The sequence below is a fragment of the uncultured Bacteroides sp. genome (assembly GCF_937912035.1).
In the GTDB taxonomy this organism is placed as follows: domain Bacteria; phylum Bacteroidota; class Bacteroidia; order Bacteroidales; family Bacteroidaceae; genus Phocaeicola.
Window position 1 is genome coordinate 115,344 of the sequence record NZ_CALDPF010000022.1, and the last position, 57,671, is coordinate 173,014.

Consider the following 57,671-nt stretch of genomic DNA (forward strand, 5'->3'; position numbering starts at 1 on the left):
CCTTTAGTAAGAGCAAGTCCAATACCCGTACCTATATTATATTTGGAAGCCGTATCGGCCTGATAGAAACGATTGAATATCAATTTTACATCTTCGGACGAAATTCCACACCCACTATCCGTAACCTTAATTTCAATCATCCCCTTCACAATGGCAATCTTTACAGATATACTACCATTAGCTGGAGTATATTTGAAGGCATTTGAAAGCAGGTTAAACACCACTTTCTGCATCTGAGAAGCATCGAACCAAGCCTCCAAAGTTTGTTCCGCATGATAAAAACGATAATCAATACCACGTTTTTCGGCATAATCCTTAAATGAGTCAAAAATATCCTGTACGAACTGTATCAAATCATATTTCTCTACACATAAACTCATATACCCCTGCTCTTGTTTCCTGAAATCAAGAAGCTCAGTTATAAGATTACGCATATTCAAACTATTCTTATAAATCCGCTGTAGTTTACGTTGTACAGACAATGACAGGTTCTCATTCTGAAGCAACGCTTCAAGTTGCCCCATTATCAGAGTCAAAGGAGTTCTAAATTCATGGGATATATTCGTAAAGAAACGTAATTTCAGCTTATTCACCTCTTCAATCCGTTGTTTCTCACGTTTTTCATTCTCTAAAGACATTGCAAGTTTATGACGAAGTAAACTTGCTCTCCAATATCCATAAAAGACAGAACATACAATTATAGCATAAATCATATATGCATATATATTTGCGAACCAAGGATGCTCTACATTTATTAAGAGAGAGATTTCCTTGTTGCCTATTCCACCTATTTTACTACCCTTTTCACGAACTAATAATCTATATTTTCCCGGTTCGAGATTAGTATAACTGATTTTCGTTCTATCAGTTGTAATCCAATCCTCATCAAAACCTTCTAATTTATACTGATAAGTCCTACTACGAACTATACCTACATAATTTGAATTAGCAAATGATAATGATATGTTATTCTGGTCATATTTTAAATTAATCTCATGTTCATAAATAAGACTTTTATTCAATATATTATCGGATGAAGGTTTAACTAGAGAATTATTCACCTCTAAAGATTCGAAATAAAAATTATAGTCCAAATCCTTGAACCCATTCTTCATACCTTTATATGAAATCATACCATCAACTCCACCAATATAGATTGTACCATCAGACGCCTCATACATTCCACAGACATCTGTTACAGCAGAAATCATCCCTTTTTCAGACTGAAACTCGACTGTTCTTACAGAATTATCCTTTGGTGAGAATACAGATATACCTTTATCATTTGTGATAAGTATTTCGCCTGATTCAGTTTCCAGCATATTATAACAAAAGTTACTTAAAAGCCCATCATCCTCTTGAAGGTACTGTTTTAATTCTTTGGATTTCATATTATATGAAAATACACCGGCACCTAAAGTAGAAATATAAATATCTCCACCACTTACTGGAAGAACCTTTGTAATTCTAATAATCTTTGGAAGTTTTTTTTCAAAACCATATAATCTGATAAACTCAGATGTACGAATATTATAAAGATAAATATTGTTTATAGATGCCAACCATACATTGCCAAAGTCATCCAATTCTACAGATATTATATCGGTGTGATGATCAATAATAGAAAATTGATTTTTCCGGATATCCAGTGTCCAAAAGCCGTTTGTTGACGTTATATATAAAATTCCATTTTTATATCTACAACAGTGTATTCTATCACTCGGTAAGTTCTCACTTGTACTATGTTCCAGAAAATTATAGAAAGATTTTGTTTTTCTGTCATATCTGCTTAATCCTCCTGTATATGTTCCAATATATACACAATCATTATCCTTGTCGTAAGTTATTGATTTAACGTTATCATGCAATATTGAATTTCTGAAGGATTTATCAAAATAAGTAAACGAAGAATTATTCTTATTGTATAAATTAATACCACCTCCATCGGTCGCTATCCACAAACCATGATCTTTATCCTCAACTATTTCTCCAACAATGGGAAAACTCAAACTTTGCCCATCTTTATTATAATTGCTACCATAATACGAAAAAATATCATATTCAGTATTAAAATAATTAATACCCCCATAATACGTTCCGACCCATATAGTACCTTGAGTATCTTTATACAGCGAGAACACAGATTCGTGACCTAACATACCATTCTTATTGCCTGCCATAAAGACCTTATATTCATCCTTCTCTGGATCATACATTTGCAGTCCTTCAAATGTACCGAACCATATACGATTATTATTGTCTTCTACAAACTCGCGAATTTGATTACTCACAACTCTATTTGCCGATACAGGTTCTTTAATTATTTCTCCATTTGATTTTATTCGATATAGGCCGTCAACACGTGTAGCTACCCAAAGCTCATTCAATGAACTGTAGTAAAGCTTAAAAATCTCCGTTTCCGACAATATACATCTTGCTATACCTCCTTTTATCTCAAAAAGACCCTCCATAGTTCCTACATATAATCCCTTGGATGTATTTTCCATACATGTAACATGAGGCAAATTATATTTTTTATCTCCCAAGGAGCATGATTTTTCAGGATCATAAGAAATTAAAGAATCATTGACAAAATAAAACAGTCTGTTGTCATAATAGTCTATTGCACGTACATTCTGGAAATATATCTCTCTAAAATTTTCTTTATATAAATCATATTCTAATAGTACATTATTATTTAATATAAAAATCTTATGCTTACCATCGCCTGTGATTTTACGCACTCTTCCAAGCAGATTATTTTCTTCTACCTTTCCATCAACAAAAGAAGTATATTTTGTTATCCTAGAAATATCATTTCCATTATATATGTTCAGACCTTCAGTAGTACCAAACCACATTCTTCCTATCGGATCCTGATATATTGAAAGCACAGAAAGGCTGGAGAGTCCATCTTCCATCCCAAGTTTCTTAAAGAACTGTCCGTATAGACACGTAAACGAGAAAAGATAAGATAATATTAAAAATATAAATCTATTATTCATTTAATAAATTAACAAAGTCATTATACTATTCACGTAGCAAAAATAATAAAAATTTCAACAACATCTCAAACAACAGTATATAAACGAAACAAAATTTACACTAGTTAAATACATATTTTTCATTTTTGATTTTACTATAGAATAAATCATTACCTATAAACTATAAATAACAGAATATTCAAAACACTTTATTTAATTATATTTTTATTACTTGATTATATATAGTTAATGTCCATAACAATATGGAAAGTGAATTATTATTTGATTATTTATTTGAATATATAAATCAATAACGGCTAGTAACAAGGCAATTCCCATTAACAGAAAAATACAATTATTTACCTTGTAAAAACCTTTAAAGATTCGCAATAATGCTATTTTTGTCCTTTTTTATGTATATATTGTCCTATAAAACTAAAATATAACATTTCCAGGTAAAATGTTTTTTCATACTATTTCACTAATAAATATTTTTGCAAAAACAAATCATTAATCTTATTTCAAAGATAAACTATGATAAAAATACATTTATAACATTATTCATTAAAATTAAAATAAAACATTCTTCAGAATAATAATGACTATAATTTGTGATTAGCTTGTAAAATATATTACAAGTAATTTTAAACTTAATAATTATAATATTTATGAAAAAATCAAAGAAGTTCAAAACTGGATTTTCTAAGAAGGCTCTGTTATGTGCCGTTTGTGCAACTTATGGAGTTGGTATTTCAGGAGCCTCCTTTAATCATGCAAATGTTGCAGACGAATCCTACATTGTTCAACAAGACGGAAAGACTGTAACAGGTGTTGTAATGGATAACATGGGGCCTGTAATTGGCGCTAATGTTCTTGTCAAAGGTACAACCAATGGAGTAATTACAGATTTCGACGGTAAATTTACCTTATCGAATGTACCTGAAAATGCTGTTCTTCAAATCTCATTCATTGGTTATACAACAAAAGAAATTAAAGTCGCTGGTAAAAAAGATTTTTCCATAACATTGGTTGAAGATGCCAAAACATTGGAAGAAGTAGTAGTAGTGGGTTATGGTTCTCAGAAAAAAGTTAATTTGACAGGTGCTGTTGGTCAGATTGACTCTAAAGTTCTTGAATCACGTCCTATAACAAGCACAACAAGTGCACTACAAGGAACTATTCCTAACTTGCAGATTACAAACTCAAGTGGTGAACCAGGACAGTCTGCCTCTATAAATGTACGTGGTACAACCTCAATAAATGGAGGTAGTCCATTGGTGTTGGTTGATGGTGTGGAAATGAGTCTGGATCTTGTTAACCCGAATGATATAGCTAATGTTACAGTGTTGAAAGATGCAGCAGCATCTGCAATATATGGTGTGCGTGCGGCATTCGGTGTGATTCTTGTAACAACTAAAAACCCTAGCAAAGCAGAGAAAACAAGAATAAATTATTCCGGTAACTTCTCTTTTGCAAAGCCTTCAATCATGCCTGAATTTATTGAAAGTCAGTCTGAGTTTGCAAAATGGATGAACCAAGCTTGTGTCAATGGTAATGTACCAACACCATTCCGTGACGAAGTTATTGCCAAAATGGAAGCATACGAAGCTGATCCAAAAAACAATCCTGAGTATGAAGTAATTGACGGACAGCTTTATTACTACGGATACTCTAACTTCAAAGAAAAAATGGTAAGAAATGTCACTCCAACACAAAGACATAATCTTAACATTACTGGTGGTAGTGAAAAGACAAAATTCTACACATCTATAGGTTACTTGGATCAAGGCGGTTTATACAAGGTAGGAGATGATAGCTATAAACAGCTTAACACCCGTATCAATGTTGAAAACCAGACTACAGAATGGATGAAATTGGGAGTTAAGGCTCTTTATAACTATAGTTCTACAGACAAACCTTTCTCATACGAAGGTAAAAGCGTTTGGCAGAGAGTTGTATACTCTTTACCTACAGACTTTATAGATCCTTGGCAAAAAGACTCAAGATATCCTGAACTGGATAAGTTTGCTGGAAGATACATGGAAAACAATCCATACGACATGCTGAATAATGGTGGACGTAACAAATCCGACCGTCATGATATATGGTTAACCGCCAGTGCAGACCTTGATATTTTAAAAGGTTGGAAAGCTCATATAGACTTCAATTACAACCTCAACTATAACAAGTCGTCAGAACATTCAAAACCAATAATGTTTTTTGACAAGACATTCCAGGACACTTATGGACGTACTGCTACTAGTTATTATAAAATGACTAATGCAAACAAGTCATACTATTCTTTCAATGCTTATACAGAGTATGAAAATACTTTCGCAGAGAAGCATTATTTGAAACTTATGGTAGGTTTCAATCAGGAACTTACTAAATATTCCACTTTCAGCGGAAAACGTTATGACATATTGAACAATGATTTGCCTTCATTAAGCCTTGGCTCCGGAAATCATGAGACAAGTCAGAATGGATATGAATGGGCTTTACGTGGTGGATTCTTCCGTGCAAACTATATTTACAATGACAGATACCTGTTCGAATTAAACGGTCGTTATGACGGAACATCAAGATTCCCATCTGACAACAGATTCGTATTCCTTCCTTCATTCTCCGGTGCTTGGCGTTTGAGTGAAGAAGCATTTATGGAAGGGACACGTTCATGGTTGGACAATCTGAAACTGCGTGCCACATACGGTATACTAGGTAATCAGCTTATTTCTTCAAGTGATTGGAGCGGTAACACCAAATATTACCCATATATTCCATTCATGAGTAGCGGAACATCAACAAACTGGATTTTTGGTGACACTTATGCAACTGTCATCAACCCAGGAAATCTGGTAAGCAACAATCTGACTTGGGAAAAAGTTTCAACTATAAATGGAGGTATTGACGCAACATTCTTCAACCAGAGACTTGACATGAGTTTTGACTACTATGTACGTACGACTTCAGACATGCTTATCAAAGTTTCATATCCTGGAGTTCTAGGTACTAGTGCACCACCAGCAAATGCAGCAGAACTGAAAACACGTGGTTGGGAATTGTCTTTAAAATGGAGAGACCGCATCGGCGAGAACTTTGGATATGAATTAGGATTTATTCTTTCTGACTCTCAAGCTGAAATCACAAAATACAATAATCCTACCGGTGATATAAGTACTTACTATGAAGGTAAGAAAGTAGGTACTATCTGGGGATATGAGCTTGAAGGATTATTCCAGGAAGGTGAAGAAATTGATCAGAACAGACAGAAAGACATCCAGAATGTTGAATGGGGTGCAGGTGATATCAAGATCAAAGACCAAAACGGTGACGGTATAATAACTAAAGGTAAAGGAACATTAGACGATCATGGAGATCAGGTAGTTATAGGAAACACAACTCCTCGCTATCAGTATGGTATAACAGCAAACTTTACTTATAAAGATTTCTATCTTAATCTGTTCATGCAAGGTGTAGGTAAGAGAGATTTCTGGCCTAGTGGAGAAGCATTCTGGCCTGCTGCTACCCAGTATTACAATGCACAGAAATGGCATGTATATGACTCTTGGACACCGGAAAATCCTGACGCTTATTTACCGATAGTACGTGCAACAGACAAACGTAATAGAATTACAAGTGACCGTTATTTACAGAATGGCGCATATTGCCGTATGAAAAATATAACACTAGGATGGAATTTACCTAAACAATGGATTCAGAAAGTATACCTGACAAATGCTTCAATTTATGTCAGTGGTGAAAACTTATTTGAATTCACAAAAGTTAAAGGTCCATACGACCCTGAATCAGCAGGTAATAGCGGTAACATGAGTTATCCATTCATGAGAACTTATTCTGTAGGTATTAACTTAACATTCTAACAAACAATGAAACATTTATATAAATATATGATATTGGGTGCAATGGCTTTTACATTCAGTGCTTGTAATGACTCTTTTTTAGACCGCACCCCTACAAATGACTTGAATGATGTCGCATTTTGGAAAACTACATCAGACCTGGAAGCTTATTGTAACGGTATTTATAATGAAGCTGCAAACATTGGCAGTTATAAATTCATGATAGGATTCCATAGCGATCCATATAGCGTAAAAGTAACAGGCCCATACAGCATGGAAGCTATGTCAGATAATTTTGCTACTATGGATGGTAGTCAGACATGGGCTTCAGCCATAGCTGCAGGTATTGAAAATGTACCTAGTGGTGGAACAAACTATGTTTCATGGAACTGGACTCTGCTACGCAGAATAAATGTTTTTTTGGCTAATTATGATAAAGTCCAAGCTTCAGCAGAAGCCAAGAAACCATACGTTGGAGAAGCATTGTTTTTCCGTGCTTGGTTCTATCTTTATATGGTTCAATATTATGGTGATGTACCTTTGATCACAACACCATTAACAACAGATTCTCCTGAGTTGTTTGCAAAAAGAACACCACGTAAAGAAGTTATGGCTCAGGTCCTCTCAGATATCAGTGAAGCATGTAAATGTCTTCCAGAAGATGAATGGGGAGGAAACCGTATCACAAGAGGTGCAGCTTTGGCACTTAAATCACGTATAGGACTTTATGAAGGTACATACAGAAAATATCATCAGTTGGGAGATGAGACGGAATTCTTGGATGCTTGTATCAGCGCTTCTGAAGAATTAATGGAAATGGGATATGAAATACATGACACCGGAAAACCTCAAGAAGATTATACAGCATTATTCACTACAGACGATCTTTCAACCAATAAAGAAGTGATTTTGTTCCGTAAGTATGCAGATCCTCTTGATATGCACCGTATGTGTGGATATACTATCAATCTGAGAAATGGTGGTACAAAAGATTTTGTTGACGATTTCCTTTGTTTAGACAGTGACGGTAAAGCCAGACCTGTTGGATTAAGCCGCGAATATAGTAACGATACACCGGAACTGGAATTCACCAACAGAGACCCTAGATTATCACAAACATTCCTTGCACCTGGAAATGAAGCAGCCAAAGATTTGTTTATCGATATCACACATGCCAAGAAGACATTCCCTCGTATTGGTAATATGCAAACTTGGCCAACTCTGACTGGTTATCATCCTATCAAATATTACATTCGTGAACAGGACAAGAAGGGATTCGGTAAAGAGACACAGGATTATCCTTTGTTCAGATATGCTGAAGTACTTTTAAATTATGCTGAAGCAAAAGCAGAAAAGGGTGAATGTAATCAGGATGTACTCGACCTAACCATTAATGTACTTAGAGACCGTGTTGATATGCCTCATTTATCAGTAGAACCGGAAATGGACCCGAAATATGCAGACAGAGGAATATCTTCTCTATTGGTAGAAATCAGACGTGAACGCCGCGTTGAATTAAGTTTCGAATATCTTCGTTATCAGGACTTGATGCGTTGGGCTTGGGGTGACAAACTTGCTGAACGTCCATTGGGCATCCGTCTGGAAGATTCTGATTTTGAAAATCCTAGATACGATGGTGAAATCACAAAAGCCGGTGCTCCAAACGAAGGCAAAAACCCAATACACGTATTTGTAGCAAAAGACGGAAAACAATACATTGATGCTTATGGTGGTACAAACTATAAAGCTGAAAGACGTTCTTTTAATCCGGAAAAAGATTATCTGAGACCTATCCCAAAAAGTGCAATTAGTGCTAATACCGAGCTTAGCCAAAACCCTAACTGGTAATTAAGTATTATATAGTCTAATGGACTATGTTCCCGATTAGAACATAGTCCATTATTTATTTTTCAAGAACGTCTAATATTTTGTGGCGTAGTACCATAGAATGTTTTAAACAACTTACTAAAATACCTAGGAGAAGAGAAGCCTAACTTCAAAGATATTTCGGAGATATTCAGTTCCTGATTCTCCTTAATCAGATTCATTGCCTCTTCCATTTTTATTTTTATAATAAATTCATTAGGTGGCATTCCTACTATCTGTTTAAATTTATTATACAGCTTACTGCGTCCCATACACAATTCGTTTGCCAATACATTTACATCAAAATCCGCATTTTCAAAATTTTCACGTATTATATCAATACATTTCTTCAACAATTTTCTATCTGAATCGCTAATTGCATCATCCTCTGTTGTTTGAGGAATTATGTTATCTCCACACCATGCGACAATTCTTTTCTTGTTCTTTATAAGATTTCTACATCTGGCCTGTAATACACGTACATCAAACGGCTTCAATATACAATCATCCGCACCAGCCATAAAGGCTTCAACTACAGTCTCGGAAGCCAAATCATTGGTAAGAAGTATTATAGAGATATTATTCAACTCAATATTATTCTTTATCCTATAACAAAGATCTTTACCAGAAGAATCATTCACAGTCATTTCAGCTATTATAATATCAGGATGTATTTCATTTGCCATATCAAAAGCAGAAGATAAGTCTTTTGAAAAATGGAGAGTATATGATGAATATAAGATATCATTCAATATTGAGCTCAGATCTTCGTTATCAACAACAACTAAAACATGTGGCTTTGCATCATTTTTTTCAGGAGTTTCTTCTAGCTCAATATTTTTATCAACAATATGCACCGGAATATCAATAGTATTATCCGATGGCAATACAAAACTATTTTCATTATTTCTTGCCAACTCCTCACTGGTAAAATGTGCATTTCCCAAACGTAATTTAACAACAAACTCTGAACCATTATTCTTATCACTCAAAGCATGAATTGAACCATGGTGCATTTCAATTATATTCTTTGCCAATGTCAATCCTATGCCTGTACCTTCTATATCAAACCTCTTTGAAGTATTGTCTTTAATTAAAATTTGATTGAATATTTGTTCTATTTCTTCTGATGTCATACCAATACCTGTATCTTTAACAGATATTACCAACTCAAAATTCTGTTTTTTTATACTTATATCCACATTACCACCATCTGGAGTATATTTCAATGCGTTCAATATTATATTCGAGAAAACCTTTTGCATCTGATTAGGATCGCACCATATTGTTTGCAAACCTACCGATGATGAAAAATGATAATTAATATTTTTCTGTTTTGAATAATCGATGAACGAAGAATAAATCTGTTTAATGAAATTGGTTATCTCAACTTCTTCAATATGCAATTTCATCTGTCCTTCCTCTATTTTCTGAAAATCAAGCAGTTCAGTTATTAGGGTCCTGAGATTCCATGCATTCCTGTATACTTTCTGCAATTTGTTGTTTATCGACAAACTTATGTTATCTGAATGCAGCAGACTCTCTATCTGTCCTAATATTAACGTTAACGGAGTTCTTATTTCATGCGAAATAGAAGTGAAAAAGTTTATTTTCATTTTGTTTAAGTCTTCAATACGTTCTTTTTCAGCTCTCTCATATACAAGACTGGTACGTAATGACGTCTGACGTATTATAACAGCAACTACAGCACCAAGAACCAGTATAACAATTATAACATAAAATATATAGGCAAGTGAAGTCGCATAGAAAGGAGGAGTTATACAAATATCTATACTGTTTGTTGGTGTTGTACTGATTTCCTCAGGCAATACCGACTTAACTTCCAATCTATAATTACCATACGGAAGATTTGTATAAGTTATTCTGTTACTGGTTGATATGTTCCAACTATTATCAAAACCATGAAGTTTATATTCGTATGAATTGTTTATATTATATAAATAACTATACGAAGATATTTCAAATGTAATATTGTTCTGGTTATGCTTTAAACTCAATTTCTTAGTAGCAGACAAGACATCAGAAAGAATATTAGTACCATCACCAGATGTTATTTCATTATTATAAATAAATAATCTGTCAAAATAAATTTTTCTTTCTATTCTATCGTACAACAATCCCTTTTCTTTAATCACCGACAATCCATTTGTTCCTCCAATATAAAGATTATTTTCATCTCTATAGATTCTGGATCCATGACCATAACTCTGATTAAATATTCTACTGCTATATATTATTTTATCGTTTACAGCATCAAAAAGAGCAAGTCCTTCTGAATGAAGTACATACAGATAGTTTTTCTCTCTAGAGGCACATATACAATAACAATATTCATTAGTAATTGTTCCACTGTCAAGTGACGTCGACAGGAAGACATTCTTATGATTAATATAATGATACAAACCTGAACCTAATGTACATACATATATTTCTCCTCTCGTGTCTTCATAAATATATGATATGCAACTTTTCCTTATTGGATCAAGTTCATACTGTTCTATGTGTGAATTGTCCAAATTGACGCATGTCACTACACCATTTGCATGCCCCAACCACAAACGGTTTCGGCTGTCAAGCGCAATAGTTTCGTATGCGTATCTTTTATTTAAGATTTTTCTTGCTTCATCATCCAACTGCAATTCACTCAAGATATCAGTCGATGTATCCATATAAACGATACCTTTACTTTGGGTATGAAGTAGCAATCCATTTTTATAAGGAATAATCTTGTTAATAATATCATTGGACAATCCGTTATGTTTTACCCTATATCCCTTATTTAATTTTGTGTCATAAACATATAGTCCCCCTAAATGTGTACCAATATAGATCTTAGCACTTTCATAGTCAAAATATATTGATTTAAGATTGTTGCTTCCTGGAGTAGAAAAATCATCAGCGATATGCTTCAAATGTCTGAACTCACCACTATTTAAATTTAAAATATTTATTCCTCCTCCTTCTGTACATATCCACAGATTATCATCGGAATCTTTAGCCATTTCACCTACGACATTAAAATTCAGCCAATTTTCTCTAATGGAAGATGAATGATAAAAATTAACAGAATCCGGATTAGGATTAAATATACTTATACCACCAAAATATGTACCTGCCCAGATATTACCATTATTATCCTTATATAATGACAGTATGGAATTATGACTCAAAGTGTTTGATGACTCTCCATGCTGAATAAAATGTTTCCATTTTCCTGTATTTATATTATAACAGTCCAATCCCCTGTAAGTTCCAATCCAAATATTCCCTAAATCGTCCTCAAGTATTGCTCGTGCTTGGTTATGCGTTATGTTACCTTGACTATTGGCTGAAGTGAATTTCTCAATACCATTATCAGAGGCTATTTTATATACACCATTCCACGTAGCAACCCATATATTATTGACGGAATCAATAAATATATTCCTTATAGTCCCATTCAAATTTTCATTGACATTCAGCAAACGTCCATTATTTCTATCAACAATATAAACACCGGCAGTTGTAGCCGCATAGATATTCTGACCTTTAGCATATATAGAAACAAAACGTGTATTATTATTCTGTGATTTTAATGAAAAGAACTGATTTGTCTTATCACCGTCATAATAATAAATGCCATCACTAGCTGCAATCCATAATGTATCTTTTTCAGAAAAAATATCATTTACTTTATCTTTTATACATAATGCATCGAATGTCTTTAATTCGGATTTAATCAGGTTATTTCCAGTTATAAAAAACAAATCACCATTCTTATTTCCTGTAATCTTGGTTATATTCCTATTAAACCATCTGTTTTCATCATTTTTATCAAGACGCTTTATCATTGATATTCCATTATATCTATTGATACCCTCAGTAGTACCAATCCACATAACTCCATACTCATCCTGATAAATTGACGGAATAGATATTTGAGACAACCCATCGTTTATACCTAAATGCTTGAAATATAAATTCTGAGAATATATATTTATAGAAAAGAATAAAGTAATAAATATGAATAAGATTCTTGCCGTTTTTCTCATTACTGTATTTGTTAACATTAATTGCAAATATACAAAAAACGAGTATTATTCATAGTCTGATGTGACAAAAATATCCAAATTATATACCATAATCATCCAAAAACAGTAAATTGTTATGATGTAAAACATTGTTGGCATATACTATAAGGTAACTATTAGTATTTTTACAAAACGAAAAACATATAATCATTATAAACTTATGAAATATTTAATACTATTATTCTGCTCTTTATTATTTAATTCGACACTGAACGCACAGAGCTCTTTCAAAAAATCCGAAGTAAAAGAAATTATGAAAAGAGTTGCTGACTGGCAAATAGCCAATCCGCCAACTGGAAATGAACACGATGATTTGAGTTGGACAAATGCTGCCTTATACATGGGAATGATTGACTGGGCAGAGCTAAGGGAGTCGGAAGACAATGATTCATATTATTATGACTGGTTAAAAAAAATAGGAAGAAGGAATCATTGGCAAATGGGTAAATACATGTATCATGCTGATTTTATCGCTGTAGGTCAAGTCTTCATAGATATGTATAAAAAATACGGTGAGCGTAATATGATACTTCCTGTACTGGCTCGTACTGAATTTGTAATCAACCATCCATCAGACAGTAATTTGGAACTGGATTATAGAAATATGGCTACTCTTGACCGCTGGTCATGGTGTGACGCATTGTTTATGGCTCCTCCTGTATACGCAAAAATGTATATGCTTACAAAAGATAAAAAATACATAGACTTCTTGAATCAGGAATATAAAGCCACATACGATTATCTCTATGACAAAGAAGAAAAACTCTTCTACCGCGACAGAAGATATTTTGGAAAAAAAGAAGCAAACGGTAAAAAAGTATTTTGGGGAAGAGGTAACGGTTGGGTATTAGGAGGACTGACAGAGATTCTTCAGGAACTTCCTGAAATAAATATGCATCGTGATTTTTATGAAAATCTTTTTGTGGAACTTTCATATCGTATAGCAGAATTACAAGGTAAAGACGGTTATTGGCATGCTAGTTTGTTGGATCCGGATTCTTACCCATCACCAGAAACAAGCGCTACAGGCTTCATCGTATATGCACTGGCATACGGTGTCAATGAAGGATTACTGGATAAAGAAACGGTGATGCCAGTAGTAGAAAAAGGTTGGGAAGCTCTTGTCAAGGCTGTTGAGAAAGACGGTAAACTTGGCTATGTTCAACCTATTGGAGCCGATCCCAAAAAGGTCACAAGAGACATGACAGAAGTTTATGGAGTAGGAGCCTTCCTTCTTGCTGCCAACCAAATTTATAAAATGAGTAAATAATCTTTATTCTATAGGGATAAGCCATCCCTCTCTATAGAATTAATAACACGGGATGGAAATAAATACTCATGAAAAAACTATTTATATTAGCTTTATGCGCATCATTGTATGCATGTTCTCCAAAACCTTCTTCTGAGAACATTAATGTTCATGGAACAGAATGGACATGGAACGACGGAACTATAGTTGTAAAAAGTCCTGAGCGTGAAGCCGGACAAAAAAGTGTATTGGGATTTGCTGCTCCAAAAATGGAAGTAGTACGAGTTGGTTTTGTAGGTTTGGGAATGCGTGGTCCTGGAGCTGTACAAAGATTCACACACATACCTGGTACACACATTGTTGCCTTATGCGACTTTGAAGAGAAACGTGCTGAAAAATGCCAGAAATACCTTAAAGAGGCTTCACTCCCTAAAGCTGCCATATATTCAGGTGAAAAAGGATATGAAGAGCTTTGCAAAAGAGACGATATTGATTTGGTATATATAGCAACAGACTGGTTGCACCATTACCCGGTTGCTAAATGCGCTTTGGAAAATGGTAAGCATGTTGCTATTGAAGTTCCTTCTGCAATGAACCTCAAAGAATGCTGGAGTCTTGTAAACCTCAGTGAAAAAATGCAAAGACATTGTATGATTCTCGAAAACTGCTGTTATGACTGGTTTGAGATGAACACTCTCAACATGGCACAGCAAGGAGTATTCGGCGAGGTAATTCGTGCGCAAGGAGCTTACATACATGATTTAAGTCCTTTCTGGAAACACTATTGGAAAAACGGCGAAAATGACAAACTCGGCTGGCGCCTTGATTATAATATGAGAAACCGTGGAGACGTATATGCCACTCACGGCCTTGGTCCTGTAGCTCAAGCTCTTGACATTCATCGTGGCGACAGAATGAAAACTTTAGTTGCTATGGATACGAAATCAGTGGTGGGGAAAGCTTTGGTAGAAGCTGCCACTGATTCTTTATGCGAAAATTTCCGTAATGGAGACCACACTACAACACTTATACGTACCGAAAATGGGAAAGTTATAGAAATACAGCACAACGTAATGACTCCACAACCTTACAACAGACTATACCAACTAACCGGTACAAAAGGATTTGCCAACAAATATCCTGTTCAGGGATATGCTGTAGGAGCAGAACAGTTGACAGCTTCAGGAGTACAGCCTAAAGTAGATGATTTAAGTGCACACGGTTTCCTTCCAAAAGAAGAAAAAGAAGCATTGGTAGAGAAATACCAGCATCCTATCCTGAAAAAATACGGTGAAATGGCCAAGGAAGTAGGCGGACACGGCGGTATGGACTTTATAATGGATGCACGTCTGGTTTATTGCCTTCAGAATGGTCTTCCACTTGATATGGATGTGTACGATCTGGCTGAATGGTGCTGTCTGGCTGAGCTGGGCGAACTTTCAATGGATAATGGTTGCGTACCTGTTGCTTTCCCTGACTTTACTCGTGGAGAATGGAACAAAATTAAAGGTTACAGACATGCATACGCTTCAACTGAAGACGAAACAGCAGCTATGGAAAAAGCTAAAGCATATACTGCTAAATTGAAAGAAGCTGGAGCAAAAGACTGGAGCAAATAAAAACAATACACTTTTAGATTTAATTTCACCAGTGTAGGGGCCAAATCTTCAAAACGGTTCCTACACTGTATTTTATTTTATAACCTTATTTTTTACATCAAATGACCTCAAACAACAAAACGATAATACCATTGGCCTTCATCGGAATAATGTTTTTTGCCATAGGTTTTGCATTAGGTATCAATTCATTACTGGTACCAGTACTCCAAAGTTCATTAAAAATATCAAATGCTGCCTCATACCTGATTATTGCAGCAACATTTATACCTTTTCTGTTATTCGGTTATCCTGCCGGACTAACTATAAAAGCAATAGGATATAAGAAAACAATGTCACTGTCCTTCTTTATATTTGCGGTTGCATTTTATCTTTTTATTCTGTCAGCAAATGGTGGCAGTTTCACATTGTTCCTTCTGGCATCATTCGTAAGTGGAGCAGCCAATGCTTATCTCCAAGCATCGGTAAATCCATATATAACGATACTCGGTCCTTTGGAAAGCGCAGCCAAGCGTATCAGCATTATGGGTATTTGTAACAAGCTTGCATGGCCTATACCTTCAATTTTTATCGTATGGCTAATTGGAAAAGATGTAAACATGATTGGTATTTCCGACCTCGAATCTCCTTTTCTTATTATCATATTAGCATTTGTTATTCTTGGTATAATGGCATTTTTCGCTCCATTACCGGAAGTAAAGGCAGAAGGAGAAGATGCCCCTGCAGACAGTACCGCTAACGAATCGAATAACCCAGGAAAAACATCAGTATTCCAATTTCCACATTTATTGTTAGGGTGTATAGCACTGTTCCTTTATGTAGGAGTAGAAACTGTTTCATTGGGTACACTAGTAGATTATGCCAACTCAATAGGTCTGGCAAATGCTGCCAACTATGCATGGATAGCACCTATAGGAATCGTTATAGGATATATATGTGGCATAATATTTATTCCACGCTATATCAGCCAAGCTACAGCATTGAAAATTTGCTCTATAGTTGCCATAATCGGTTCCATACTTGTGGTTATCACCCCTTCTGACATTTCAATCTATTTTGTATCTTTAATGGCTTTGGGTTGTTCGTTGATGTGGCCTGCACTTTGGCCTTTGGCTATAGCTGACCTCGGCAGATTTACGAAAACAGGTTCATCACTTCTGATTATGGCTATGTTCGGTGGTGCTGTTATACCTACTGTCTATGGCTGGTTGAAAGATGCTTGTGGTGCACAACAGGCATATTGGTTATGTTTACCTTGTTTCCTGTTTATTTTATATTATGGAATGTACGGTTGCAAGATACGTAAGTAAGAAAATTTTATAACGATATATAGTAATAAATCAGAAAGCAAAAGTCCCGAAATGGAATTCACTAGGATTTTCCGTTTCGGGACTTTATTTTATAATTTATTTTTCAGAATATTAAAACATATATTTGAAGTATTAATTTCACCTCAATATCATCTGGAAGGTACAAGAGTAAATCCCCACTTATACTCCTGATTAGCAGGGATAAGATACTGTTTGTCAGGAATAGCACCCCAACTGTCGTATCCACCTACACCCATCTGTTTCATATCTACGCATACCTCAACAAAGTCGCGTGGCTTGATATCACTGATGTGAGTCTGTCTTGGCTTGATATTTTTAGCAGTCGAGACATCATGCTTGAGTTCTTCAGCATCACGATTGTTCCACTGATAGTCGCAGTATGTAGCTTCCTCACCGTCGAAATCTTCTATAGAATTGCGCAATGTATTGAATCCTATAGTCTGGTCAGCATAAATTGTAAGACCTTTTCCACCTTTCTTGCCTACAGTAAGCCAACGGGTATCTGTATGATGACCATTTTCCTGAGGACGTACGTATGGGAAATACATATCATCAGCTGTGTTCTTATAGAGACCAACGAGTGTACCGTTATTACGGTCAATATAGTTTTCTTCAGGTCCGCGACCGAAATATGTAACATGATTCATATTGGCCGGCATACGGAAACGGATACCTATACGAGGTACAACAAGTTTTGAACTTTCCTTGCGGATAGCATCATTTCCCGGAGTGAAAGTAGCCATAAGAGTTGCTTCAGACAATTCGGTCTTTGTTGCCTCCATATCAGTAGAAGTAAAGGTATAGTCAGCTTTTACAACTCCTGAAGGATGTATACGATATGTTGCAATATAAAGGTTTCCTGCAGCCAGAAGATATGTAGCTTTCAGTACAGCATCCTTACCTTCCATCTCTACAGAAGCATCCACTACATTGAAGTTTTTGCTTGACTGTTTCCATATCTGCAGACGTTTAGGCATCTGGCTTCCGTAATCATTGTCGTTTGGAGCACGCCAGAAGTTAGGCTGTATACCGAAACCTTCGCTGAAATATTCTGTTCCTCCAACTTTATAGGAAATAACAAGACCGCTTTTCTTATCGAACTTGAAATTAACCTTTGAAGAAGATACGCTTAAAATATTGCCTTCAGTACTGCACTTAAGAGCCGGACCGGAAACTGCGAATTCACGCTCAAGAGGTTCTACAGGCAAACGGAACTGGTCATGTGCCAGTTCAAATCCGGCAGGAACAAGTGTTTCAGGTTCCACGGTAGTTACACTGAACTCAACAAAATATTCAGTACCTACTTTCTGCTTCAGACCGCTTACATCTACTTTAAGTTCTTTACTTGCCTGCGGTTCAATATCCATTGATACCTTATTACGACGAATTACCTTATCATTCTCCTTCACAATATATGTAATCATATATTTCTTAAGATTTGTAAAGTAATAACGGTTTGTAACATTGAATATACCATTTTCTCCATCCTTCATCTCGAAGCCGACATGCTGGTGAGCATACTTCACCTCATTCATGGCAGGATGAGGAGTACGGTCAGGACTGACGATACCATTGCAGCAGAAATTACCGTCGCTTGGCATATTTGTTCCGAAGTCACCTCCATAAGCCCAGAAGAAACCGCCATCTTCAGTATTTACCTTCAAGCCCTGGTCAACCCAGTCCCAAATGTAACCACCCTGAAGATTAGGATACTTATATATAGCTTTCCACTGGTCCCAAAGACTACCAGTAGAGTTACCCATAGCATGAGCATATTCAGAAGGTGCAACAGGACGGTCGCTTCCTTTCTTACCTATAGACTCCAACCATGATGCACTTGGATATTGAGGTACATACATATCCGAGTTCCATTCCCACTGGGCACGTTCGTAATTCACCGGACGATTCATAATATCCTTATCGGCTTCTTTCACCCACAGATAAGTCTGATAGAAGTTGTAACCGTTTCCAGCCTCATTTCCAAGCGACCAGAATGTAAGTGAAGGATAATTCTTATTACGTTCAAACATGTTGATAGTACGATACAAATGTGGTTTCAGCCATTCAGGATTATTTCCCAATGTACCACCTTTTTTCAAGTTGTAATACATTCCGTGGCTTTCAATGTTTGCCTCATCATAGACATAAATACCATATTCGTCGCACAATTCATAAAAACGTCTGTCCTGAGGATAGTGACACAGACGTACTGTGTTCAGGTTATTTTGTCTCATCAGTTCGAAATCCTTTCTCATAAGATCCTCAGTCACATAATGTCCTGTTTCAGGATTATGTTCATGGATATTTACTCCTCGCAGCTTGATTGGCTGACCATTGACCAACAACACCGTATAATTATTTCCGTCGGCTGATTTCTGATCAATTTGCTTTATCTCTATTCTTCGGAAACCAACATTAAACGGTACTACTTCTGTAACCTTTCCGTTCTCCTTTACAGTCATAAACATTTTATAAAGGTTAGGAGCCTCAGACGACCATGTTTTTACCTGTGGAATTTCTTTATTGAAAACAACTGTGTTTTCTTTTTTAGAGTCAACAGATACATTCTTGTTTTCCTGTGCTATAACATTTCCTTGTTTGTCAACGAGTTCATAGCTCACCTCCAGATTGGCTGTTGTACTACGGCTGTTCTTCATATCTATGGCCAGACGGAAGATACCATTCTTGTACGAATCATCAAGAGTGGAAGTCACACGGAAATCACTAACAGAAGCCTTAGGCTGAGAATAGACAAACACATCTCTCTCTATACCGCTCATACGCCAGAAATCCTGACATTCCAGGTATGAGCCTGTACTCCAACGGAATATTTTCAGAGTCAATACATTCTGTCCCTCTTCCAGATAATCATTGATAAGATACTCTGCCGGATTTTTGGAATCCTCATTATACCCTACTTCCTTTCCATTAATATATACATAACAACCTGACTTTGCTCCGGCTATATGAAGATAAATATCTCTACCTTTCCAGTCAGATGGTATATTCAGATCTCTACGATACACACCTACAGGTATATCATTCGGAAGCTTTGGAGGTTGTGGATTTCTTGGTTGGAACTCATAACCATGGTTTGTGTAAATAGCGACCCCATAACCCTGCATTTCCCAGTTTCCAGGTACTTTTATATCGTTCCAGCCGGATACATCTGTATTCTTTTCGGTAATGTCGGCAGGAAGATTACGATGAGAGTCAGTGTAATAGAATTTCCACACCCCGTTTAGTAACTTATAATAAGGACTGGATTCATATTTACCACTCATAGCCTGAGTTTTGTCCGCATAAGTCATAAAAGCAGAACGAGGTTCCACACGATTTACACTTACAGTCTGTATATCCTGCCAATAAGGCAATGCTACCGACTTTTCATTAGTCGCTGAAAAACTTAGAGAATTGCTACACAATAATAGTGAAAAAAGAATCAATTTATTTTTCATAAATACAATTTGTTAACAAGTTTCAAATTCGAGCCAAAAATAGGTATTTTATAAATTATTTCCAATATAATATTCAAGAAATTTTACTACACAAAATATTATCCACACTATATAAATCTAGCTTTAAGAAAAGCCCATATACTCCAATATCATAATATTGACATAGTTCGGATTACAAAATTAATGACAGTAGTTAACAGAAAAACTATTACTCAATAAAAAAAGTCCGTCGGATTCTTTTATTGAGTAATCCGACGAACTTTTTTATCAAATTATCTATGATTTAAATCTATTTTTATTCATCCCATACCAAATAAGCAGATACCAGCCAATGATTCAGTTCACTCTTATGTACAGGCTGCGCTTCAGGTATACTGACAGTAAAAGTATGTTTTCCTGGCTGTAAGTTCTGGAGTTCAACAACCTCCGGTAACACATCCGACCCTGGACACCAGTTTGAACGTGACAAGTCAGAAGAAGCCAATGGTTCCTCTACTTCTTTAGTCTTGTAACCGTCCTTACCTATATAAGCAGCCAGACGCTTTATAAGCCATACACCGGTAGCAGGATTGAAACGACGGAAAGAAGCACAATCGTCTCTCCAAGGTATAAAGCTATAAACCTCATTTCCATCTATAGAGAGAATATTGCGTTTCTGAACAAATTCATCGCCTCCGGAATGACCTCCATGTCCTGTAACAATATATTTCAGGCGAACATTCTTCGCATTCTTAGGAAGCTCAAAATCAGTAGATACAGACTTACGGGCAAATATATCCGGATAAGACTGACCGATATAGTACACTGTATTCATCAACGGTTCTACATGACGACTAACAAGCTTTTCACATGCTACATGTGTCTCCTTGAATTTCAGTTCCATGCTGGCCACATAACCTTCTTTTGTCCAAGTATCAATAAATATACCAACATACACCTCACCTTTAAGTGCAGAATATAAATCTGTGATATCCTGCTCCCATTGTACACATTTTTCCCATTTAGGAATGTATACCGGGCGACGTCTGCTGGATAATGAATCATCTTCTTCACTATAATACCCAACACCGAAAGGTGTCATGAAGCGCATTAGTTCTATCGTAGGCAAATAATCCTTTCCAGGGACAATCCCAATCATGTTTTCTAATTTCAAGCTATCGATTTGCGGAAATTTCTTCTTTCCCTGTGCGATACTCAACAGATTCACAGCAGATTTTTTTGGAAGCACAAAACAAGAACCGGACTTATCCCAACGGTCTCCATTGGAAGCTACCGTCACCTTAAGACTGACTGTTACATCCCTCTTGTAATCGGGTATCTGAATCTTCTTCAATATAATACGACCATTCACCAGATGAATGACTCCATCAGCATCGGCTTCAGAATATCCCGCATACGTATCCGGAACGAAGCGAACATTCTCCTTGTCAAACACAGTCAAATTAAAATCTCCTTTTGCAGGAAGTTCCTTATGTCCGGACGCAAACACATTCAATGCCACGAACAAGGAAACTAACATACTAACTATCTTCATATTTTCAATTTATTATTTTACAACTTCAAAACCTCTTTTTTCCAGGTAAGCCTTAAATTTATACAGATACTCTTCATTCGGACCATCAAAGAACGAAACTCCAGAGGCTCCATTATTGAAAGCCTCATCCAATGCCTGCTCGAATATATTCTTAATATCAGGGAACATCAGACCAGCATAAATCTTAGCACGACCATTGATTGTCTTTACACTTTCTTTCACCGAGCGTCCAATCCACTCCGGACCTTCATAATAAAAGCCATTGTAAATCATAGGGAAGTAAGCATCAAGCGACCATTCTCCCCAATCCTGACGCACCATCTTGCGTGCCATGGAAGGACCCGGGAAAACTGCTGCAGAAATACGTTTTCCATCTGCCTTAATAGTCTGCGTTATCTTGTCTACCACACGCGTGATTGCATCCAGACGGAAATTTATCCATGACTGGTCTTCCATAGGATATTTCAGTTCCAACGGATCTTTTCCGGTCTTTTCCTTGAACATCTTGCGGCAAACATCGCAATAACAATAATCATATTCAGGCAATTCAGAAGTCTGCTCGATTCCATAATTTTTCCACAAGCTTACCGGCAACACCACATCAGGGAAGCGTACATAATCCAGGTGAACTCCATCTACATAAGGTAAATTTGCCTCTTTCAGATAATCAGCAGCCAAATATTCAGCCACACCTTCATGATTAGGACACAAGAAACGGTAATAGTCCACGTATGCAGGCTTGTCATAACCTGACTCTCCTTTACGGTTCACGGCAAACCAGTCAGGATGCGTTTCACGAACCTCTCTCCGGTTCATTGTCCACTTCCAGTAATGAGCTTCCAAACCGGCTTCCTTACACATACGGTAAGTATCCTCATCATAGCCTTCAAACATTACTCCGCTGATACCACATTCCTTCATCAAAGCAAAGTATTTCTTATAATACTCATCTCCCTTTCCTTTGTTGATACGCATCCATACCCAGTTCTTTACCTGACGTGGAGCAATGGCTTCACGAGTAAACCGTCCATTATGGTCCACCACATAACGAACTTTTTCTTCAGGAACACTAACAGACATAGAGAACGTACGTTGAGTGGCTTCTACCGATATTTCAGAACCTGCAGGCAAATCCTTCAGTTCAGTTTCTGTCAGGAAGAAGTTTTCTTTAGTGCGGAGATAATTTTTCTCTTTGGCATAATAATCCAATTGGGCATAGAACATAGCCCAAAGCAACTTATAGGCTGCCATATTATAAGGATACTCAAAATAGTCTGTACCTGTTCCCACCACCTTATCAGAAAGATACAGGAAGCCCCATCTGTCAGGCATGTGCATATCAATCCGTCCGGTAGGCATCCACACCCAGTTTTCTTCACGCTGTCCAGGCTTCAGCCATTGCACACGAGAAAAATTTATACGCCACCAATTTCCAGCCTTGGCAGGATTGGAGAAATTCACAGTCAGGGCCTTATGTGGGATGGCCATTTCCACACTCCACTGTTTGTCCTTATCTTTTGATTTGTTTAAAGTGCCATCACGATGAACAGCCAGCTTAAGTCCCGGACAATCCCACTGAATCATAAAGTTACCTCCGGAACGGTATGGCTTATCCAGCATCAGGTCAAAAATTACCCCCTTCGCATTAGTCTCTATCTCAAAATAATTCTGCCCGTCACCATCAGGGTCCAGAAAAACCTCAAAGTCATTGTCATAATAGATAATTGTATCCCTTTGACTAAGCTTAGCCTTGATATCGTCCTCCTGTAAGACGGCTCCAACATAGAGATAATTATCATCCCATAACATCTTGGCAGATGTTTCATAGCAAGGTCTAGGGAAACCTTCTCCACTTATATCTACAAAAGAAGACGTTGGTTGCGTTTTTTGCCATTCGGCCTCATTCAGTTTTCCATCTATCTTGATTTTTCCATCCACACGATAGCACACATAACCTTCCGGAAGCGTCAGCATACGTTCATATTTTTCATATAATCCCTGCCCACAGAGCTGTCCTGTCATTGCCAATGCAAACAAACTGCCTACCAATTGTTTTTTCATAATCTGTATTTTCAATTAATTACTCTCAATAACCTGTCCCGCTCCACGATACAATTTAATCGGTCCATCCAATAATACGGCAACTACTGTAATCTGTGAATCAAGTACATGATCGGGAACATCAATATAAAGATTACCTGGTACCTCACTCCAATAGTTTTTATTATAAACCTTATAAGATAACATGGCACCATTACCTACCACCCATACTCGATTAACTTTATTCATCAACCCTTTTACTTCAATAGGTCCGTTAGGTTTATAAGGCAAATACAGATACAAGATGTCACCACCCTTATTCAGAGTAGTATATCCCTGAAAATGCTCTGTCGGAATACCGGCACGAGTATCATAAATAGCCTCCTTGTGTTTTTGAGTCCAACGTCCAAACTCTTTCAAAATAGCTACCTGCTCTTCAGGAATCGTACCATCCTCTTTAGGTCCGATGTCCAGCAACAAATTTCCTCCCATACTCAGACAATCCACAAAAGTTCTCAATAAAATATAAGGTGACTTATAGTTAGTGTCAGTATGCTGATAGCCCCAAGAATCATTCATGGTCATACACAATTCCCAATATTTATCTTCAGGACGCACAATAGGAACTCCTTGCTCCGGTGTGGCATAATCACCATATCCCTGAATACGAGAGTTGATAATTACATCTTTATTGTCCGATCGCAACAAATCCACAATACCCTTAGAATTCCACGCCTCAGCAGTCTGTTCCCAGTCACCATCAAACCAATACAAATCAGGTTTCCAGGTCTTATTCAACTCAGACAGCTGCGCCATATTAAAATCAACAAAACGTTTCCAACGTTGAGGATCATTTTTATAACGCACTTCAGTGCGTGTCATATTCGGATAATCAGGATGCGACCAGTCCAACAAGGAATAATAGAATCCCAACTTCAAATCTTGCTTACGGACTTCTTTTACAAAAGGACTTATTAAATCTCTTTTAGCCGGCGTACATTTAACAGTACTAAGTTCACCCGCCTTTGTATCCCACAAAGCCATTCCGTCATGATGCTTTGTCGTGATCACAGTATATCGGGCTCCACTTTCTTTAATCAAATCCACCCAAGCCTTAGGATCATACTTCGAGGCTGTAAAACCATCTTTCTGACTCATGTATTCTTCATACGGCAGATATTTATTGAAGAAAGACCAGCTTTCAGAGACTCCCTTCACAGAATAAATACCCCAATGAATAAAAATACCCAACTTTGCATTCGAGAACCACTCCATCCTTTTTTCTTTCATAGCATCCTGCTGTGATTTTTCTGGTGTCTGACTCATGACAGGTACAGACGCACAACAATAAGCTATACACAAAGCTATAATTTGTTTGTTTAGCATATTGATTAATAAAATATTTAAAGTAAAACAATTCACTCAGAAAAGCCGTAAAGGCATTCATATTTCCAAACGGCTCATACATAAAGGTTAAACAAGTATTTATCCAAATATCAAAATAATTATATAGGCTACAAATATAATAAAATCTTTTACAAATTCAGTACAATATAGGAAATATTCTACAAATTCAATTGAAAAGTATGAAATTGTTCACGCAATGGTACAGAAAAGGCAGTTAGCGATTCGCTTACTGCCTGATTTTCAATGTATACCAGCCTGGACTTGAACCAGAGACCTCTAGATTATGAGAACGATAAAATGATATTCTACGATAGTTTATTTTATTAATACTAGCTGAATATCAGGCAGTTATGAATTTCGCTATTTCTTATAAAACTCATTTACAACCTTCAAGAATAAGATTGCGATTATACTTGGCCAGCGATGCGAGTATCTGCATGGTGAATCTGCCGACAACGGTAAAAGTATCAAAATTGTCCTGAAGGGAAACAAGCTTGATGCACCGTTGCTCAAGCTTTGCACAAAGGTCGAGCATTTCCTTAACGAATCCGCCTAATCGGTCAGGTCAGTAAATGCCAAGTGTCTCGCCGGAACACAAGTAATCCATGCAAAAAATCAGATCTTCACACTTGAACTCCTTTCCGGAGATTTTGTCCGTGAAGATACGGATGCATCCGGCATTGTTCAGTCATCTTCCTGAGAAGAGAGGTTCTGTTCTCTCTTACTCACCATGGCGTATCCTATTTTTTCTCCCATAATTCTAAAATATACTTAATTTTTTAAAGTTAGCTGGTTTAGATTTAAAAGCAAGAAAAAAGCCATTTATAAATAATGTATAGGACATTTTTTCACTATCTATAGTAAACTATAGTTTATTTTAGACTTTGTAAAGCGCAATTTAGAAAGAAGGGATATGTTTAAGATGAGTAATTGTATCTGGTTATTACTCAATAATATAACGACAAAACGTCAGAAATATGTATGAACTCCTAAAGGATACATTCTAAAAGGTGAAGATTTAACCCTTTATTGTTTTTAAACCTGTTGGAGGTATAAATAAATGGTATTTCTTCTTTTTTTGATGTAATTGTTTCCAATATTCCACATAGCCTTGGCTAAAGGCACAAGGCTACTCCCAAGGTACAACATTTTCAACGAACGGTAAGGGTAGCAAAACTCAAATCAGATAATTTACTGATAGGTTATATATTCGAGCCGATTAATTTATCATTTAATGATTATAGAGAATAATAGTTGTCTGCCTCGCAAAGAACGCTGGCATTCAAATGAGGATAATTGTGAATAGGTTGTATAGTTATAATGTCGTTTATTCAATATGTTAATTAATGATGCTGAGAGTTCAATTCTTTTTGATGGCTTAAATGTAAGTTTTGTATCGAGCATAAATAAATTCTTGAACTTATCTTCCATTATTTCATTACGATAGTGCATGCCACTGATTTCCCATTGCCACTTGCTTGTGGGAACAATGTTAAGACTCAGTTCATTTGTCATGGTAGATAACCATGGAGTTGAAGTCTCGTTCATTGTGATAGTGTTGGCATAATAATCAATCACGTAGTCAAAACTTAGCCATCTGCAAGGTGAACCATTAATCTTACCTCCAATGCTCCAACCTGTATTTACGGAATTTACCAATGACTGTTGAGAAAGAAGATCTGATGAATTTCTTGTAAAAGTACCATTAATGGCGAAATTTCCACTCATGAAGTCAAGTGTTTTGGAGATACTACCCATTGCCAATAATATTTTAGAATCATTGTCAGCCTCTTTATAATTATACATCACATAATTCCCATAAACCATCTGTGACATCATGTATGGCAAATGGCTCCAGGAATGCATCACGAGGGCATTCGCAAAGAGTCCATGTCTTGTATGTTTATAATTGATACTTCCCGATAAGTTTTGTGAAGACAGGTTGTAGAAGTTATCCACTCCGGATTGCAATGTGCGATAATTGTTCATTATCAATCCCGAATGTACCATATTAAGATTCATTGGAGAACGTCCTAGACCACCTCTGATAGAACCCGAAAAACGATTGTTTGGTTTCCAAGTAAAACTCAGCAATGGGGAGAAATAAGCTTCATCATGGTTCTCTATTACTTTATTGAAAGAATAGTGGGCATAGCTGACAGGCAGATTAAGTGTAATGTCAACTTTTCGTATCCAGTATTCAATCTTCGGTATAACATAGGTTGTAAATGAATTGGTGTGAATCGCATTATTGGTTATGCCCGGCAACTCCTCTGGTATATTTATCAATTCAGAATTCATCGAACGCCAATATCCTTTTATTCCTCCATCCAGACTGATTGTGATTCCTTTCATGTTAAATGCATACGCAGCACTTTCTTGAGTATAAAAAGCATAATCATCTACATATTGAGCGTATGGATTACCATTCACACCAATCTTCAATGTTTGCGGCAATGACTCCCATTCGTTATTGCTTACAAAAGTAACCAGATGTTTCTCCTTAAAACGCTTGATCATTTTGAATCTGTTGCTGATAAAATAATCCGGCAACTCTGCTGACTGCGTATTGGTGAGCGAACCCGTAGTATTGAAATCTATATTATTCCAGTCTATATTGGTAAGTAATGTATTGTTGATGAATACAGTTTTTTTGTTTTGTTCGTATATGAATTTCCCGCTAAGAGAGTGTTCTCGCTCAATACCTTCCTGCTTTTCAGTAATAACCTGATTGCCTTCTTCAAGGAAGTAGGTAGTTACATTGGAAGCATCTGCCGTCAAACGATTATAGGAATAATCGATATTAAATTTGAATTCTCCGTTTTTAAGTTTCCACAAATTGTTTGTGGAGGTAATAAACGAACGGTTGAATCGTACGTATCTGTCATTCAGCGAGAGTACTTTTGGCAGGCTCAAATCTATGTACCTCTCAAGTTCAGTCTCCTTGCGATTATTTACAAAGTCCGTATTATATACAGATAAATCTTCTCCTATATTGTTTGTACTGATAGTGGTAATGCTTTGAAATGATGGTTTTACAGCCATGGCAAAGAATTCTCCATCCCATAGACCACCTTCAGGAAGCCAGGACAAACCACCACCAGCGTCACCGTGTAGGTTCCAACTGACTTTTGCCTTATCTTTCAGTTTGAGGTTTATCGCGGCTTTGCTTGAGAAACTGACACCTGAAAGTACCTGCATTGGCTGATGGTTTTCCAACACTTCAATGGCTCCAATATCCTCATGTCTTATACCATTGGTTGCCACACCGTATTTACCGCCGAGAAGGTCAGAGCCTTCTATATAAAATTTATTGATGTCCTCTCCTTGATATTGAATCTTACCATTACGAGATACATTTATACCCGGCATACGATTTAAGACATCACCGATTGAGCGGTCTTGGACTTGAGCAAAACTGCCTACATAATAAGTCACCGTATCTCCTTGTTCCCTAATTTTATCTGCTTTAATAGCTACTTCTTTTAGTTGAATCGATTGCGGTTCCATTAAGATTGTAAGTGGAAATTTCGCATTTTCAAGAGATATACTCTGTTTTGCATATCCCAACATCGAAACTTTCAAAACATATCCCTTTATTGATGGCAAATGCATAGAAAATGATCCATCAGGGGCTGTTGTGGCAAATTTAATTATTTTCCCACTAGCATCTTGCACGATAGCGGATGCTGAAACCAAAGGCTCGTTATCTTCAGTACTGATTACTTTACCGCATACATCTGTCTGAGCTACGGCAAAGAATGAGTTAGATATTGATAACAAGCATATAACAAATAGTTTTTTCATTCTCTATAGTCTGTTTCAAGGAAATCAATATCTGTTACTACTTTCTCAACTGGAGCACCTGCTTTTGCGTGATTCTTGCTTCCAGGATAATTATTGATAATGGAACTGGTAAAAGAACTTTGATTTTCAAGGGCTTTTCTTTTGTGACGTAACAATTCTTTTCTTTCGATTTTTTCATATCTTTCTGGAGAATAGATAGGGATGATTTCCTTCGAACTTGTCTCAATACCTGTTGCCATAAAAGAGTGTTGTCCACTTGCTTCGGATGCTTCGAGAATTAATCCGGGAAGACCACAAAGTTTCCAGGGACCATCCTGAACTGGTATCTCTGGTGTAAACCATACAGTCCATTGGCGACCATGATACTTTGTGGTTGCCATAACACATTGATATCCTAATACGGTTTTAGTGGAATCTGCTATATTCCATTCCATATCACCTAATTGATCTGTATAACATCCTGATTCAAGACCCCCAATTAATTCATAGACACTAATGGTTGATTCCAATCTGTTTTTGAATACATAAATATCACCTTTCTTATGGGGTACTAAATCATAATTGCCTGTTCTGGCTACTTCGCCCATTACAGCTTTAAGCATCTGATGGTATTGTTGCCTTCCGGATGGAGTAGATGTCAATGAGTCAAGATATTCACTTACAGGGGGATAAAATTTAGAATGAGAAGCATTTGAAAGAAGAACAAACTCATTTTCACGCTCAGATACTTCACTGCCACCACGCAAGAATACTTCGTGATACTTATAACTGACCTTAATATCAGCCTTTGGATTTTCACTCTTCTTTTTTGCAGAGAGAGTAAAAGGAATCGCAAGTAGAACTACTAAAATATAAATTACACTTCTTTTCATATTATTTCAATGTCTTAAAACCGGATTCTTTCTTTATTCACACTCGTATGAACGACAGTGCTAAATACAAGAGAGAATATTAAATAACAACTGGAAAGATTCATGGATTATATTATACCGTCATTTGAGAAGAGCATAAATATAGTCGTAATTTTGTTTCAGTCTGTCTATGTCGTAACCTCTCTCCGTGAATACACCATCGAAAGCCCTACCTAGATAACAGTCTCCGTATAAATAGCTGATGCTGTCGGAATCCAAATGACTTCTTATTTCACCTGTAGAAATGGCATTTTCGATAACGGATTTCCAGATTCGCAAATCTTCCTCATACCATCTGGCGCATTGTTCCTTAAAATCTGGTATATAAGTCAAGGCTGAATTTTCAATACGCATCAAGGCCTCGTTCATATTCATAATGCCAGTGTCCAACATCTGTTCCTTTTCCCGTTTCAGTATCTCAATGAAATAATTATAAAAAGAACAAAGAGACAATTTATAGGCATCAGGTACAGTTTTTATAGATGATGTACCGTATACGTAGGTATGGATGACCTCTCTGAACAGACCTTCCTTGTTCTTGAAATAACATATCATAGAACCCCGACTTATACCTATTTTCTTCTCCAGTACACTGAAAGACACGCGGTCATAAGGCATGGTGGCAAACAGCCTGAACGCTTCTATTAGTATTTTCTGCCTGCTTATTTCTCCTTTGCTCATACTTATGTTTATTTTTACACTATGCAAAGATAGGAAATATAACGACATGAATAAATTTATCACATGTATATATTATTTTTTGTACAAAATACGTATTATATTGAATTTTATTTCTATTTTTACCATATAATGACCGTTATAATATAACTATTTGGAATACACAATTAATAGCTACATGCTGCTAATTAGCTAAATAAGTTCTAAAAACTACATTCAGTTTTAAAGTTCATTTTCAATATGTGTGTTTCCCCAATAGAGCTATTGAAAGATTTTATGAAAAGATATTTCTGTCATAGCAGGAAAAGGGATTGGAACTATTTCCCCGCAATTATCTTTTCTGTTTATGGTTATAAGAAATCTTCTAAAGATACGGAGGTAATGTTTGCCACAATTTCGGAAGGACTGGTTCACTTATATTCATGAAGTATAATAACGATAAAAACAAATCTATTGGCAGAGTTGAGTAAAGAATGGTTCAACTCTGCTGAAAGGTGATTGAGTAAATAATATTAAAATAAAGAACAATGAAAAATAATAGAAAATACATTCTGCATCTACATTTGCTGCGGTAGCCGGATATAATGTATATACTTCACAACATGAGAAAACAATGTCGGACCTTGCATTGGCTAATGTGGAAGCATTACCGCAAGATGAATATTTTGTGTATTTGCTGTTTTCCGGTCGTACAGTAAAACAATTCCCGGAAGAAACCTTTCTTGCCTCGCACATTCTGGTCTTGAATAACCGTAGAGAGAAAATCAAGAGCCTTGAAACCGACAGGCTTAACATCTCAATAGCTGTAGCGAGTGAACAACGGCGTATTTATGCCATAGCCAAGAATCCGGAAACGGGAGAATATGAGGTGGGGTATTATTCTTTTACAAAATAAATAAGGGAGATAACAATAAAAGTATATTGGCTGATGGCTTTGATTTTAGGCTGTTTGGCTGATTATGGTACAAATTGAGAAACATTATTAACTATTTTTTCATTATGAGTAATTTTATAAAGTGTTTTGGCATATTATTATTTTCATCAATCGTCATAGGCTGTAAACAAAACAGTCAAAATATGGTAGAAAAGATTCCCTTGAAATGTAACATAATTGATGATGATTATTTATTGGGGAATCCATCTCTTATAGCAGTGTCTAATTCAAATATGGTGATTGTTGACATGTCTCAAGATAGTTTGATTCATGTATTTAAGTTACCGGATTGTAACTATGTAGGTAAATGTGGAATAATGGGACAAGGACCAAGCGAATTTACAATGGTATCATCATTATTTGATTATAAAGACAACGAATTTGGAATTTATGACCCCAACAAGAAAGAAATAAACTTACTTGACATTAGCGGTAGTAATTTGAAGTTATTGCCTTACATAAGTATGGATAACACATATCTTCATTATGATATCCAGCCTGTTTCCGACAAACGTTTTATAGGAACCGGAATCTATGAAAAAGGGCGTTTCTGTATATTGGATAACACAGGTAAGATGAAAGGCTTGTATGGACAATGGCCGGCTAGGGATAAGCAGGAAGCAGAAACCAACAACCGTATTAAGGCACAGGCTTATATGGGAGGATTTGCAGTCAGTCCTTCAGGTAAAAAAATGATAGCCTATACTATGACAGCAGATATGATTGAACTTTATGACTTTAGCGGTGATAGTATTCGTAAGATTACTGATTTATACAAATCGTACCCAAATTATAATTACAAAACTGGTTCGGAAAGTTTTACAGGTACTTCCAAGAAGACACCTTTCTGTTATTTATATGCAACATGTACGGATAAATATATTTATGTATTATATTCCGGAAAAAATTTTCAGGAACATTCAACAAATGCAATGAATGGTAATATCATATATGTTTATGATTGGAACGGAGAGAATTTGTGTCAGTATGAGCTGGATATGAATTTACAGAATATTTGTATAGACAAGACAGGTAAGATCTTATATGCTATAGCTTATAATCCTGACCCTGCAATAGTGAAAATTTTATTACCAAATCATTAGTCCCTGCTAAAAAATATAATGTCCGGCATTTTGTTGGCACGTGATGAAGATATTAATTTTATAGTTTTTGATTTCAAGGATTTTTTAAAACCATATTTATATGTATAAATTGGGACTATTTTTTATATGTCTGTCTTATTTCTTTGTTCTTGTCAAAACAGAAAAGAGGTCATAGAACTTGCCTTATCCCATGATTCCGTAAGGATGAATGATGATTTTATAATTGGTTCTCCAATAAAAATGCATTGTTTGAATAATGATTTGCTTATTATCAATGCAAAATTAGAAAGGACATTTCATTGGATAAAGATTTCAGAATGTAAGTATATGGGGGGATTGGATATTTAGGACAAGGTCCTAACGAACTATTGAATAATAATATTAAAAACAAAATTTTATAAAAATCATCAATCAAGGTGAAAATAGAATATATTTGAATTTATTTAACCGCCAAAGAAGCTACATTAGCTACATATATTAATGAGTAATATTATAAGACTACATGGAACTTCATAGAAATTCTATGCGTAAACATAATCAACTCAAACAGTTTGTTTACGCATTGTTTTCGCAAGGGCATAAAAAAAGCAGTTAGCAAATTGCTAACTGCTTGATTCTCAATGTGGACCAGCCTGGGCTTGAACCAGGGACCTCCAGATTATGAGTCTGTTGCTCTAACCAACTGAGCTACAAGTCCGGTGAATCGCTTTATTTTCGATTGCGATGCAAAGGTAGTGTTTATTTTTTATTCTGCAAACATTTGAAGAAAAAAAATGAAACTTTTTATTTCATACATCCACTTTATATGTCAAACTATGAAATATAACAGTGAAGGAATAATGCATTTTGCATAATGAATAAAAGCAAAATACAAGAAAGAAAAAACAAAAACAACCGTTTATATTCTATAAATATAATCTATATTTATACATATACAACTTATATCTTTATAAATACAAGTTATATTTATAAAAACAAAGTATGTATTTATAGATATATTAAGTACAAAATATATTTTTATTCACCATATCAAGAGTTTATTTTGCAGAAATCAATGAACACATATTACGGATTAAGAAGTTTTACACCCCATAACACCATAACTTCAGAGATATTGTTGTATTTTTGCACCGATTAATCGATTAATTATTAAAGAAATGTCACAGAAAATGAATGAAAATCATCTGAACGGACTGACTGATCAGGAGGTTATTGCCAGCCGTCAGAAATATGGGGAAAACTTACTTACTCCTCCAAAGCGTCCGTCAATATGGAAACTTTATCTCGAAAAATTCCAGGACCCTGTAATCAGAGTTCTACTGGTGGCGGCCGTTTTTTCACTTATCATATCAATTATAGAAAATGAATATGCCGAAACGATAGGTATCTTCTTCGCTATCTTTCTGGCTACAGGTATCGGATTTTATTTTGAATATGATGCCAACAAAAAATTTGATCTTCTGAATGCCGTTGGTGAAGAAACCCCTGTCACCGTTATACGAAACGGAAAGGTAAAAGAGATTCCAAGAAAGGAAATCGTCGTGGGTGATATCGTAATCTTGAACACAGGTGATGAGATTCCTGCCGACGGAACATTGGTGGAAGCTGTTTCACTGCAAGTGAACGAAGCCAACCTTACAGGTGAGCTTATGGTGAACAAGACCACCGACCCTGAGCATTTTGATGACGAGGCTACTTATCCGTCGAATGCCGTGATGCGCGGTACTACAGTGACCGACGGACACGGAACAATGAAGGTTGACCGTGTGGGTGACGCTACAGAAATCGGTAAGGTAGCTCGCCAGTCAACGGAACAGAGTGACGAAAAGACTCCGCTAAACATACAGTTGGAAAAACTTGCCAACCTGATTGGTAAGGTAGGTTTCACTATCGCAACACTTACTTTCCTTATTTTCACAGGGAAAGACCTTTATGCTTATTTCACTGCCAATACAGTTGAGACATGGGAACAATGGCTTCAGGTAGCCCAAATAGTACTGAAATACTTCATGATGGCTGTAACGCTGATTGTTGTGGCTGTACCTGAAGGACTTCCAATGAGTGTGACACTGAGCCTTGCGCTTAACATGCGCCGTATGCTGAAGACAAACAACCTTGTGCGCAAAATGCATGCATGTGAAACTATGGGTGCCATCACTGTGATTTGTACAGACAAGACCGGTACTCTGACACAGAACCTGATGCAGGTTCACGAAGCACAGGTGGACGAATCAAATCCTGAACTTGTGGCAGAAAGCATTGCCGTAAACTCTACAGCTTTCCTTGAAGAGAAGGCTGAAGGAGAAAAGCCGTCGGGTGTGGGTAATCCTACAGAAGTTGCCCTGCTCTTATGGCTCAACGGAAAGGGTGCCGACTATATTTCACTGCGTGAAAATGCTCATACAGTGAACCAGCTTACATTCTCTACCGAGAGAAAATATATGGCTACACTAGTTGACTCACCTGTGATGAACAAACGTGTTCTATATATAAAAGGTGCGCCTGAAATCGTGATGTCTAAATGTTCATTAAGCGACGATAAAATCAAGGCATACAACGAACAACTCCTTGCATATCAGAACAAGGCTATGCGTACCCTGGGACTTGCATACAGAATTATCCCTGAAGGAAAATCGGAAGACTGTGCAGAACTCGTGGCTGAAGGCGGTATGACATTCCTAGGAATATTCGCAATCAGCGATCCTATACGTCCTGACGTGCCTGATGCAGTCAAGAAATGCCAGTCGGCAGGTATCGGAGTGAAGATTGTAACAGGTGATACTCCGGGAACAGCTACCGAAATTGCACGTCAGATTGGCTTGTGGACTGAAAACGATACTGAACGTAACCGTATCACTGGTACAGACTTTGCCGCATTAAGCGATGAAGAAGCTCTTGAAAGAGTTCTTGACATCAAGGTTATGAGCCGTGCGCGTCCTATGGACAAACAGCGTCTTGTACAGTTGCTACAGCAGAAAGGTGCGGTAGTGGCAGTTACAGGCGACGGTACAAACGATGCTCCTGCCCTCAACCATGCCCAGGTTGGTCTGTCAATGGGTACAGGAACATCCGTAGCTAAAGAGGCCAGCGACATCACTCTGCTCGACGATTCATTCCACAGTATAGCTACAGCCGTGATGTGGGGACGTTCGCTCTACAAGAACATACAGCGTTTCATCGTGTTCCAGCTTACTATCAACGTAGTAGCATTGCTGAGTGTCCTCCTTGGAGCATTCTTCGGTTCTGCCCTACCGCTCACCGTTACACAGATGCTTTGGGTGAACCTGATTATGGACACATTTGCCGCCATGGCTTTGGCTTCAATTTCTCCAAGTATGGACGTAATGAACGAAAAGCCTCGTAAGCGTACAGATTTCATCATCAGCAAGGCTATGCAGAAGAATATCTTCGGTACAGGTATCTGCTTCCTTATCGTACTGATGGGACTTATGGCATACATGAACAATTCTGCTGCAGGTATGGATGTTCATAACCTGACAATATTCTTCACTGTGTTCGTGATGCTTCAGTTCTGGAATCTGTTCAATGCCAGTGTATTCGGGACAAACCATTCTATCTTCAAGGATGCAGGTCATGCACTTGGTATGCTCAGTGTGGCACTGATAATTCTTGTAGGTCAGTTCATTATCGTTACCTTCGGTGGCAAAGTGTTCCGTACTGAGGCTCTTCCACTGATGGATTGGGTTTATATTATAGGTGGAACTTCTATAGTACTTTGGATTGGCGAAATCTGGAGAGGTATCAAGAGAATGAGTTCTAAATAAGACACAAGATTATGGATTCAAAAATCAAAAATATAATATTTGACTGGGGTGGCGTTCTTATCGACGTCACCTTGGGCAGATTTCTAGCCGAATGCAAGGCTGCCGGAATCTGTTTCGAGGATAAAGAAATAACCGGCACTCACAAGACAGGTTTCTTCCTTGAATATGAACTTGGCAATATCTCTGATGACGATGCGCGCAATGAGTTACGCCGCAGAGCAGGAAAAGATATATCAGATGCGGAAATCGACCGTATATGGAACACCATGATAGACAGTATTCCGGAAGAGAAACTAGAACTGCTTTACAGACTGAAGGACAAATACAATTTGTATATACTTAGCAACACTAATGCAATTCATTGGGATAATGTAGCACCTAAAGTTTTCAGCTACAAAGGATTGGGTATTGATGATTTCTTCAAGAAAGTATTCCTCTCGCATGAAATGCACCTTGCCAAACCGGACACTACAATTTATCTGAAAGCACTGTCAGAAGCAGGACTCAAGGCAGAAGAAACCATGTTTATAGACGACTCAAAACTGAACTGCGACGCAGCACAATCTGTAGGTATAAATGCCGTACATTACATTCCGGGAGATGATCTCTCACTGATTTTCAAATAATAAAAATGAAGTTTATAGAAGAATACGATAAAACTGACATAAAGCCATGCGCGGCAACAATAGGATGCTTCGACGGAGTACACACCGGACACCGCTATCTGGTAAAACAGGTTCGCGACATAGCCGATGAGAAAGGTCTGAAAAGTGCCCTTATCACCTTTCCTGTACATCCACGCCAGGTTATGCAGGCAGACTATATGCCGGAACTCTTATCGTGTCCTGTACAAAAGACTTCACTTATCAGTTCTCTTGATTCCGATTATTGCATAGTCTTCCCTTTCACTAAAGAACTTTCGCAGTTTACGGCACGCGAGTTCATGGAGCTAATGCACAACAGATACAATGTACGTGCACTGGTTATAGGCTACGACCACCGTTTCGGACACAACCGCACAGAGACATTCGAGGATTATTGCCGCTACGGACAGGAACTTGGAATGTCTGTAATAAAGGCCGAGCCTCTGAAATGTGACATCACAGATACTTTCATCAGTTCGTCTGCAATAAGAAAACTACTTAAATGTGGCGATGTGGTTACGGCAAACCGCTTCCTCGGATATAACTATTATATTGACGGTACAGTGACCGACGGACACAAGATAGGACGGAAAATCGGCTTCCCTACTGCCAATATCATTCCTTCATGTCCGGAAAAACTAATACCGGAGAACGGAGTTTATGCAGTACGTGTACCCATAGGCAATACAGTTTACAAAGGGATGCTGAACATAGGCAACCGTCCTACCCTAAACAATGGCAGTAACGTAAGCATCGAAGTACATATAATCGACTTCAGCGGTGATATATATCATCATCCTTTAAGGATTGAGTTTATCAGCAGAATAAGACAGGAGATAAAATTTGCCTCAATGGAAGAGTTGATAGAACAACTTGAAAAAGACAAGACGATAATATCAAAAATAGAATAATTTTAATAACAACAAATGAAGACATTCGAAGAATTAGGCGTTTCCGAAGAAATACGCAGGGCGATAGAAGAAATGGGATATGAGTATCCTATGCCCGTACAGGAAGAAGTTATACCGTATTTGCTTGGAAACGGAAATGACGTAGTGGCTCTGGCACAAACCGGAACCGGAAAAACAGCCGCATTTGGTCTGCCGCTGATACAGAAAATAAATCTTGATGAATGTGTACCGCAAGCACTGGTGCTCTGCCCTACACGAGAACTGTGCCTGCAGATAGCAGGTGACCTTACTGACTATTCAAAATATATTTCAGATCTTAAGATATTACCTGTATATGGAGGTTCATCCATAGAAAGCCAAATCAGAAGCCTGAAGAAAGGTGTACATATCATAGTGGCTACTCCTGGACGACTCATCGACCTTATGGAGCGCAAAGTGGCTCGCCTTGAAACTATCAGAGATGTAGTAATGGACGAGGCTGACGAGATGCTCAACATGGGATTTACCGAAAGTATCAATGCCATACTGGAAAAAGTACCTGAAGACCGCAACACTCTGATGTTCTCTGCCACAATGAGTCCTGAAATCTCGCGCATTGCGAAGACTTACCTGCATAATGCGAAAGAAATAACCATAGGAACAAAGAACGAAGGTAGCAAGAACGTAAACCATATAGCATATATCGTACACGCAAAGGACAAGTATCTCGCGCTGAAACGTATCGTAGACTACTATCCTCAGATATACGGCATCATCTTCTGCCGTACACGTATTGAAACTCAAGAGATAGCCGACAAGCTGATACAGGACGGATACAGTGCCGACTCTCTTCACGGCGAACTGAGCCAGGCCCAACGTGACCTCGTGATGCAGAAATTCCGCCAGCGTCATCTGCAGCTTCTTGTAGCTACTGACGTGGCAGCACGCGGACTTGACGTGAACGACCTTACTCACGTTATCAACTATGCCCTGCCTGACGATACAGAAAGCTATACACACCGAAGTGGACGTACAGGACGTGCAGGAAAGACAGGTATCTCTATCGCCATAATAAATATGCGCGAGAAGGGAAAGATGCGTGAGATAGAACGTATCATCAACAAGAAATTCACGATAGGAACACTTCCTGCAGGAAAAGAGATTTGCGAACAGCAGCTCATCAAGGTTATAGACGATATAGAAAAGGTTAAGGTGAACGAGGAAGATATCGAAGCATTCCTCCCTGGCATATACCGTAAGTTCGAATGGCTGAGCAAGGAAGACCTTATAAAACGAGTTGTATCAATGGAATTCAACCGCTTCTTGGAATACTACCGCAATGCACCTGAAATTGAACAGCCTAAGGCAAACGAGAAAGATAAGTCGGACAAGCCTCGCAAGGATCGCGGAAGCGACAAGGAAAAGACAGCCCGCAAAGCGGAAAAGGGATATGCACGTCTATTCCTCAACATGGGTAAAACCGACGGTTTCTATGCAAATCAGGTTATCGAACTGATTAATCGCAACACAAAGAAAGAGCGCATACAGATAGGACGCATTGACCTGATGCAGAACTTTTCATTCTTCGAAGTGGCAGAACAGCAGGCCGATATCGTTATTAAAGCTCTTAACAAGGTTGTTATAAAAGGCAAGAAAATTATAGTGGAAATCGCCGGAGAAAACAACGGCAAGAGCGACAAGAGCGGCAAGAAACGCGATACCAAGGCATCAAAAGGTTCAAAAGAAAAAAATGCAAAAGAAAGTCCTGCAAAAGAAAAGAAAGCTTCAAAGAAGGATAAGCCAAGCCGTGAGGAACGCGGATATACATCAGCACGCGGGCCAAAGAACAAAGACGATTGGAAACAGTTCTTCATCCATGACAATAACTCTTCGAACCCGGGATTTGATGATACCGGAATGGGAAAGAAGAAAAAGAAGAAATAGACCTATAAAATATAAAGAAATAATGCGCAACTTTTGGGTATTTATCCCGGAAGTTGCGCATTTCGTTTTTTACCATGGCGTCAACTTTTCTTCAAACATATTAATACAAAAATTTGATTATTACTTACAATTATATACCTTTACAAAAACAACAATTTCAAAATATACAAAATCAACCTAAAATTACTTTCGAATATGAAAAACATTCCAGCACTTTCGTTACTTTTCTTGTACATAATCTTGTTTACGGCATGCAGTAAACAAAATTTAGAAACCGGGGAAGACAATATTGTAAATAATATACCAGTAAACATTAACGTACGAAGTTCGGATACAGATACTGACGATGAGTATTTTCCAATCAACATATTTATCTTCAATGAAAAGAACGAATGTATTTATAAGCAGGAAGTTAGTAAAGAAGAGAAAACATTCTCCACTAAACTGAAAGCCGGGAAATACAGCCTTAGTGCATTTAGTGGACTTGACAAAACGGAATACTCATATCCCGAGTCACCTTTATACGATGATAAAATTGAAATAAAAAACTCATATAGTGTTAATCATGCTTTAATGTCAGGACATCATGAAATCGAGTTGTCACAATCATCAGATCTTACAATACCAATAAAATATTGCGTGTGTGCAATAAGTTTCTCCTTCTCCGAAGTTCCATCAGACGCGACTGAAGTTTCACTTAGCGTATCACCAATAAGCAATGGATATACCTTCAGTGGCAGATATACAGAAGACACATCAAAAATAACAATAAACTGTACACATAGTGACGGATTATGGAAAGCCGGTCCTATCTATGTTTTTCCCTCTGAAGATAACATAACACTATCTGTATCAATAAACAGAGCGTCCGGAACAGAGACATCGAGTTATACTCATAAAAGCAATCTGAAACCCGCTGTTCCATATAATTTTAAAGGCAAATATAACGATGGTTTTACTGTAACCGGAGGTTTCGAAATAGAAGGCTGGAATCCTGGTATTGATGTTGATTATGACCTGGTACCTGAAGGGACTTCAGAAGGTAGCGATACTGAAGAGAACCCGGAAACAGGAGATACAGAAATACCTACAATCTATTCTGATTATATTCCTGAGCCGAACTCTATATGGAAATCGTTCTATGTCTGGACTACTAAAGAAATCAATTCCACAGAGATTGAGGCTCTGATAATAGCTCCGGATCAATGGTCGAAGATATTGGCCAAAGATGCACAACCGACTCTTGATTGGTATGAAGAAGATGGGATATCAGACTGGAGAACTTTCACGGAAGAAGAAACAAGAGCATTTCATAAAGCATTTCCTGGCTCTAGTAATGAACTTGGAGCACTCAACAAACTATTATCAGACAATGGTCATAACATTTTTTATTGTTACGAAGGTGAAAGATACCTGTGTAGAAACGCTGAATATTCTTTCTGTCTGACCTCAACTACATCTGGTGGTACACTTATAATAACACCGGTAGGAGAAAAGACCACATATTATCTGCGGCCTGTAAAAACCGTAAGAATAAGACTTCAAGAGGCTGATCTTTAATCAGCCTCTTGAAGTCTCTAATAATTTTCCATTACATATAAATCAAATCACTTGTCCATTACAATAAGTTCAAGCTTCTTTGCATTGGTACGTGTCTTGAGCCAGTCTGCCATACGTTTCTTATCGGCAGCAGATGGTTTCTTGGCACATTGCAATATAGCAAATGTAAGAGTGTCAGGTTTGAGACTGTCAAGTTCAAGACGGATACTACGCGACAATGCAACCGACTTGATACCTCCACCGAAGAGAGCCTTCATCTCTCCTGCCAGTCTGCTGTCAGCCTGTCCGCTACGAGTATAGAGTTCCAACTGTGTTTTCAGGGAATCTATCTCATGTTGTTGTGCAGCCAGCTTCTGTTCACTCTTCTTGTAGAAATCCTCCATCACCATCGACTTGATATTGCTTATGTCCATCTCGCCGTTATTCACTCCCTGAAATACTACAAGCTTAGTTTTTCCGAGGTTGTACTTTTCAAGCTTCTGCTCGGCAGCGGCTATCTGACTTTCGGATACTTCATTGCCGACCATCACAACCTTAATCTCACGTTTGGAATATGATATTTCCCTACTGAGGATTTGTGAATTAGGAAACTGGAGTTCCTCAGAAATATAATTGTTAGCCGCACTGTGATAGAATGTTTCCTTAACGATACCGTATGTAAGATATATCGCAGGACACATTGTCACTAATGTTATAGTTATAATATATTTACGTACCAGTTTCTCACGATTTTTATCCACAAACTCCTTGTGCTTGAATTTCATAAACCGTACTCCCAGGAAAGTGGCAAGGCTTATGAACACTGAGTTGATAAAATAGAGATAGAAAGCTCCCAAGAAATAAAGCAGATTGCCGGTTGCCAATCCGAATCCGGCAGTACAGAGTGGCGGCATCAAAGCTGTAGCGATAGCCACACCAGGTATGACATTACCTTTCTCCTTTGTAGCCACAGCCACTATACCAGCAAGACCACCGACCAGGGCTATGAATACGTCATAGATAGTAGGCGAAGTACGTGCCAACAATTCCGATTGCACTTCGTCAAGCGGAGTGAATGCAAAATATATTGTGGCGGTAGTGACACTGAACACAGTAGCTATGAAATAACTCTTCAGAGAGCGTTTCATAAGTTCGAAATCGTTGATACCGATAGCAAGTCCCACACCCATGATAGGTCCCATAAGCGGAGAAATCAGCATGGCGCCGATGATTACGGCAGTAGAATTGACATTCAGTCCGAGAGAAGCAATAAAAGTGGCAAACACAAGGATCCACAGGTTTGCTCCACGGAATTCCACTCCATTGCGGATGCTTTCAACTGTGAGTTGCTCATCCTCCATACTTTTGTTCAAGTCCAGATAATCATCGTAAAACTTTCTTATCAGGTACTTCTTTCTGTTGTTAAGTTCCATAATTATTTCTTTATAAATCGGTTAATAACAGGGATACTTCTCAAAGGTAAGTCTTTTTTTATGATATATGCAACAAACAGCACAAGTAATAATGTACGGAAAGCAATACGCAACACTGTATTTTCAGGATAAATGTATATTGATGCTACATAAAGCACTGCCGCAAAAACCAGATAGACGAACATATCCTTTATAGGATAAGCCACAGGATATTTCTTCTGACCTATGAAATACGACAGAACAGTGATAAGTCCGTAGCCTGCCACCGATGCCCATGCCGAAGCCAGATATCCGTACTTAGGAACCAGCCAGATATTGAGTATAAGTATCACCGCACATCCTATAAGAGAGAAATATGCTCCCCAGCGTGTCTCGTCAATCAGCTTATACCAGAAAGAAAGATTGAAATAGATTCCTTTCAGTATCTCGGCTCCCATTACTATAGCAACCACACTAAGGCCTTCCCAATAGTCCGGAGCTACCATATATTTCAGGATATCCATATAAAACATAACAGCCAGAAATGCCAACAGAGAGAAGATAAAGAAATACTTCATTGCTCCTGCGTAGGAGGATGTGCTGTCCTTCTTATTGCTGTTGCCAAACACGAAAGGCTCGTAGGCATATCTGAAAGCCTGGGTAAACATAGCCATAATCATTGCTACCTTACTTGTAGCACTATATATACCCAGTTGTACAAGTCCCTCCTGACGGTCATCATAAAGGAAAGGATATATCATCTTGTCAACAGTCTGATTCAATATTCCCACTACCCCGAATATAAGTATCGGGAATGAATAGCTTAACATACGTTTCTGAAGTTCGAAGTCAGGTTTAAAAGTCAGCTGTCTCAGTTCCGGAATAAAGAAGAGCATCTGTGCCGCCGACATTATCAGATTCGACACAAATATGTAGCCCACCAGATAATCAGGATTATAGAACCATGAGATCAATGAAGGCGCATGTTCATTCAGCCATGGACAAAGAAGAAGAAAGAACAAATTCAAAGCAATATTGCCTATTATATTGAAAAGCTTGATTGATGCAAACTTTATAGGCCGTTTCTTATATCTGAGCCATGCAAAAGGAATACAAAGAAACGAATCGAGAGCCACTACCACCATCATCATCCCTACATAATCCTTATGGTCGGGATATTCAAGGAATTGCGATATAGGCTCCAGAAAAATCAAACCAAGAATGACGAAAAGCAACGAAAGTCCCCCCACGAAAAGGGATGTATTGGAGAATACCTTTACTGAATCCTCTTCCGACTTGTTTGCAAAGCGAAAAAAACCTGTCTCCATACCGAAAGTAAGGAAAACAAGTATAAGTGCCGTATAAGCATATACATTCGACACTACACCGTAGCCTCCCGACTCTGCCGAAAGGACTGCCGTATATAGCGGAACGAGCAGATAGTTGAGGAAACGTCCTACTATACTGCTCAGTCCGTAAATTGCTGTATCTTTAACTAATGACACGTTGGTAATTAATAATTAAGAACTGAAAGTCAACGAAGTTAATTAAAAATTAAGAGCTAATCAAAAAGCGTTTTCTCCTGCTGCCAAATGCTCCTTCCAAGATGTTTGTATGCCAATTCTGTAACTTCACGACCACGCGGAGTGCGTTTCAGGAAACCTTCCTTTATAAGGAAAGGCTCATACACTTCCTCCAGTGTACCCGGGTCTTCACCCAAAGCAGTGGCAATGGTAGTAAGCCCTACAGGACCACCCTTGAACTTGTCGATAATAGTACAAAGAATCTTGTTGTCTATCTCATCGAGTCCATAGCGGTCGATGTTCAAAGCTTCAAGAGCATATTTGGCTATTTTCAAATCAATATGCCCATCTCCTTTCACCTGGGCAAAATCGCGTACTCGTCGGAGCAAGGCATTTGCTATACGTGGAGTTCCACGGCTTCTTGATGCAATCTCACCTGCAGCCTCAACATCGCATGTCACCCCGAGAATACCGGCCGAACGCATAACTATGCGCGACAAAACATTCTCATCGTAATACTCCAGATGAAGATTTATACCGAATCTGGCTCTGAGCGGTGCTGTAAGCAATCCGCTGCGTGTAGTAGCACCCACAAGAGTAAAAGGATTCAAATCAAGCTGTATGCTTCGTGCCGACGGTCCTTTGTCTATCATAATGTCTATACGATAGTCTTCCATAGCGGAATACAGGAACTCCTCGACTACCGGACTCAGACGGTGTATCTCATCGATAAACAACACATCATTAGGTTCCAGACTTGTCAACACTCCGGCCAAATCACCAGGTTTGTCAAGTACAGGCCCTGAAGTAACCTTGAAACCTACTCCAAGCTCGTTTGCTATGATATTACTCAATGTAGTCTTTCCCAATCCCGGAGGTCCATGAAGCAACACATGGTCCAGAGCCTCAGCCCTGAGCCTTGCAGCCTTCACAAAGATACGCAGATTATCGACCACCTTGTCCTGCCCGCTGAAATCCTCAAACTGTAGCGGACGGAGGGCGTTCTCAAAATCGCGTTCTTTTCCCGTAGGCTTATAATCTCTTATATCAAACTGATCTTCCATATAATATTGTAAAATACAAATGCAAAATTACAAAAGAAAATCATGAAAAGAACATATTTAAGCCAAAATAGGATAAACAGTAAGTGCATCATTGCTTTATAACGGCAGCGTTATCTTAAAGTATTCACTGTCTCTATGCTCTTTCTTGATTATATCAACCAACTTCTGTACAATATCAGGATGATTTGCTGAAATATCATTATCCTCATGAATATCAACTGATAAATCATATAGATGAGGTTTGCCTTTTTTTACGACCAGCTTCCAGTCGCCCATACGTACAGCCATCTGGTCTGTTTCATGAAATTCCCAATACAGATAGTCATGTTTCTTCTGCATTTCATCATTTCCCATCAATGTAGGAGCAAACGATATACCGTCGAAACAGTCACCTTCAAGTTTCTTGTTCAAATACTTTTTAGGGAATTTCTTATCGCCAACCAATTCGCAGAAAGTAGGCATAATATCATAGAAAGCCAACTGATGATCATTCACTGTTCCTGCCTCTACTTTACCAGGCCAACGCACTATAAAAGGTATTCTTATTCCACCTTCATAGCACTGACGCTTCAAACCACGCAATTTTCCATCACGACCGAAAAATTCAGGATCTGCACCACCCTCTTCGTGAGGACCGTTATCACTACTGAATATTACTATGGTATTCTCATCAAAACCTTTCTCTTTCAGCTTCGCCAATATTTCCCCAACGTATGCATCCAGACGGGTTATCATTCCCGCAAACTCGGCATGAGTATGTACTGCAGGATTGTATCTGCTACCTTCCGAGCCTCCCCAAGTCTTGTCGTGGAAGAACTTTTTCTTATAAGACTTCAAAATGGAATCATTGGGCTGGACCAGTTCGGCATGTGGCAGCGTGTATGTAAAGAATCCATAGAAAGGAGTATTTCCGTCTTGCGAATCAATCCACTTAAGAGCCTCACGATGAATCATATCAGCAGAATATTGTGGACGTTTCTTATAGTCATCGCCATACATAGGATATTTGATATTTTCATCCATAGTGACACGTACAGTTGCCGTATCACCGAGCGACTTGCTGTAACGGTTGAGAAAATTTGGATAATACAGATGTGCCTGGAACTGACAGATAAAACCATAATACTCATCTATACCACGTTTATCGGGAGTAGAACACGAGCCTTCGTATCCTCCTGCCCATTTACCGAACATACCCGTGGTATATCCGTTCTTTTTCATTATCTCCGGAAGGATTATATGCTCTGGATCGTACGGTTCCTGGCCAACTACTGTATACTCATCGTTGTCGCCATACTTAACGGTAGAAGCATTCTTCCAATATTCTTTATTTCCACGCACATGTGTATGTCCCGAATGCTGTCCTGTCATTATCGTTGCACGCGACGGCGCACTAACCGGACTACCGGCGTATGCTTGTGTAAAGCGCATTCCTTCCTGCGCCATACGATCCAGATTGGGAGTGTTAATATATTTCTGACCATAACATCCCAAGTCACCATATCCCATATCGTCGCATAAGATAAAAATGATATTAGGTTTCTCTGTCGCTTTAGCGGCATGAACTTGGCATATTCCAGTTGCCAATATCCCTGTAGAAATCATCAAATTCTTAATCATAATATTTTGAATTTTGAGGTTAAATCTTTAAAATTAAGTTAGATCAATCAGTTACGCCTAGTTTAACCAATCATTTTTTTGCATACGAATATAAGGATATTTTTCGGGATAAAATATTTCAGGACAAAACAAATTGAAAATTTAATATTTAAGAGCTTTTTAAATTTGAAATACAAAAGAATGTTTCTAAATATCAGGATACATATAAAAGTTCTATGCCCTAAATCTGTTCTTAAGACATAGAACTTTACCTATAAGATTTATTTATTAATACGAGAATCTCTTACATCTCATTTAATCTACTTCATCAGGCCATGGAACAGGCTTGCCTGTAGCCTTTAAAGACGGACGTTGAGCACCTACTTTTCTCAAATATTGACCTAAGTTTTCAGATAGTTCTTTTACTAGAGCAGGATATTCAGAAACTAGGTTATTATTCTCTCCTATGTCATTTGGGATATTATAAAGTTCCTTCTTCCCTGTTTCATAGAAATATATAAGTTTCCAGTCACCTTTCCTCACAGTACAGGTAGGACCGATTCCGGGACCATCTTCCCCCCATAAGTTAGGACAATTCCAATAAAGGCTTCTATCCTCTGACGGCTTTCCATTTTTCTTAAGATATGGAACAAAACTTACACCATCAATAATCTGAGGAGCCTTATATTCTGTAACACCTGCCATTTCAAGTATTGTAGGATAATAATCCTCTGCTATAACATAGTCATCACACCGGCTTCCCGGTTCTGTAACTCCAGGCCAGCTGACAATCATCGGTTCACGGATACCTCCTTCATAAGCTGAGCCCTTGCCACATTTAAGAGGTGCATTCTGTGTAAATAAAGGCTCATCACGCCACTCGCTTCCTGTTGCATATCCTCCATTGTCACCCATAAAAAGAATAATAGTATTATCTGCCTCACCATTCTTTTCAAGCCAGTCCATAATATCTCCAAGACTCTTGTCCATGCCCTCTATCAATGAAGCATATGCAGCCTCTTTATCGGACATACCTTTTTTCTTGTATTTATCAAAAAAGCGCATATCCTTATCTATTGGAATATGAATGGCATAATGAGACATATATAAATAGAAAGGCTGATTATACTGTTTAGCTTTATCCAATGCCTTTATAGCTTCCAATGTCAATGCTTCTGTAACGAATGTTCCGGTCTTCCAATATTTCTCCAATCCTGGAACAGACATAAGCGATGTAGGATTACCTTGATCATCATGACCATAACTCAACTCACTCAGATAAGTAGCCAATCCACCTGCCGCATGCCCAGAGATATTTGTTTCAAACCCGAAATGTGTAGGATTTTCCCCCGGAGTATCTATAGCTCCCCAGTGAGCCTTTCCACAATGAATAGTATGGTATCCACTATCCTTCAGATACTGGACAAATGAAGTTCCAACAAATGTATTGTTTGTACCCGAAACCTGTGCTATACCATTATAGTTCCAGTCCGGCATCATAAGAACATCACTAGTGCGGTCTGTTGATTTATTCTTCTGAAGTGTCCAGTTTGTAACTCTATGACGTGCAGCATTAGCACCGGTCATGATACTACATCTTGTAGGGGAACTAATGCTGGAAGCATATGCCTGTGTAAACAACATTCCTTGTCTGGCAAGACGTTCCATATTAGGAGTCTCATAAAGCCTGTTGAAATCAGTTTTCTGAGTCCAAAAAGGAACTGACGTATCCTGCCACCCCATATCATCTACCAGGAAAAAGATAATATTAGGCCGACTATTCTCTTTTTGAGCATAAATATGCTGCAAAGGCATAGCCGAAAGTAAAGAGAATGCAACCCATGAGCCAGATATTGTATAAAATGATTTTTTCATAACGTTAAAAGATTTATTCAGAACAATAATATACACTGAAATTAGTAACTACCGGTGTATCCAGACACCCTTTTATCTCAAGGCGAACAGCATCTGTTTCTACTGTTTCGAATGATTCAATTCGCTTATTTCCAACAGATGAACCTTCACAGACTGTTTTCCATTTACCATCTACCTTAACCTTTACCTGATAACTACGAATGCGCTCACCAAACTGAATATCCTCCTGAATCATATAATAATTTACAGGTTGTTTTTTATCAAGCCTAATTGTAAATGACTTCTTTTCACCGGCAACCTTGGACAACGGTGTTTGGAAACGTCTGTTTATCTCCGTTCCCCACTCTTGCAGGCGTTTTACATCACCATCAGGAATAAGACCGTCAGGATTTGGTGTCAATCCAATCATCAATGTAGCATTACGACCTACAGATTTTTCATACATATCCATAAGATTTTCCAAAGGATATACAGCCTTATCATCATCACCAGGCTCCCAAAACCACTCATGTCTTCCATTATAGCCACGCAGAGGAGCATCAGCCATCGCCGGTACCCAATATTTACCGTCAGGATCTCCATGAACCAACAAACGAGTGTGTTCATTCTTATCTTCAGTTGCATTGCTATGACTAAACGGATAAGGGAAAGTACTCCAGCACGGATAACCCACTGTTCCGCTTTCAGAGCCACCCCATCTCAAGTCAGCACGGTTCACATTATGATAAAAAAGACAATTTGGCTGATACTTGTTCACAATCGGTTCTACATCAGGTCCCAAGCCATTAGGATCGTCAGCACCACCGTCAAACCAAATCATAAACAACTCGCCATAACGGGTACAAAGTTCCGTAACCATTTTCTCACAAAGCCGTTTATACCATAGTTGTCGGTTACGGGCAAATTCTCCTTCGCCTTCTGCCTTAAAATTATGAATACCCAATAATGAATTCCAACGGATACCTATGTAAATTCCAGGCTGAATATCATATTTACGACAAGAGTTTACAAAATCACGAACTATATCGCCTTTACCATCTCTCCATTTTACGGCCTTCAAACAATAAGGATTTACATCACTTTGCCACAGACCAAACCCTGTTTCATGTGTAGCAGTAAGCACAGCAAATTTTGCTCCTGCCGCCTTTGCCGAACGAATCCACTGGTCTGTATCCAGATGTTCGGGATTGAAAATATTATAATCTTCAATAGGATTTATACGATTATTACCCTGACCGTATACAATACCGTCAAAAACATGAAGATCGTAATGAAAAACTACGCCCATCTCTGCCTGATGCCATTTAAGCTGACGAGCTGCAGGCACAGGATATGAAAGTTCAGGCGACTTAGAATAACCTGAAAAACAGATTACAGAAGTAACCGATAAAATCAACAATACTTTATTAATAAACATAGTTATAAGTTTTTTATATAGTCACTATTACCTATTTTTATACAAATATAATATTTATAAAAAAGACACACCTATAAGCTATAAGCAAGCTAATCATGGCGTGTCTTTTTTAATTCATTTTAATTCAATAATTGAAAAAACTTAATCACTCATTGGCAAACCCGCCAGCCTTAACAGGCCATCCTGGATTTTGGTAAACGACTGATGTAGAAACATCACCACCTGGTTCCGGAGTTGACATACGAAATACGTCATAAGATAATGGAGAAAGATAATTAGCTTCTTCAAATGTATAACCATCTTTTGCTGCCACATTATTCCAGTATGGACGCAAATATTTACCATTTTCTGCTTCTGGAGATGGTTTAAAAGTATCATCAATTTTTGAATACTCAGTATACATACTGCTCCAATAGTTTAAACCTTCGGTATGATAATTCTTCATCATATCTAAAGCACGCCAACGATACAAATCATCAAGTCTCATACCTTCAGCGATAAATTCACATCGTCTCTCTCTACGTATATTATACAAAGTCTTGTCTATAAGTTCAGTTCCTGAATATTTAGCAAGGTCAATTTCTTTATTCAAATCTGTTGCATCAATTGTAGCTTGGAAATCATCACTTACTCCTGCTCTAACACGCAGACGTTTCCAATACTTTTTACTATACTCATCAAGAGAAGCATTTTTCATATAATCAGCCTCCATGTAATTCAAATAAGCCTCTGCTACTCTGAATATAGGTAATCCCAATGGATATGGAGAATTAATCTGAACATCATTATCTATCCATCCTTTTCTTGGTATATATCCAGTAGGAGTTCTGCTAATAGAACCCGTACTAGTCAAAGCAGGATATTCGAAATAAATATTACCGATAATCTTATCACCAGGCTTAGCCATAGAAGTAGCCAGACGCTGATCACGGTTTTCTACCACAGCATCCAATGTTGCATCTCCTTTATATTCATTTCCGGCAGCATACCAAGGCTTTCCACTTTGCATAAGGAAACTTTCTATCAAAGAACGTGTGTATCCTGTACCTGCACCATTAACGCGAACAACATCTTTTCCTTCAGAATTCTTTGTAATTGTATTACCATGTGTAGCTCCAACTACGTTATTCTGCACTTTGGCATCAGCACTGTACATACGCCATAACAGAATCTCATTCTGAGAAGAATAGTCGACAGAATTGAACAGACCTGCATAATTCTGTTCAAGTTCCACAGGCTCAGCTACCTCTTTTGCCTCTTTCATAGCCTCATCAAGGAAAAATTCAATCTCCTGATCCAAATTTCCATTAAAAGTACCACCCGGCCAATTTGGGCCACCAGGAACACGGGGAGTATTTTTATGATAAGTTTCCCATGAGGCCTCATACAACGCAACCCTAGACTTAAACAATCTGGCACTTTCTCGGTTCAAACGATGATTTGTTCTTCCATCTGATTTTGGTAAAAGATTATTTATGGCATTATCCAAATCACTCAATATAAATCTAGCCACTTCATTACGTGGTTTTCGTTTGTTTGCCTCTACATTGGCTGCATAATCACCATCAGTCAATACTTTTGTCAATATAGGGAAATCACCATAAGCTTTCAGATAATTAAAATAAATATAAGCTCTGAAAAAATACATTTCGCCAATATACTGTTTTACCATATCTGAACTTGTCAGAGTTCCGTTTTTCAAATTAGCCTCAGTCTGTGCGAGGAAAAGATTACAATCTCTTATAGCACCAAAGTTACCATAACTTCCACTTTCAGGAACCTGTATACGCTGAGGAATAAAGTTATTATTAGGATTCTCACCAGCCTGATTATCACTATTATTATCAGTGGCAAAATAACCAAATGAATTTGTTGCTGTACCATGATCAGGCAAGAAATCATATTTTGCATTACAATATGGCATCAATTGGTTTTCTGCTGTAAAGAAACCCTCATTAACATTATCAGACAATGGAGCTTTTTCAAGAAAATCTGAACATGACACCATAAACATGGCTGTACCAAACAGTCCAAAAATATATTTTAATTTCATATCAATCTCATTTTTTAGTTTTACAAAGTAATATTTAAACCACAAGAGAATACACGACTCAAAGGATAAGTCATACCATTCTGATAAAGAGCCTCAGGATCGAAATTCTTGTTCAACGATGTACCTGTCCACAAGTTATCACCGGAGAAGAATATACGCAAACGTTCAAGACCCGCTTTCTTTACCCAAGATTTAGGGAACGAATAACCAAACTGCAGATTCTTCAATCTTATATAAGCCGCATTCTGTAAATAACGAGACTGTACATAATGATTCTGGTTGTTGTTATATATAGGACGAGGGAAGTATGCATCTACATTAGTTCCAAGAGGGTCACCTTCAGGACGGAAGAAGTTCCAATGTTCTTCATATCCAGTAGAACTCCACTCATTACCGTTCATACCCCAGAAAATCATACCATCAATCCATGCATCACGTTTAGCTACACCCTGGAACATAATACTAAAATCAAAACCTTTGTACGAAGCGCCAAGATTCAAGCCAAAACGGAAACGAGGAGTATCATTACCTATTACTGTTTTATCACCAGGATTACCAACATTACTCTCACCATTTGTAATCTTACCATCACCATCCAGGTCTTTATACATAATATCACCTGCCTTCCATTCTTTAGTACCCTGAGCTATCTGACTTTGATCAACTTTTGCAAGATGTGCCTGCATTTCTTCGTCAGTCTTCGCCATTCCTTCTGTCACATAACCCCAGATTTCACCTAGTTCTTTTCCTACCCAATACGTACCACTAAAGCTTTTATTTGGATTTGGATATTCTGTAACATGTGTACGGGAGTCTGATAAATTGAATGCTACATTATACGATAGTTCTCCAATTCGGTCCTGCCAGTTCAACTGAAGTTCCCAACCTTTTGTACGTAAAGAAGTATTGTTAAGACTTGGAGCCGCAGCACCTACGATAGGTGAAATTTCCATTGCCGGTCCAACCATGTCCTTTGTGTCACGGATAAAATAGTTGAAATAACCGCTCAAACGATTGTTAAATGCACCGAAATCAACACCGTAGTTATAGTTGTAAATACGTTCCCATGTCAACAAAGAACTTACCAATGCCGGAGAATAAGCTATATTTGATTTATTCATAGTATCAATCAACCATCTTCCTCCTGCATCAGGAGTTCCTACAGTGATATTCTGGATAGAGTATGTAGGATACCAGTTATTAGTATTCTGATTTCCCAAACTACCGTATGAGAAACGAGGTTTCAATAGATTCACATAATCCGAAATCGGTTCCCAGAATTTCTCACGTGCTATATTCCATCCTAATGATACCGAAGGGAACGTAGCCCAGCGGCTGTCTGCACGGAATCTTGATGAACCATCACGACGGATATTGAACTCGAAAAGATATTTTCCATCAAAATCATAATTCAAACGACCGAAATATCCTAATGAGGCCCATTCTCCCAATGTCTCATCGTTACTGCTCACACCATTTGAAGTATGTATACTAGGATTACTGTCATTGATAACGTCCGAACGTTTCGCCCATACTGTTGCGTATTTATAACTTTCACTGTTGAAACCAACCATAAACTTAAAGTTATGCAAATCATTCAATGTAAGATTATAGTCTGCATAAACAGAAGAGGTTATCATAGTATTTCTGGATTGTTCACTGTAAGCCCATGTTTTACCAGCAGCCAAATCGGCATCACCACCTAACCATTGTTCTGGTATCGGATTATTGTTTTTATCATACAGATAAACTTTTGCCACATTATATCTGTGCTGATAGCTTCCAGTACGTAAAGCTATATCACCATGAATAGTCAAGCCTTTCAAAGGAGTAAGAATCAAACTACCTTGAGTAAAATATGTATCATCAGTTGTATTTGAACGTCCGCCTGAAGTAAGTTGCATTAATTTAGGGTTACGGGTATAATGTCCATTATTATCATACAACGGCATATTCGGATGAAGTTTTGTAGTTTCAGCGAAGAAACGATCACCATAAAGTTTCAAGAAAGTTGGCATACCAATATCTTCACGAATAAAACGTGTATTAACTTCCATACGCATCCATTTCGTAATATCGGCACTGATTCTGGCACTGGTGTTATAACGTTTCTTTAAATCATCAGCATAATTCATCTGTCCTTCCTGTGACATGAATGCTCCAGATACATAGTATTGAATCTTTTCATTACCTCCTGACAATGACACATTATGTTCCTGTCCGAAAGCTGTCTTGTCTATAAAATTTCTTGGCCAATTCTGATTATCATTCGACTGGATATTAAATACAAAACAGTTACCGTTCTGAGACAGTGCAGGGTCTGCCGTTTCAGTAATCTCACCATTCATAAACTGTTTGATACGTTCCATGGTCTTATCTGAAAAAATATGATTCATACCAGTACCTGAGTTATCTGCTGCCCTGTTAAAATACTGAGCAAAAGTATATGAATCAAGCATATTAGGAATATTAGTCGGTCTTGACCAGCGGAAATTATTGGAATACTGAACCTGAGTTTTTCCTTTTTCTCCTTTCTTTGTTGTCACAAGAATTACACCGAATGGAGCACGCGAACCATAAATAGAAGCCGATGCTGCATCCATCAATACTGAGATATTTGCAATATCTTGTGGATTCAATGCATTGATATCTCCTTCTACACCGTCAATCAACACCAAAGGCGAGGCACTGGAACCTGTACCAAGGTTACCAACACCGCGAATATTCATTGTAGGACTGGCATCAAGCTTACCACCAGCATTAGGTACACCAATATTAAGACCAGGAACAACTCCTTGTAGAGCCTGACCGACAGAGGATACCGGTCTTGATTCTAACGTCGCTTTATCAACAGATGCAACAGCACCGGTAAGATTTACTTTCTTCTGTGTTCCAAAACCTACAACTACAACTTCATCAAGTGCCTGCGTATCCTCCTCAAGTAAAATCTTATAATCGGTCTTACCACCTGTTACCAAAATCTCCTGAGTACGAAAACCGATATAAGAAACTACAAGTTTATTACCTACGGCAACATTCTCAAATACAAATTTACCTTCCAAATCGGTTATACTTCCATTAGATGTACCTTGAATCAATACTGATGCCCCAATAATAGGTTCATTCAGTTTTTTGTCCAATACAATTCCTGAGATACTCATATTCTGTGCCAAAATAGGAAGCCCTAGAAACAACAGAAAGAGTAAAAAGGCTAGTTGTTTTTTCATAAATAAAAGTTTAAAGATTAATATTAGTATAAATTCACAACAAACAAAATATGAAAGGTATAACAAAGCCTTACACATCCTGTTTGTTTTGCAAAACTATTAAATCGCCTATCTATATTTGGTCGGTAAATATTGCATTAACAGTCGGTATTCTTATTATTTTCACTAAAAATCAAGTTATTTTCATTATAAGACTATGATTTTATACAGTTTTTTCATTCCTTTGTATAACATAAAATACTAATAATATGAAAAAGACTCTCTATATATTACTAAGTCTATTATTACTTACTCTAAAAATACAGGCACAAAATCTTCTTAACTTCAATGTTCTCAATATGGAGGATGGTCTCTCGGACAATACAATACTATCTATAACAAAAGGACCTGAAGGATTTTTGTGGTTTGGTAGTAGTAGTGGACTGAATCAATATGACGGCAAGACAGTAAAAGTTTTTAAAATATCACAACAAACAAATAAACCCATAAATAAAATTATACCTTTAGATTCAAACTTCCTTATTATACTTTCTCAGAACAATTTATACTTGTTCAACAAACAGTTTGAAAAATTTTCATCTATTATCTTTCAAAAAGAAAAATCAGAACAAGATATTATAGACTTCTCGCTTGACACCAACAATCAATGTTGGACAATCACTAAAGAAGGATTATACCAAATTGATTTGTCAGAAATAAACATAACTGAGAGTTCAGACTCGATATTTATGAGAAATGATAAGATAGAATATTCTAAAAAGAATCTTGAAGTAATATATACTGATCCTAACTCCAATAATACATTTCTAGCTTCATCCGATGGAAAAGTCCTATCATTAGATACTAATAACAAAAAAGTCAAATATATTTGTACTATACCATTAGAAAAACAATTCAGTATTTCTTCTTTATTCTATGATATGGGACAACTATGGATTACAACCTTAGAAGAAGGTATATTCCTTTATGATATGGTATCACAAAAACTACAACACTGGACTTCACCCAATAACGGAAATCCCGATCAACTTTCTCACAATGATGTGTATCAGATACTGCCATTTGATGAAGGGAAATATATAGCTTTGACATGGAATGGTTATACTATGTTTGAACGAATGAATGACAACACTTATCGATTGAATGCTCACCATTTTCCTTACAGTCAGTATCAATATGCCGAAACACGTATGAAAACAGGATTCTATGACAAAGAAGGATTGATATGGATAGGGACTGAAGGTGGTGGTATTCTTTATGCTGATTTAAGAGAAATTTTCTATAAACAATACATTCAGAAACATGCCAATGAAATCAGTAGTATACTAATGGACAACAAAGACTATATTTGGCTAACAACATTTCACAAAGGTCTTATGCGAAGTATTGAACCGTTTGACTTAAAGAAACAATTGGATTTTGAAAAGATTAATATTCCTCAATTTAAAACAGAGACCCTACTGAGCGGAGTAAGTTCTTCCAATAATAAACTATGGTTTGGTACATCAGAAGGAACACTGATGCGCATTGATCCAACTGACGGAAAATGTCTTGACTATATATCACTACATCATCCGTTACGGCTTAAAACTAATATATGGAGTATACTTCCAATATCCGAGGATGAAGGATATGCAGGTACAGAAAGCGGACTTTTCTATATCAACTGGAGAAAACACGAATATAAATTCGTTGACTGGAAAAACAGTATTCAAGAATCAAGTACCTCTATAAGGGCCATTACTATTGACAAAACCCAAAGGTTGTGGATAGGAACTTACAATGGGTTAGTAATGCTTCAACCTTCTGAAAGCAATCATAATACATTCT

At 37.5% G+C, this 57,671-nt stretch carries 30 protein-coding genes, 1 tRNA gene and 1 pseudogene (2 of these 32 cut by a window edge); 13 read left to right on the forward strand and 19 right to left on the reverse strand.

All coding sequences use genetic code 11. The features are described from left to right. Positions 1-2,921 carry the 5' portion of a two-component regulator propeller domain-containing protein gene (locus Q0486_RS03660; protein ID WP_299230342.1) on the reverse strand. It extends 1,000 nt beyond the left edge of the window, so 2,921 of the gene's 3,921 nt are visible here — the first part of the coding sequence; it begins with the start codon at positions 2,919-2,921; its stop codon lies off the left edge, out of view. A 731-nt stretch (positions 2,922-3,652) separates the two neighbouring features. On the opposite strand from Q0486_RS03660, the gene Q0486_RS03665 reads away from it, so the two are divergent. Together Q0486_RS03665 and Q0486_RS03670 are read left to right on the forward strand one after the other, a co-directional pair. Then, positions 3,653-6,865 carry a TonB-dependent receptor gene (locus Q0486_RS03665; RefSeq protein ID WP_299230343.1) on the forward strand — a complete coding sequence of 1,071 codons (3,213 nt, stop codon included), beginning with the start codon at positions 3,653-3,655 and terminating at the stop codon, positions 6,863-6,865. A 6-nt stretch (positions 6,866-6,871) separates the two neighbouring features. After that, positions 6,872-8,692, forward strand: coding sequence for a RagB/SusD family nutrient uptake outer membrane protein (locus Q0486_RS03670; RefSeq protein WP_299230344.1), 1,821 nt, complete (start codon positions 6,872-6,874; stop codon positions 8,690-8,692). Between the two features lie 62 nt (positions 8,693-8,754). Here Q0486_RS03670 and Q0486_RS03675 read toward each other — a convergent pair whose 3' ends face one another. Beyond that, entirely contained in the window at positions 8,755-12,762 is a 4,008-nt protein-coding gene (locus Q0486_RS03675) for a two-component regulator propeller domain-containing protein (RefSeq protein WP_299230345.1), read from the reverse strand. 199 nt (positions 12,763-12,961) lie between these two features. Here Q0486_RS03675 and Q0486_RS03680 point away from each other — a divergent pair, with 199 nt between their 5' ends. From Q0486_RS03680 to gluP, 3 genes are all read left to right on the forward strand, one after another. Beyond that, the gene (locus Q0486_RS03680; protein WP_299230346.1) at positions 12,962-14,071 is read left to right on the forward strand and encodes a glycoside hydrolase family 88 protein; all 1,110 of its coding nucleotides are present in this window, start codon (positions 12,962-12,964) and stop codon (positions 14,069-14,071) included. A 68-nt stretch (positions 14,072-14,139) separates the two neighbouring features. Further along, on the forward strand, positions 14,140-15,669 hold the full coding sequence (locus tag Q0486_RS03685; protein WP_299230347.1) for a Gfo/Idh/MocA family oxidoreductase: 1,530 nt from the start codon (positions 14,140-14,142) through the stop codon (positions 15,667-15,669). 101 nt (positions 15,670-15,770) lie between these two features. Then, the gene (gene gluP, locus Q0486_RS03690; protein ID WP_299230348.1) at positions 15,771-16,976 is read left to right on the forward strand and encodes a glucose/galactose MFS transporter; all 1,206 of its coding nucleotides are present in this window, start codon (positions 15,771-15,773) and stop codon (positions 16,974-16,976) included. Between the two features lie 149 nt (positions 16,977-17,125). Here the strand turns inward: gluP and Q0486_RS03695 are convergent, their stop codons facing one another. The 8 genes from Q0486_RS03695 to Q0486_RS03730 all read right to left on the reverse strand — a co-directional run bounded on the left by Q0486_RS03695 (position 17,126) and on the right by Q0486_RS03730 (position 30,835). Beyond that, positions 17,126-20,455 (reverse strand): glycoside hydrolase family 2 TIM barrel-domain containing protein, encoded by a 3,330-nt coding sequence (locus Q0486_RS03695; RefSeq protein ID WP_299230349.1) that lies wholly within the window; start codon positions 20,453-20,455, stop codon positions 17,126-17,128. A gap of 295 nt (positions 20,456-20,750) precedes the next feature. Further along, positions 20,751-21,989 carry a PNGase F N-terminal domain-containing protein gene (locus tag Q0486_RS03700; RefSeq protein ID WP_299230350.1) on the reverse strand — a complete coding sequence of 413 codons (1,239 nt, stop codon included), beginning with the start codon at positions 21,987-21,989 and terminating at the stop codon, positions 20,751-20,753. A gap of 12 nt (positions 21,990-22,001) precedes the next feature. Beyond that, the gene (locus tag Q0486_RS03705; RefSeq protein ID WP_299230351.1) at positions 22,002-24,050 is read right to left on the reverse strand and encodes a sugar-binding protein; all 2,049 of its coding nucleotides are present in this window, start codon (positions 24,048-24,050) and stop codon (positions 22,002-22,004) included. Positions 24,051-24,065: 15 nt separating this feature from the next. Next, complete coding sequence (locus Q0486_RS03710; RefSeq protein ID WP_299230392.1) at positions 24,066-25,355, reverse strand: alpha-L-fucosidase; 1,290 nt, start codon at positions 25,353-25,355, stop codon at positions 24,066-24,068. Positions 25,356-25,812: 457 nt separating this feature from the next. Further along, positions 25,813-25,971: a recombinase family protein gene (locus Q0486_RS03715; RefSeq protein ID WP_299230352.1), complete on the reverse strand. Its 159-nt coding sequence runs from the start codon at positions 25,969-25,971 to the stop codon at positions 25,813-25,815. 692 nt (positions 25,972-26,663) lie between these two features. Next, positions 26,664-29,243 (reverse strand): carboxypeptidase-like regulatory domain-containing protein, encoded by a 2,580-nt coding sequence (locus Q0486_RS03720; protein WP_299230354.1) that lies wholly within the window; start codon positions 29,241-29,243, stop codon positions 26,664-26,666. Then, positions 29,240-30,115 carry a GLPGLI family protein gene (locus Q0486_RS03725; RefSeq protein WP_299230356.1) on the reverse strand — a complete coding sequence of 292 codons (876 nt, stop codon included), beginning with the start codon at positions 30,113-30,115 and terminating at the stop codon, positions 29,240-29,242. The genes Q0486_RS03720 and Q0486_RS03725 overlap by 4 nt, the downstream gene beginning before the upstream one ends. A gap of 120 nt (positions 30,116-30,235) precedes the next feature. Beyond that, entirely contained in the window at positions 30,236-30,835 is a 600-nt protein-coding gene (locus Q0486_RS03730; RefSeq protein WP_299230358.1) for a TetR/AcrR family transcriptional regulator, read from the reverse strand. Positions 30,836-31,376: 541 nt separating this feature from the next. Between Q0486_RS03730 and Q0486_RS03735 the strand changes: the two are divergent. Together Q0486_RS03735 and Q0486_RS03740 are read left to right on the forward strand one after the other, a co-directional pair. Beyond that, positions 31,377-31,493, forward strand: a pseudogene (locus Q0486_RS03735) (NVEALA domain-containing protein); the annotation flags it as partial. Between the two features lie 416 nt (positions 31,494-31,909). Beyond that, positions 31,910-32,869: a BF3164 family lipoprotein gene (locus Q0486_RS03740; protein WP_299230360.1), complete on the forward strand. Its 960-nt coding sequence runs from the start codon at positions 31,910-31,912 to the stop codon at positions 32,867-32,869. Between the two features lie 623 nt (positions 32,870-33,492). Here the strand turns inward: Q0486_RS03740 and Q0486_RS03745 are convergent. Continuing rightward, positions 33,493-33,566, reverse strand: a tRNA-Ile gene (locus Q0486_RS03745). A gap of 460 nt (positions 33,567-34,026) precedes the next feature. On the opposite strand from Q0486_RS03745, the gene Q0486_RS03750 reads away from it, so the two are divergent. The 5 genes from Q0486_RS03750 to Q0486_RS03770 all read left to right on the forward strand — a co-directional run bounded on the left by Q0486_RS03750 (position 34,027) and on the right by Q0486_RS03770 (position 41,692). Further along, positions 34,027-36,654: a calcium-translocating P-type ATPase, PMCA-type gene (locus tag Q0486_RS03750; protein WP_299230362.1), complete on the forward strand. Its 2,628-nt coding sequence runs from the start codon at positions 34,027-34,029 to the stop codon at positions 36,652-36,654. A gap of 11 nt (positions 36,655-36,665) precedes the next feature. Beyond that, positions 36,666-37,280, forward strand: a complete 615-nt coding sequence (locus Q0486_RS03755) for an HAD family phosphatase (RefSeq protein ID WP_299230364.1) — start codon at positions 36,666-36,668, stop codon at positions 37,278-37,280. 5 nt (positions 37,281-37,285) lie between these two features. Continuing rightward, a complete protein-coding gene (locus Q0486_RS03760) occupies positions 37,286-38,209 on the forward strand; it encodes a bifunctional riboflavin kinase/FAD synthetase (protein WP_299230365.1) in 924 nt (307 codons plus the stop codon). A 15-nt stretch (positions 38,210-38,224) separates the two neighbouring features. Next, positions 38,225-40,132 carry a DEAD/DEAH box helicase gene (locus Q0486_RS03765; protein WP_299230366.1) on the forward strand — a complete coding sequence of 636 codons (1,908 nt, stop codon included), beginning with the start codon at positions 38,225-38,227 and terminating at the stop codon, positions 40,130-40,132. 195 nt (positions 40,133-40,327) lie between these two features. Then, positions 40,328-41,692 carry a FimB/Mfa2 family fimbrial subunit gene (locus Q0486_RS03770; protein WP_299230367.1) on the forward strand — a complete coding sequence of 455 codons (1,365 nt, stop codon included), beginning with the start codon at positions 40,328-40,330 and terminating at the stop codon, positions 41,690-41,692. Between the two features lie 47 nt (positions 41,693-41,739). Here the strand turns inward: Q0486_RS03770 and Q0486_RS03775 are convergent, their stop codons facing one another. From Q0486_RS03775 to Q0486_RS03810, 8 genes are all read right to left on the reverse strand, one after another. Continuing rightward, a complete protein-coding gene (locus tag Q0486_RS03775) occupies positions 41,740-43,104 on the reverse strand; it encodes a TIGR00341 family protein (protein WP_299230369.1) in 1,365 nt (454 codons plus the stop codon). Between the two features lie 2 nt (positions 43,105-43,106). Continuing rightward, on the reverse strand, positions 43,107-44,588 hold the full coding sequence (locus Q0486_RS03780; protein WP_299230371.1) for an oligosaccharide flippase family protein: 1,482 nt from the start codon (positions 44,586-44,588) through the stop codon (positions 43,107-43,109). A gap of 56 nt (positions 44,589-44,644) precedes the next feature. Continuing rightward, positions 44,645-45,670 (reverse strand): Holliday junction branch migration DNA helicase RuvB, encoded by a 1,026-nt coding sequence (gene ruvB / locus Q0486_RS03785; protein WP_204390968.1) that lies wholly within the window; start codon positions 45,668-45,670, stop codon positions 44,645-44,647. Between the two features lie 96 nt (positions 45,671-45,766). Further along, a complete protein-coding gene (locus Q0486_RS03790; protein ID WP_299230373.1) occupies positions 45,767-47,290 on the reverse strand; it encodes an arylsulfatase in 1,524 nt (507 codons plus the stop codon). 294 nt (positions 47,291-47,584) lie between these two features. Beyond that, the gene (locus Q0486_RS03795) at positions 47,585-49,084 is read right to left on the reverse strand and encodes a sulfatase (RefSeq protein ID WP_299230394.1); all 1,500 of its coding nucleotides are present in this window, start codon (positions 49,082-49,084) and stop codon (positions 47,585-47,587) included. A gap of 73 nt (positions 49,085-49,157) precedes the next feature. Further along, complete coding sequence (locus tag Q0486_RS03800; protein WP_299230375.1) at positions 49,158-50,561, reverse strand: alpha-L-fucosidase; 1,404 nt, start codon at positions 50,559-50,561, stop codon at positions 49,158-49,160. A gap of 145 nt (positions 50,562-50,706) precedes the next feature. Next, a complete protein-coding gene (locus Q0486_RS03805; protein WP_299230377.1) occupies positions 50,707-52,614 on the reverse strand; it encodes a RagB/SusD family nutrient uptake outer membrane protein in 1,908 nt (635 codons plus the stop codon). Positions 52,615-52,634: 20 nt separating this feature from the next. Next, entirely contained in the window at positions 52,635-55,841 is a 3,207-nt protein-coding gene (locus Q0486_RS03810; protein WP_299230379.1) for a TonB-dependent receptor, read from the reverse strand. Positions 55,842-56,089: 248 nt separating this feature from the next. Here Q0486_RS03810 and Q0486_RS03815 point away from each other — a divergent pair, with 248 nt between their 5' ends. Further along, a protein-coding gene (locus tag Q0486_RS03815; RefSeq protein WP_299230381.1) for a response regulator crosses the window boundary here: on the forward strand, positions 56,090-57,671 show its start. Its footprint extends 2,516 nt past the window's final position; 1,582 of the gene's 4,098 nt are visible here — the first part of the coding sequence; it begins with the start codon at positions 56,090-56,092; its stop codon lies beyond the right edge, outside the window.

What these genes read in the sequence shown, in the direction of transcription:
- Q0486_RS03715 (WP_299230352.1), bottom strand. Translation starts at nt 25,971, where the DNA reads ATGCTCGACCTTTGTGCAAAGCTTGAGCAACGGTGCATCAAGCTTGTT.
- Q0486_RS03710 (WP_299230392.1), bottom strand. Translation starts at nt 25,355, where the DNA reads ATGAGTCAGACACCAGAAAAATCACAGCAGGATGCTATGAAAGAAAAA.
- Q0486_RS03805 (WP_299230377.1), bottom strand. Translation starts at nt 52,614, where the DNA reads ATGAAATTAAAATATATTTTTGGACTGTTTGGTACAGCCATGTTTATG.
- Q0486_RS03700 (WP_299230350.1), bottom strand. Translation starts at nt 21,989, where the DNA reads ATGAAGATAGTTAGTATGTTAGTTTCCTTGTTCGTGGCATTGAATGTG.
- Q0486_RS03750 (WP_299230362.1), top strand. Translation starts at nt 34,027, where the DNA reads ATGTCACAGAAAATGAATGAAAATCATCTGAACGGACTGACTGATCAG.
- ruvB (WP_204390968.1), bottom strand. Translation starts at nt 45,670, where the DNA reads ATGGAAGATCAGTTTGATATAAGAGATTATAAGCCTACGGGAAAAGAA.
- Q0486_RS03705 (WP_299230351.1), bottom strand. Translation starts at nt 24,050, where the DNA reads ATGAAAAAACAATTGGTAGGCAGTTTGTTTGCATTGGCAATGACAGGA.
- Q0486_RS03790 (WP_299230373.1), bottom strand. Translation starts at nt 47,290, where the DNA reads ATGATTAAGAATTTGATGATTTCTACAGGGATATTGGCAACTGGAATA.
- Q0486_RS03770 (WP_299230367.1), top strand. Translation starts at nt 40,328, where the DNA reads ATGAAAAACATTCCAGCACTTTCGTTACTTTTCTTGTACATAATCTTG.
- Q0486_RS03680 (WP_299230346.1), top strand. Translation starts at nt 12,962, where the DNA reads ATGAAATATTTAATACTATTATTCTGCTCTTTATTATTTAATTCGACA.
- gluP (WP_299230348.1), top strand. Translation starts at nt 15,771, where the DNA reads ATGACCTCAAACAACAAAACGATAATACCATTGGCCTTCATCGGAATA.
- Q0486_RS03685 (WP_299230347.1), top strand. Translation starts at nt 14,140, where the DNA reads ATGAAAAAACTATTTATATTAGCTTTATGCGCATCATTGTATGCATGT.
- Q0486_RS03675 (WP_299230345.1), bottom strand. Translation starts at nt 12,762, where the DNA reads ATGAGAAAAACGGCAAGAATCTTATTCATATTTATTACTTTATTCTTT.
- Q0486_RS03760 (WP_299230365.1), top strand. Translation starts at nt 37,286, where the DNA reads ATGAAGTTTATAGAAGAATACGATAAAACTGACATAAAGCCATGCGCG.
- Q0486_RS03740 (WP_299230360.1), top strand. Translation starts at nt 31,910, where the DNA reads ATGGTAGAAAAGATTCCCTTGAAATGTAACATAATTGATGATGATTAT.
- Q0486_RS03725 (WP_299230356.1), bottom strand. Translation starts at nt 30,115, where the DNA reads ATGAAAAGAAGTGTAATTTATATTTTAGTAGTTCTACTTGCGATTCCT.
- Q0486_RS03765 (WP_299230366.1), top strand. Translation starts at nt 38,225, where the DNA reads ATGAAGACATTCGAAGAATTAGGCGTTTCCGAAGAAATACGCAGGGCG.
- Q0486_RS03670 (WP_299230344.1), top strand. Translation starts at nt 6,872, where the DNA reads ATGAAACATTTATATAAATATATGATATTGGGTGCAATGGCTTTTACA.
- Q0486_RS03800 (WP_299230375.1), bottom strand. Translation starts at nt 50,561, where the DNA reads ATGTTTATTAATAAAGTATTGTTGATTTTATCGGTTACTTCTGTAATC.
- Q0486_RS03720 (WP_299230354.1), bottom strand. Translation starts at nt 29,243, where the DNA reads ATGAAAAAACTATTTGTTATATGCTTGTTATCAATATCTAACTCATTC.
- Q0486_RS03695 (WP_299230349.1), bottom strand. Translation starts at nt 20,455, where the DNA reads ATGAAAAATAAATTGATTCTTTTTTCACTATTATTGTGTAGCAATTCT.
- Q0486_RS03730 (WP_299230358.1), bottom strand. Translation starts at nt 30,835, where the DNA reads ATGAGCAAAGGAGAAATAAGCAGGCAGAAAATACTAATAGAAGCGTTC.
- Q0486_RS03795 (WP_299230394.1), bottom strand. Translation starts at nt 49,084, where the DNA reads ATGCCTTTGCAGCATATTTATGCTCAAAAAGAGAATAGTCGGCCTAAT.
- Q0486_RS03810 (WP_299230379.1), bottom strand. Translation starts at nt 55,841, where the DNA reads ATGAAAAAACAACTAGCCTTTTTACTCTTTCTGTTGTTTCTAGGGCTT.
- Q0486_RS03755 (WP_299230364.1), top strand. Translation starts at nt 36,666, where the DNA reads ATGGATTCAAAAATCAAAAATATAATATTTGACTGGGGTGGCGTTCTT.
- Q0486_RS03775 (WP_299230369.1), bottom strand. Translation starts at nt 43,104, where the DNA reads ATGGAACTTAACAACAGAAAGAAGTACCTGATAAGAAAGTTTTACGAT.
- Q0486_RS03665 (WP_299230343.1), top strand. Translation starts at nt 3,653, where the DNA reads ATGAAAAAATCAAAGAAGTTCAAAACTGGATTTTCTAAGAAGGCTCTG.